Origin of the sequence: Halomonas aquatica (genome assembly GCF_040196335.1) — a bacterium.
Lineage (GTDB): Bacteria > Pseudomonadota > Gammaproteobacteria > Pseudomonadales > Halomonadaceae > Halomonas > Halomonas aquatica.
The window spans coordinates 636,065-681,702 of the sequence record NZ_JBEGCJ010000001.1 but is presented as its reverse complement, the minus strand read 5'-3'; the positions used below and the strand labels follow the sequence as shown (position 1 = coordinate 681,702).

Annotated in this window: 44 protein-coding genes, 3 tRNA genes and 1 rRNA gene (1 of these 48 cut by a window edge); 26 read left to right on the top strand and 22 right to left on the bottom strand. The window is 67.2% G+C overall.

From position 1 onward, the window contains the following. Nucleotides 1-5 precede the first annotated feature (5 nt). A 5S ribosomal RNA gene (rrf, locus tag ABE960_RS03165) occupies nucleotides 6-121 on the top strand. 143 nt (nucleotides 122-264) lie between these two features. Here rrf and hisC read toward each other — a convergent pair. Beyond that, complete coding sequence (gene hisC / locus ABE960_RS03160) at nucleotides 265-1,320, bottom strand: histidinol-phosphate transaminase (RefSeq protein ID WP_349760774.1); 1,056 nt, start codon at nucleotides 1,318-1,320, stop codon at nucleotides 265-267. Between the two features lie 120 nt (nucleotides 1,321-1,440). Between hisC and ABE960_RS03155 the strand changes: the two genes are divergently transcribed. The 5 genes from ABE960_RS03155 to mnmH all read left to right on the top strand — a co-directional run bounded on the left by ABE960_RS03155 (nucleotide 1,441) and on the right by mnmH (nucleotide 6,708). Then, entirely contained in the window at nucleotides 1,441-2,334 is an 894-nt protein-coding gene (locus tag ABE960_RS03155) for an AEC family transporter (RefSeq protein ID WP_349760773.1), read from the top strand. Nucleotides 2,335-2,440: 106 nt separating this feature from the next. Continuing rightward, nucleotides 2,441-2,890: a copper resistance protein NlpE N-terminal domain-containing protein gene (locus tag ABE960_RS03150; RefSeq protein ID WP_349760772.1), complete on the top strand. Its 450-nt coding sequence runs from the start codon at nucleotides 2,441-2,443 to the stop codon at nucleotides 2,888-2,890. 222 nt (nucleotides 2,891-3,112) lie between these two features. Then, nucleotides 3,113-4,501 carry a DNA repair protein RadA gene (gene radA, locus ABE960_RS03145; protein WP_349760771.1) on the top strand — a complete coding sequence of 463 codons (1,389 nt, stop codon included), beginning with the start codon at nucleotides 3,113-3,115 and terminating at the stop codon, nucleotides 4,499-4,501. Nucleotides 4,502-4,552: 51 nt separating this feature from the next. Beyond that, nucleotides 4,553-5,590 carry a selenide, water dikinase SelD gene (selD, locus tag ABE960_RS03140; protein ID WP_349760770.1) on the top strand — a complete coding sequence of 346 codons (1,038 nt, stop codon included), beginning with the start codon at nucleotides 4,553-4,555 and terminating at the stop codon, nucleotides 5,588-5,590. Next, nucleotides 5,587-6,708 (top strand): tRNA 2-selenouridine(34) synthase MnmH, encoded by a 1,122-nt coding sequence (gene mnmH / locus ABE960_RS03135; RefSeq protein WP_349760769.1) that lies wholly within the window; start codon nucleotides 5,587-5,589, stop codon nucleotides 6,706-6,708. Before selD ends, mnmH begins: the two co-directional genes overlap by 4 nt. A gap of 3 nt (nucleotides 6,709-6,711) precedes the next feature. Here mnmH and ABE960_RS03130 read toward each other — a convergent pair whose 3' ends face one another. After that, nucleotides 6,712-7,404, bottom strand: coding sequence for a type 1 glutamine amidotransferase (locus ABE960_RS03130; RefSeq protein WP_349760768.1), 693 nt, complete (start codon nucleotides 7,402-7,404; stop codon nucleotides 6,712-6,714). Between the two features lie 58 nt (nucleotides 7,405-7,462). Here ABE960_RS03130 and ABE960_RS03125 point away from each other — a divergent pair, with 58 nt between their 5' ends. Together ABE960_RS03125 and ABE960_RS03120 are read left to right on the top strand one after the other, a co-directional pair. Further along, nucleotides 7,463-7,756: an MGMT family protein gene (locus tag ABE960_RS03125; RefSeq protein ID WP_349760767.1), complete on the top strand. Its 294-nt coding sequence runs from the start codon at nucleotides 7,463-7,465 to the stop codon at nucleotides 7,754-7,756. 26 nt (nucleotides 7,757-7,782) lie between these two features. Beyond that, entirely contained in the window at nucleotides 7,783-8,379 is a 597-nt protein-coding gene (locus ABE960_RS03120; RefSeq protein WP_349760766.1) for a YjaG family protein, read from the top strand. Between the two features lie 88 nt (nucleotides 8,380-8,467). Here ABE960_RS03120 and hisF read toward each other — a convergent pair whose 3' ends face one another. From hisF to hisB, 4 genes are read right to left on the bottom strand one after another with little or no spacing between them, the layout of a single operon-like run. Then, nucleotides 8,468-9,241, bottom strand: a complete 774-nt coding sequence (hisF, locus tag ABE960_RS03115) for an imidazole glycerol phosphate synthase subunit HisF (RefSeq protein WP_349760765.1) — start codon at nucleotides 9,239-9,241, stop codon at nucleotides 8,468-8,470. 3 nt (nucleotides 9,242-9,244) lie between these two features. After that, complete coding sequence (hisA, locus tag ABE960_RS03110; RefSeq protein ID WP_349760764.1) at nucleotides 9,245-9,991, bottom strand: 1-(5-phosphoribosyl)-5-[(5-phosphoribosylamino)methylideneamino]imidazole-4-carboxamide isomerase; 747 nt, start codon at nucleotides 9,989-9,991, stop codon at nucleotides 9,245-9,247. Between the two features lie 24 nt (nucleotides 9,992-10,015). Further along, complete coding sequence (gene hisH / locus ABE960_RS03105; protein ID WP_349760763.1) at nucleotides 10,016-10,657, bottom strand: imidazole glycerol phosphate synthase subunit HisH; 642 nt, start codon at nucleotides 10,655-10,657, stop codon at nucleotides 10,016-10,018. A gap of 31 nt (nucleotides 10,658-10,688) precedes the next feature. Beyond that, a complete protein-coding gene (gene hisB, locus ABE960_RS03100) occupies nucleotides 10,689-11,282 on the bottom strand; it encodes an imidazoleglycerol-phosphate dehydratase HisB (protein WP_349760762.1) in 594 nt (197 codons plus the stop codon). 192 nt (nucleotides 11,283-11,474) lie between these two features. On the opposite strand from hisB, the gene ABE960_RS03095 reads away from it, so the two are divergent. From ABE960_RS03095 to ABE960_RS03060, 8 genes are all read left to right on the top strand, one after another. Then, nucleotides 11,475-11,927 carry an acetyl-CoA sensor PanZ family protein gene (locus ABE960_RS03095; RefSeq protein ID WP_349760761.1) on the top strand — a complete coding sequence of 151 codons (453 nt, stop codon included), beginning with the start codon at nucleotides 11,475-11,477 and terminating at the stop codon, nucleotides 11,925-11,927. Beyond that, nucleotides 11,924-14,269: an AsmA family protein gene (locus tag ABE960_RS03090; RefSeq protein ID WP_349760760.1), complete on the top strand. Its 2,346-nt coding sequence runs from the start codon at nucleotides 11,924-11,926 to the stop codon at nucleotides 14,267-14,269. Before ABE960_RS03095 ends, ABE960_RS03090 begins: the two co-directional genes overlap by 4 nt. An 85-nt stretch (nucleotides 14,270-14,354) precedes the next feature. After that, the gene (gene mutY, locus ABE960_RS03085; RefSeq protein WP_349760759.1) at nucleotides 14,355-15,446 is read left to right on the top strand and encodes an A/G-specific adenine glycosylase; all 1,092 of its coding nucleotides are present in this window, start codon (nucleotides 14,355-14,357) and stop codon (nucleotides 15,444-15,446) included. Nucleotides 15,447-15,468: 22 nt separating this feature from the next. Further along, nucleotides 15,469-15,741 (top strand): oxidative damage protection protein, encoded by a 273-nt coding sequence (locus tag ABE960_RS03080; protein WP_349760758.1) that lies wholly within the window; start codon nucleotides 15,469-15,471, stop codon nucleotides 15,739-15,741. 92 nt (nucleotides 15,742-15,833) lie between these two features. After that, nucleotides 15,834-15,909: transfer RNA gene (locus ABE960_RS03075), tRNA-Phe, on the top strand. A gap of 6 nt (nucleotides 15,910-15,915) precedes the next feature. After that, a tRNA-Gln gene (locus ABE960_RS03070) sits at nucleotides 15,916-15,990 on the top strand. 43 nt (nucleotides 15,991-16,033) lie between these two features. Continuing rightward, nucleotides 16,034-16,109: transfer RNA gene (locus ABE960_RS03065), tRNA-Thr, on the top strand. A gap of 285 nt (nucleotides 16,110-16,394) precedes the next feature. Then, nucleotides 16,395-17,060 (top strand): fumarylacetoacetate hydrolase family protein, encoded by a 666-nt coding sequence (locus tag ABE960_RS03060; protein WP_349760757.1) that lies wholly within the window; start codon nucleotides 16,395-16,397, stop codon nucleotides 17,058-17,060. A gap of 81 nt (nucleotides 17,061-17,141) precedes the next feature. Here the strand turns inward: ABE960_RS03060 and speA are convergent, their stop codons facing one another. The 3 genes from speA to ABE960_RS03045 form a co-directional block, all read right to left on the bottom strand. Next, nucleotides 17,142-19,079 (bottom strand): biosynthetic arginine decarboxylase, encoded by a 1,938-nt coding sequence (gene speA, locus ABE960_RS03055; RefSeq protein WP_349760756.1) that lies wholly within the window; start codon nucleotides 19,077-19,079, stop codon nucleotides 17,142-17,144. Further along, on the bottom strand, nucleotides 19,076-20,035 hold the full coding sequence (locus ABE960_RS03050) for a homoserine kinase (RefSeq protein ID WP_349760755.1): 960 nt from the start codon (nucleotides 20,033-20,035) through the stop codon (nucleotides 19,076-19,078). Before ABE960_RS03050 ends, speA begins: the two co-directional genes overlap by 4 nt. A gap of 121 nt (nucleotides 20,036-20,156) precedes the next feature. Then, nucleotides 20,157-20,456, bottom strand: coding sequence for a DUF2782 domain-containing protein (locus tag ABE960_RS03045; RefSeq protein ID WP_349760754.1), 300 nt, complete (start codon nucleotides 20,454-20,456; stop codon nucleotides 20,157-20,159). A gap of 177 nt (nucleotides 20,457-20,633) precedes the next feature. On the opposite strand from ABE960_RS03045, the gene polA reads away from it, so the two are divergent. After that, nucleotides 20,634-23,393 carry a DNA polymerase I gene (gene polA, locus ABE960_RS03040; RefSeq protein WP_349760753.1) on the top strand — a complete coding sequence of 920 codons (2,760 nt, stop codon included), beginning with the start codon at nucleotides 20,634-20,636 and terminating at the stop codon, nucleotides 23,391-23,393. Nucleotides 23,394-23,512: 119 nt separating this feature from the next. On the opposite strand, the gene ABE960_RS03035 is transcribed toward polA, so the two are convergent. Continuing rightward, nucleotides 23,513-24,544: a Fe(3+) ABC transporter substrate-binding protein gene (locus tag ABE960_RS03035; RefSeq protein WP_349760752.1), complete on the bottom strand. Its 1,032-nt coding sequence runs from the start codon at nucleotides 24,542-24,544 to the stop codon at nucleotides 23,513-23,515. 241 nt (nucleotides 24,545-24,785) lie between these two features. Here ABE960_RS03035 and ABE960_RS03030 point away from each other — a divergent pair, with 241 nt between their 5' ends. Beyond that, nucleotides 24,786-25,970, top strand: coding sequence for an ABC transporter ATP-binding protein (locus ABE960_RS03030; protein ID WP_349760750.1), 1,185 nt, complete (start codon nucleotides 24,786-24,788; stop codon nucleotides 25,968-25,970). Here ABE960_RS03030 and ABE960_RS03025 read toward each other — a convergent pair. The 4 genes from ABE960_RS03025 to dctP form a co-directional block, all read right to left on the bottom strand. Then, on the bottom strand, nucleotides 25,887-27,518 hold the full coding sequence (locus ABE960_RS03025; protein WP_349760795.1) for an ABC transporter permease: 1,632 nt from the start codon (nucleotides 27,516-27,518) through the stop codon (nucleotides 25,887-25,889). The genes ABE960_RS03030 and ABE960_RS03025 overlap by 84 nt on opposite strands. 221 nt (nucleotides 27,519-27,739) lie before the next feature. Then, nucleotides 27,740-29,068 (bottom strand): TRAP transporter large permease, encoded by a 1,329-nt coding sequence (locus ABE960_RS03020; protein ID WP_349760749.1) that lies wholly within the window; start codon nucleotides 29,066-29,068, stop codon nucleotides 27,740-27,742. After that, nucleotides 29,065-29,568 (bottom strand): TRAP transporter small permease subunit, encoded by a 504-nt coding sequence (locus ABE960_RS03015; RefSeq protein ID WP_349760748.1) that lies wholly within the window; start codon nucleotides 29,566-29,568, stop codon nucleotides 29,065-29,067. The genes ABE960_RS03020 and ABE960_RS03015 overlap by 4 nt, the downstream gene beginning before the upstream one ends. 107 nt (nucleotides 29,569-29,675) lie before the next feature. Then, nucleotides 29,676-30,779, bottom strand: coding sequence for a TRAP transporter substrate-binding protein DctP (gene dctP / locus ABE960_RS03010; protein WP_349760747.1), 1,104 nt, complete (start codon nucleotides 30,777-30,779; stop codon nucleotides 29,676-29,678). Nucleotides 30,780-31,117: 338 nt separating this feature from the next. Between dctP and ABE960_RS03005 the strand changes: the two genes are divergently transcribed. The 3 genes from ABE960_RS03005 to ABE960_RS02995 are packed head-to-tail and all read left to right on the top strand — an operon-like array spanning nucleotide 31,118 to nucleotide 36,252. Beyond that, nucleotides 31,118-33,301 carry a tRNA(Met) cytidine acetyltransferase TmcA gene (locus ABE960_RS03005; protein WP_349760746.1) on the top strand — a complete coding sequence of 728 codons (2,184 nt, stop codon included), beginning with the start codon at nucleotides 31,118-31,120 and terminating at the stop codon, nucleotides 33,299-33,301. 32 nt (nucleotides 33,302-33,333) lie between these two features. After that, nucleotides 33,334-34,812: an aminoacyl-histidine dipeptidase gene (locus tag ABE960_RS03000; protein WP_349760745.1), complete on the top strand. Its 1,479-nt coding sequence runs from the start codon at nucleotides 33,334-33,336 to the stop codon at nucleotides 34,810-34,812. 42 nt (nucleotides 34,813-34,854) lie between these two features. After that, nucleotides 34,855-36,252, top strand: coding sequence for a DNA recombination protein RmuC (locus ABE960_RS02995; protein WP_349760743.1), 1,398 nt, complete (start codon nucleotides 34,855-34,857; stop codon nucleotides 36,250-36,252). Between the two features lie 60 nt (nucleotides 36,253-36,312). Here ABE960_RS02995 and ABE960_RS02990 read toward each other — a convergent pair whose 3' ends face one another. Both ABE960_RS02990 and ABE960_RS02985 read right to left on the bottom strand, forming a co-directional pair. Next, on the bottom strand, nucleotides 36,313-36,786 hold the full coding sequence (locus ABE960_RS02990; protein ID WP_349760742.1) for a Dps family protein: 474 nt from the start codon (nucleotides 36,784-36,786) through the stop codon (nucleotides 36,313-36,315). A 120-nt stretch (nucleotides 36,787-36,906) separates the two neighbouring features. Beyond that, nucleotides 36,907-38,052: a glycerate kinase gene (locus tag ABE960_RS02985; protein WP_349760741.1), complete on the bottom strand. Its 1,146-nt coding sequence runs from the start codon at nucleotides 38,050-38,052 to the stop codon at nucleotides 36,907-36,909. A gap of 126 nt (nucleotides 38,053-38,178) precedes the next feature. Between ABE960_RS02985 and ABE960_RS02980 the strand changes: the two genes are divergently transcribed. Further along, nucleotides 38,179-38,727 (top strand): hypothetical protein, encoded by a 549-nt coding sequence (locus tag ABE960_RS02980; RefSeq protein WP_349760740.1) that lies wholly within the window; start codon nucleotides 38,179-38,181, stop codon nucleotides 38,725-38,727. Beyond that, nucleotides 38,724-39,080: a hypothetical protein gene (locus ABE960_RS02975; RefSeq protein WP_349760739.1), complete on the top strand. Its 357-nt coding sequence runs from the start codon at nucleotides 38,724-38,726 to the stop codon at nucleotides 39,078-39,080. Before ABE960_RS02980 ends, ABE960_RS02975 begins: the two co-directional genes overlap by 4 nt. Here the strand turns inward: ABE960_RS02975 and ABE960_RS02970 are convergent. Then, complete coding sequence (locus ABE960_RS02970) at nucleotides 39,069-39,500, bottom strand: HIT domain-containing protein (RefSeq protein WP_349760738.1); 432 nt, start codon at nucleotides 39,498-39,500, stop codon at nucleotides 39,069-39,071. The genes ABE960_RS02975 and ABE960_RS02970 overlap by 12 nt on opposite strands. A 133-nt stretch (nucleotides 39,501-39,633) precedes the next feature. On the opposite strand from ABE960_RS02970, the gene ABE960_RS02965 reads away from it, so the two are divergent. Beyond that, nucleotides 39,634-40,380: a sulfite exporter TauE/SafE family protein gene (locus ABE960_RS02965; RefSeq protein WP_349760737.1), complete on the top strand. Its 747-nt coding sequence runs from the start codon at nucleotides 39,634-39,636 to the stop codon at nucleotides 40,378-40,380. Between the two features lie 98 nt (nucleotides 40,381-40,478). Next, on the top strand, nucleotides 40,479-40,610 hold the full coding sequence (locus ABE960_RS02960; RefSeq protein WP_349760735.1) for an entericidin A/B family lipoprotein: 132 nt from the start codon (nucleotides 40,479-40,481) through the stop codon (nucleotides 40,608-40,610). Nucleotides 40,611-40,729: 119 nt separating this feature from the next. On the opposite strand, the gene ABE960_RS02955 is transcribed toward ABE960_RS02960, so the two are convergent. From ABE960_RS02955 to ABE960_RS02940, 4 genes are all read right to left on the bottom strand, one after another. Continuing rightward, entirely contained in the window at nucleotides 40,730-41,233 is a 504-nt protein-coding gene (locus ABE960_RS02955; RefSeq protein WP_349760734.1) for an acyl-CoA thioesterase, read from the bottom strand. A gap of 94 nt (nucleotides 41,234-41,327) precedes the next feature. After that, a complete protein-coding gene (locus ABE960_RS02950; RefSeq protein WP_349760732.1) occupies nucleotides 41,328-42,638 on the bottom strand; it encodes a short-chain fatty acid transporter in 1,311 nt (436 codons plus the stop codon). A 77-nt stretch (nucleotides 42,639-42,715) separates the two neighbouring features. Beyond that, on the bottom strand, nucleotides 42,716-44,077 hold the full coding sequence (locus ABE960_RS02945) for an MATE family efflux transporter (RefSeq protein ID WP_349760731.1): 1,362 nt from the start codon (nucleotides 44,075-44,077) through the stop codon (nucleotides 42,716-42,718). Nucleotides 44,078-44,189: 112 nt separating this feature from the next. Continuing rightward, the gene (locus ABE960_RS02940; protein WP_349760730.1) at nucleotides 44,190-44,819 is read right to left on the bottom strand and encodes an outer membrane beta-barrel protein; all 630 of its coding nucleotides are present in this window, start codon (nucleotides 44,817-44,819) and stop codon (nucleotides 44,190-44,192) included. 198 nt (nucleotides 44,820-45,017) lie between these two features. Here ABE960_RS02940 and ABE960_RS02935 point away from each other — a divergent pair, with 198 nt between their 5' ends. Next, complete coding sequence (locus ABE960_RS02935; RefSeq protein WP_349760729.1) at nucleotides 45,018-45,341, top strand: hypothetical protein; 324 nt, start codon at nucleotides 45,018-45,020, stop codon at nucleotides 45,339-45,341. Nucleotides 45,342-45,434: 93 nt separating this feature from the next. Here ABE960_RS02935 and ABE960_RS02930 read toward each other — a convergent pair whose 3' ends face one another. Next, nucleotides 45,435-45,638, bottom strand: partial view of a YfhL family 4Fe-4S dicluster ferredoxin gene (locus ABE960_RS02930; protein ID WP_349760728.1) — the 3' portion only. It continues 45 nt past the right edge of the window; the window shows 204 of its 249 coding nt (coding positions 46-249); the start codon falls outside the window, past its right edge; its stop codon occupies nucleotides 45,435-45,437.

Below are 45,638 nucleotides of genomic sequence, written 5' to 3'. Positions count from 1 at the left end.
TTTCGCCTGACGACCATAGCGTGCGGGAACCACCTGATCCCTTGCCGAACTCAGCAGTGAAACCGCTCAGCGCCGATGGTAGTGTGGGGTCTCCCCATGCGAGAGTAGGTCATCGTCAGGCACTTATTCCGAGAAAACCCCGAGTTCACTGAACTCGGGGTTTTTTCATGTCTGGACCTCGGAAGGGCCAGTCGGCCGTGATCAGCGCCACATGATGTCCCCTGGACTGAGGAAGCCGTTCGCGATGGCGATCCATGGGCGGCGCTAGCGGAACTGGGTCTCCAGGGCCTCGATGAGGCTTTCCATCTCGTCATCGGTACCGATAGAGATTCTCAGGTGGTCGCGCAGCACGTCGGTGTTGAAGTGGCGCACCAGCACGCCGCGCTCACGCAGGCCCACGAAGAGCTGGGCGGCGTCGAGCTCGGGGTGGGTGACAAGCACGAAGTTGGCCTGCGAGGGAAGCACCTTGAACCCGAGGGCCTCGAGGCGTATCCGGGTGCGCTCGCGGGTGGTGATGACTGCCTCACGGCAGGCGTCGAAGTGCCCGCGATCGCTCAATGATGCGATACCCAGGGCGCTTGCCAGGCTGTCGACGGGGTAGGAATTGAAGGAATCCTTGACCCGCTCCAGGCCCTCGATCAGCTCCCGGGAGCCCACGGCGTAGCCCAGGCGCAGGCCGGCGAGACTGCGCGACTTGGAGAAGGTGCCGGTGACCAGCAGGTTGGGGAAGCGCTCGACCAGTGGCACCGAACTCTCGCCGCCGAAGTCCACGTAGGCTTCGTCGACCAGAACGACCGATTCGGTGACCCGCTCGAGCAGGCCGGCGATGGCCTCCCGACCATGGCCATGGCCGGTAGGGGCGTTGGGGTTGGCGAAGATCACGCCGCCGGTGTCGTGGCCGAAGGCGTCGAGGTCGACGCGCCACTGGTCGTCCAGCGGGTGGGTGCGGCGATCGACTCCATAGAGCCGGCAATAGACCGGATAGAAGCTGTAGGAGATGGCCGGCATCTCTAGCGGCCGCTCCTGGCGGAAGAAGGCCTGGAAGGCCAGGGCGAGGACCTCGTCGGAGCCGTTGCCGACGAACACCTGCTCCGTTTCCACCCCTAGCTCCTCGGCCAGGGCCTCGCGCAGGGCGAGGGAGGTCGGTTCCGGATAGCGCCGCAGGTGGTCGGCGGGGAAGTCGCGCAGTGCTGCCTCGACCGCGGGGGCCGGCGGGTAGGGGTTCTCGTTGGTGTTCAGCTTGATCAGACGCTCGCGGGGCTGCTCACCCGGAACATAGGGTGTCAACTCGCGAATCGCGGGGCTCCAGAACTTGCTCATGGTCTCTCGCTTGGGGGGTTGGACTGGGCTCATGGTGACCCGACCGATCTGACCGCGCAAGCCGTGACCATGATAGTCTCGGGCTTCCTTTCGATCATTCGCTGCTTACGGATCCATGCAATGACCGCCCAGATCATCGCCACCCTGCTGCCCGTCTTCCTGATCGCCGGCTGCGGTACCCTCTACGGCCGTTTTCGCACGCCGGACATTCGCGGGCTGAACACCCTTAACATGGAGCTTTTCGTGCCCATGCTGGTGTTTGCCGTGCTGGCCGACCGCCAGGCACCGTTGGCGGAATATGCCAACCTGGCGTTGGCGGGAGCCGTGGTGGTGCTGGGCTCGGGACTGGTGCTCTGGCCGGTGGCGAAATGGCTGAAGCTCGAGGTGAAGACCTTCCTGCCGCCGATGATGTTCAACAACTCGGGCAACATGGGCATTCCGCTGCTCGTGCTTGCCTTCGGTGACCAGGCGCTGCCGGCCGCAGTGGTGCTGTTCATCGTCGAGATGCTGCTGCACTTCTCGGTAGGGCTCTACATGCTGAGCCCGCACACCCCGTTGTGGCGGCTGCTGCGCATGCCCATCGTGCTGGCGAGTCTGGCCGGCCTGGCGGTCAACCTGGGAGGGCTGCCCCTACCGGGCTGGAGCCTCGAGGCACTGCACATGCTGGGTGGGGTCTGTATCCCGCTGATGCTCTTCGCCCTTGGGGTGCGCATGCTGGACATCGACTTCGGCGATTGGAGGACGGGCATCCTCGGCGCGGTACTCTGTCCACTCTCGGGGCTGGTGCTCGCGATGCCGCTGATCTGGTGGCTCGACCTGTCGGGGCTGCAGGCGGCGGCCCTTTGGGTCTTCGCGGCCCTGCCGCCGGCCGTGTTGAACTATCTGGTGGCCGAACAGTATCGACAGGAGCCTCACAAGGTGGCCTCCCTGGTGCTTATCGGCAACCTGGGCAGCCTGGTGGTCATGCCGCTGGTGCTGGTGCTGATCTTCACCCATGTATATTCGCCGGTCTGAGCAACGCGGTGCCAAGGCGAAACTGTCCGGTGAGCACATGAGAGGTTATGCTGTGATGCAGGCTGCCGTGCATCACGGCGTCACGCCCATTAGTTAGGAGTATGAAATGCAAATCAGGACCTTGCTGGCCGGCTCTGCCCTGGCCGCCCTGTTGGCCGGCTGTGCCGCTGGCCCGACCGAACAGGCCGCCGCTCCCGAGATGGAAGCGACCACGGTGACGTATCAGGGAACCCTGCCATGCCGCAACTGCGATGGCATCGATCTGAACGTGACCCTGAACGGCGAGGAGCAGGACGTCGTCGCTGATCGGACCTTCGAGCTCAAGGCCTCCTATCGGGCTCACCCCCAGAATCCGCCGGACGAGAACTACGCCGGCAACTGGGAAGTCCTCCAGGGGACCGAGCAGGACCCCGCCGCCACTGTCTATGAGCTGGCCCCCGACGGCGATGGACAGACCTACTACTTCCTGCGTGTCGATCCCCAGACACTGGAACTGATCGATCCCAACCTGCGCCGTTTCCAAAACAGCGAGATGCTGCAGCTCAAGCGCCTCTGAGCACAGGAGCGAGCAACTGGGGGGCGGCCTGAGGGCCGCCCCTTGCCGTTGCGGGCCTTGCCATCTCTGACAGGCCCTTGGGGGCAGCACGCGGCTGCTAGAATGTGAACTTCGAAACATGACCTTCGAACCGTGACCTTCGAAAAATAGCCTTCGAAACATGGCCTTCGTAAACAGGCTCCCGTCATCCACAGGCCCCGCCATCGATCGAGAGAGTGCCCCATGGCCAAAGTGAAGAGCGCCTTCGTCTGCACCGAGTGCGGTGCCGACTACCGCAAGTGGCAGGGGCAATGCACCAGTTGCCAGGAGTGGAACACCCTTAGCGAGGTGCGCCTGGCTCCCACGCGGCCCGGTGCCGGGGCAGGCACCGTTGCGAGCGGTAGCACCGGGCGTGGGGGTTATGCCGGCAGCCTGTCCCGCGAGGTGGTCGACCTGGGCAGCGTCGATCTGAGCGAGGTCCCCAGGCTTTCCTCGACCTTCGAGGAGTTCGATCGGGTGCTGGGTGGCGGCCTCGTGCCCGGCTCCGCGGTGCTGCTCGGCGGCCACCCCGGTGCCGGAAAGTCGACCCTGCTGCTTCAGACCGCCTGCAAGCTGGCCCAGGGCCGCAGGGTGGTCTATGTCACCGGCGAGGAGTCGCTCTCCCAGGTCGCGATGCGGGCCCACCGCCTGCAGCTTCCCTCCCAGGGGTTGAAGATGCTCGCCGAGACCAGCGTCGAGACCATCCTTGCCGTGGCCGAGCGCGAGACCCCCGACATTCTCGTGATTGACTCCATTCAGACCATGCATCTGGATGATATCGCCTCTGCTCCGGGCGGAGTGGCCCAGGTGCGCGAGTCAGCCGCCGTGCTGACCCGTTTCGCCAAGCAATCCAACACCGTGCTGCTGCTGGTCGGCCACGTCACCAAGGACGGCAGCCTGGCCGGTCCCAAGGTGCTCGAGCACATGATCGATGCCTCGCTGCTGCTTGAGGGCGGCGCCGACTCGCGCTTCCGAACCCTGCGGGGCCAGAAGAACCGTTTCGGCGCGGTCAATGAGCTGGGCGTCTTCGCCATGCTCGAGCATGGCCTCAAGGAGGTGAAGAACCCCAGTGCCATCTTCCTCTCGCGCAACGAGGAGCAGAGTGCCGGCAGCCTGGTGATGGTGGTCTGGGAAGGCACCCGGCCGATCCTGGTGGAAGTGCAGGCGCTGCTCGACGAGTCGGCGCTTGGCAATCCGCGGCGGGTCGCCGTGGGGCTGGACCAGAATCGACTGGCCATGCTGCTGGCGGTGCTGCATCGGCACGGCGGGCTCTTCACCGGCGACCAGGACGTCTTCCTCAACGTGGTCGGCGGGGTCAAGGTGCTGGAAACCAGTGCCGACCTGGCCGTGTTGCTGGCGGTGGTCTCCAGCCTGCAGAACCGGCCGCTGCCTCGGGAGCTGGTGGTGTTCGGCGAAGTCGGCCTCTCCGGCGAGATCCGGCCTGTGCCAAGCGGCCAGGAGCGCATCGTCGAGGCGGCCAAGCATGGCTTCAAGCGTGCCATCGTGCCCCGTGGCAACGCCCCCAAGCGCAGTCCCGAGGGCATGGAAGTGGTCGCCGTGGACAAGCTCGCGGAGGCCCTCGACGCCCTCTAGGCCGGGCACTCTGATGTAGAATGCGGTGGAACGAATGCCAAGGAGAACGAGATGAGCGCCATCCGCCTGACCCAGTACAGCCACGGCGCCGGCTGCGGATGCAAGATCGCCCCCGACGTGCTCGACCGGATCCTCGCCAAGGCGGGCCCCGGTGCCAACCATTCTCGGCTGATCGTCGGCAATCAGGGTAGTGAGGACGCCGCAGTCTACGACCTGGGCGACGGTCGTGGCATGATCGCCACCACCGACTTCTTCATGCCCATCGTCGACGACCCCTTCGACTTCGGCCGCATCGCCGCCACCAATGCCATCAGTGATGTCTATGCCATGGGCGGCAAGCCGGTCCTGGCGCTGGGCATCCTCGGCTGGCCGCTGGACAAGCTCGGCGCAGACATCGCCGGCGACGTGGTGGCCGGGGCCCAGGCGGTGTGCCGCGAGCTGGGCCTGGCGCTGGCCGGCGGACACTCCATCGATGCCTCCGAGCCGATCTTCGGCCTGTCGGTCAACGGCCTCGTCGACCTCGAGCACCTCAAGCTCAACAAGGGCGCGAAGCCGGGTGACCTGCTGTTTCTGACCAAGCCGCTGGGGGTGGGCCTGCTCACCACCGCAGAGAAGCAGGGGCTGCTGGAGGCCGGCCACCAGGAACTGGCGCGCTCGACCATGCTCAAGTCCAATGCGATCGGCATGGAACTGGCCAAGGTCAAGGGCGTGCATGCCATGACCGACGTCACCGGCTTCGGTCTGGCCGGCCATCTCGCCGAGATCTGCACGGCCAGCGACGTCGCCGCCCGGATCGACTTCCGGCGCCTGCCAAGGCTCGCCGAGGCCGAGTCCTACCGCCGCAAGGGTGCAGTGCCGGGCGGCACCCAGCGCAATCGCGAGGCTCTGGGGACCCGCCTGCCCCGAATGGACGAGGCCCATTGGCAGTGGCTGTGTGACCCGCAGACCTCCGGCGGTCTGCTGCTTTCGGTACACCCCTCCTGGGAGGACGACGTGGAGCGCATCGGCCGAGACCACGGCATCGAGCTTACTCCCTTCGGTGAGGTCATCAAGGCCAGCGGACCGGCGCTGATCGAGGTGCGCGGATGAGCCTGCCGCTGGTCGAGCCGGATCTCGAACTCCTCAAGGAAGGGCGCGTGCTGATCGATGTGCGGGCGCCCGTGGAGTTCGCCCACGGGGCGCTGCCCGGTGCCGTCAACCTGCCGCTTATGGATGACCGCGAGCGTCATCTCGTCGGCATCGAGTACAACGAGCATGGCCAGGGCGCGGCCATTGCCCTGGGCGAGCGGCTGGTCAACGGCGGCCTCAAGGCGTCCCGGGTCGCCGCCTGGCAGCGGCTGCTCGAGGCCCATCCCGACGCCATCATCTACTGCTTCCGCGGCGGGCTGCGCTCCCGGACCGCCCAGCAGTGGCTGGCGGATGCCGGGCTGACGCGCCCGCGCATCCGCGGGGGCTGGAAGGCGATGCGCCAGGCCCTCTGCGCGCGCATCGATGCGGCGGCCGAGCAACCGATGCTGATAGTGGGTGGCCTCACCGGCTGTGCCAAGACGCCGCTGATCCTCGCACTGGAGAACGGCCTGGATCTGGAGGGGTGTGCCCGCCACAAGGGCTCGGCTTTCGGTCGCCATCCGCTGCCGGCACCCAGCCAGATCGACTTCGAGCACGCCATGGGGCTGCGCCTGCTGGACCTTGCCGGGCCGTTGGTGCTGGAGGACGAATCCCGGCGCATCGGGGCGGCCAACATTCCGCTGACCTTCTGGGAGGGCATGGTCCAGGCACCGCGCATCCGCATCGAGATGCCCCTGGACTGGCGTCTGGAGCAGATCCGCAAGGACTACATCGATGACCTCTGGGAGGTACATCGCCAGCAGTTCGGCGACTGGCTGGGCTGGGCGCTGATGCGCAAGCAGCTCGCCACCGCCCTTGGGCGGCTGCGCAAGCGCCTGGGTCAGGCGCGACTGGCGCGCCTGCAGCGCCTCCAGGCGCTGGCCTTCCGCGAGCACGAGCGCGGCAATACCAGCGCCCACGAGGCCTGGCTGGCTCCGCTGCTCACCGAATACTACGACCCGCTCTATCGTCACCAGCTGGAGAAGCACCCGGAACGCCACTTCCTGCATGTGGGCGACTGGGATAGCTGCCTGGAGGTCGCCCGGGAGTGGTCGGCCGAGGCCCGCCAGGAAGGCCGGCAGGCGCACCAGCCGGCCTGAGACTCAGGCCTCGGCGCGGCGCAGCCACTGCGACAGCAGCCGGTCGAGCAGCGGGGCCAGCCGGTCGAAGCGCTTCGGGTCATCGAGCATGGCCGCGCGGTCCTGGGCATGGGGGCTGGTCTCGCTGCCTTCGGGAGGTGGCTGGTGATCGAGCAGTTCGGTGACGCTTGCGGCGGTGGCCTCCAGGTGGCAGAGCAGGGCCACCACCCGTCCATCGTCCCAGGTGAAGCCCTGCAGGGGGCTCGCCGCGCTGCGGCCCAGCGCGAGGGCATAGTCGGGCAGGGCGAAGACCTCGCGGTGCCACATGAAGGCCTCGAAGTCCTCGGGCAGGTCTACGGGGCTCAGCGGGGCGAGATCCACCCGGTGCCAGCCGGTCTCGGCCAGCGTGCCGCGGGCCACGATCGCGCCGAGGGCCTCGGCGATCAGCCGGGCACCGTAACCGATGCCCAGCAACGGCTTGTTGCCGTCCAGCGCCTGCGCGATGAGCTTGCGCTCGGCCTTGAGCCAGGGGTGCGCGCCGTCGGCGCTGCCCTCGGGGCCGTCGAGCACGATCAGCGCATCGCCGTCGGCCAGCCGGGGTGGCAGCTCGCCCTCGTCGAGGTGGAAGACGGTGTGGCTATGGCCCATGCTGGCGAGCCAGTCGGCGATCCGGGCCGGTCCCTGGTGGGGGCTGTGCTGGAGAAGGTGAACATGCATGCGAGCCTCGCCATGGTGGGAATGCAGGGGTGACTGACTGGACGGAGCGCAAGGGTACATGAAGCCCGACCTGAGGGAACAGATACTGACCATCCTGGCCGAGGTTCCCGTGGGCCGGGTGACGACTTACGGGCGCATCGCCGCGATGACTGACGGCGCGACGCCGCGCCTGGTGGCCCGGGCCCTGCGCGAGCTCCCCGCCGGCCATGGCCTTCCCTGGTTCCGGGTGATCACCGCCTCGCGCAAGCTGGCCGATCATGGCGGTGCCGACGAGCAGCGCCGGCGCCTGGTGGCCGAGGGCGTGCTGTTCGATACCCGGGGGCGAGTGGCTAAAGAGCGCCTCTGGCCCTGAGACAACCCGAATCCCGAGGAGACTCCATGAGCGGCTTCTTCCAACGCCTTCAGCAGCTCGCCCCGCGCCGCCAACAGGCCTTCATGGCGGCCCTGTGCGAGCGCCTGTTGCCCAACTATGTCTTTTACTGTCAGACCCCCCATGACGAGGCCACCGGTCAGGGGGATCCTCACGGCCTGAGGGTTATCCTCGATCTGGTCTGGGAGCAGCTGGCGGTCAAGGAGGCGCGCATCGACTTCGATCGCCAGGCCGACAAGCTGGCCGAGCTGGAGCCCCCCGCCGCCGATGACAGCTTCGGCGCGCGGCGGGCGCTGGAGGCGGTGGTGGCCCTCTCGGCGATACTCGACACCCTGCGCGGCGACGCATCGGAGGCAGTTCTGGAGGTAAGTCGGGCCTCGCGCAGCGGGGTGCGGGCCTATATCGAGCTCACCGAGGGCGAGGAGGATGCCGAGAGGCTCGCATCCCTGATTCGAGACCATCCCCTGATTGCGGACGAGAACGATTTCCAGGATGCGGTGCTCGAGGCCGTGGAGGCGGGACCGCTGGATCGCGAGGCCTTAAAGGCGCTGCGCCGCCTGGGACGCAACGAGGGGGTGAGCAATCTGGGGCTGTCCCTGGACTAGGGCGCTTCAGCAATGGCCTAGAAGCGTCCCCCGACATTGACCATCGCCCCCGCGGTGAGCTTGGCGCTGAGCCGGCATCATCACCGGCTCAGAGCCTCATCTCGATGCCGTGCTTGGCCATGTAGCGCTTGGCCTCGGGGATGGTGTACTCGCCGAAGTGGAAGATGCTGGCCGCCAGCACCGCGTCGGCGCCGCCGTCGATGACGCCATCGACCAGGTGGTCGAGGTTGCCGACGCCGCCGGAGGCAATCACCGGGACGCTCACGGCATCGGCAATGGCCCGGGTCACGCCCAGGTCGAAGCCGATCTTGGTGCCGTCGCGGTCCATGCTGGTCAGCAGCAGCTCTCCGGCCCCGTAATCCACCATCTTCTTCGCCCACGCCACGGCATCCAGGCCGGTGGGGCGGCGTCCGCCGTGGGTGAATATCTCCCAGCGGTCGGGCTCGCCCTCCTGGGAGACCTTCTTGGCATCGATGGCCACCACGATGCACTGGCTCCCGAAGCGCTCGGAGGCCTCGTACACGAAGTCGGGGTTGGTCACCGCGGCGGTGTTGATGGACACCTTGTCGGCACCGACATTGAGCATGGTGCGGATGTCGTCGCAGGTGCGGATGCCGCCGCCCACGGTGAGCGGGATGAACACCTCTCCGGCGATGCGCTCGACCATTTCCACCGTGGTGTCGCGATCCTCATGGCTGGCCGTGATGTCTAGGAAGGTGATCTCGTCGGCGCCCTGCTGGTTGTAGCGCTGGGCGATCTCCACCGGGTCGCCGGCGTCGCGGATGCCGATGAAGTTGACGCCCTTGACCACTCGGCCGGCATCGACGTCCAGGCACGGGATGATGCGTTTGGCGAGTCCCATGGATCAGCTCCCCTTCTGGCTGAGTTCGTCACACAGCCGCTGGCCCTCGGCCACGTCGAGGCTGCCCTCGTAGATGGCTCGGCCGGTGATGGCGCCCAGGATGCCGGGTTCACCGGCATCGATCAGGGCGCGCAGGTCGTCGAGATTGGTCACCCCGCCGGAGGCGATCACCGGCAGCCCGCCTTCTCGGGCGAGCGCCGCGGTGGCCTCCACATTGACTCCGGACATCATGCCGTCGCGGGCGATGTCGGTGTAGACGATGCTGGAGACGCCGTCGTCGGCGAAGCGCTTCGCCAGGTCGGTGGCCTTCACCGTGGAGACCTCGGCCCAGCCGTCGGTGGCGACGAAGCCGTCCCGGGCGTCCAGGCCGACGATCACGTGACCGGGGAAGGCACGGCACATCTCGCCGACGAAGTCCGGCTCCTTGACCGCCTTGGTGCCGATGATCACGTAGGAGACCCCGGCCTCGAGGTAGTGCTCGATGGTCGCGGCGCTGCGGATGCCGCCACCGATCTGGATCGGCAGCGTCGGAAAGGCCCGGGCGATGGCGGTGACCGCCTCGCCGTTGACCGGCGTGCCCTCGAAGGCACCGTTGAGGTCGACCAGGTGCAGGCGGCGGGCACCGGCCTCGACCCAGCGGGCGGCCATGGCCACCGGGTCATCGCCGTAGGTGGTGGCGTCGTCCATGCGCCCCTGCTTGAGGCGGACGCACTTGCCGTCCTTGAGGTCAATGGCGGGAATTACCAGCATGTCAGTGTCCTTGTTGGGCGCCGCTCAGGGCGCCCATTGAACGAAGTTATCCAGCAGCTTGAGGCCGGCCCGGGAGCTCTTCTCCGGATGGAACTGAACGGCGAAGGTGGCGTCGCGGCCGATGGCCACGTGGGCTGTCACCCGACCGTACTCGGTGGTGCCGAACACCGTGGCATCGTCGGCGGCCTCGACGTAGTAGCTGTGGACGAAATAGAAGTGCTCGTCCTGGTCGATGCCCGTCCAGAGGGGGTGATCATGGTGCTGGTGCACCAGGTTCCAGCCCATGTGGGGCACCTTCTGGCGGTTGCCCCGGTCATCGCGCATGTCGGCGGGGAATTTCCTTACCTCGCCGTGCAGGAAGCCCAGGCAGCCGATGCCACCGTTCTCCTCGCTGTGATCGAGCAGCATCTGCTGGCCGACGCAGATGCCCAGCAGCGGCTTGGACTGGCTGGCCAGCAGCTCCTCGACAAGGCCGCGCAACTCCGTCCTCTCGAGCTCGCCCATGCAGTCGCGGATGGCGCCCTGGCCGGGCAGGACCAGGCGGGTGGCGCCGCGGATGCGGCGGGCATCCCGCGTCACGACCACGTTCTCGTGAGTGACGTGCTCCAGTGCCTTGGCGACGGAATGCAGGTTGCCCATCCCGTAGTCGATGACGGCAATGGTCATGGGGCGCTCCTCGTGTGATCGTTCGGCGGCCTCAGAGGCTGCCCTTGGTGGACGGCATCTGGCCCGCCATGCGCGGGTCAGGCGCCACGGCCATGCGCAGCGCGCGGCCGAAGGCCTTGAAGATGGTTTCCGCCTGGTGGTGGGCGTTGAAGCCCTTCAGGTTATCGATGTGCAGGGTCACCCGGGCATGGTTGACGAAGCCCTGGAAGAACTCCCAGAACAGCTGGGTGTCCAGGCTACCGATGCTGGCGCGGGTGAAGTCCACGTCCATGTAAAGCCCCGGGCGACCGGAGAAGTCCACCACCACCCGCGACAGGGCCTCGTCCAGGGGCACGCAGGCATGGCCGTAGCGGCAGACGCCGCGCTTGTCGCCGATCGCCTGATGGAAGGCCTGTCCCAGGGTGATGCCCAGGTCCTCGACGGTGTGGTGATCGTCGATGTGCAGGTCGCCCACCGCCTCGATGTCGAGGTCGATCAGGCCGTGACGAGCCACCTGGTCGAGCATGTGGTCGAGGAAGGGTACGCCGGTCTCGCAGGTCAGGCGTCCCTCTCCGTCGAGGTTGATGGTCACCGTGATCTGGGTTTCCCGGGTGTTCCGGGTGACCGTGGCGATACGCTCGGACATGTCGGATCTCCAGCGCCTGGGCGCGTGTCGAGGGGGTCGGTGATGCCCACCGGCCGGCAATGCGAAAGGGCGTCGGGTGCTGTGCCTGACGCCGAGAGCCTGCCATTATAGTGAATCGCTTACCCCATCCGCTACAATGCGGGCTATTACAGTGGTGGCAAACCTGCCGCCCCGGCTCAAGGAGATCCACGCATGCCGGTGACCTTGCAACAGGTCGACCAGAGCGCCTGGGAAGCGGATGCCCAGATACGACTCGACCTCGTACGCATCTTCGCGGACGCTCCCGCCGAGCGCCTGCCGCTACCCGTGGAGGATTTCATCCGCGTCCATCTGGAGGGTGGCCACCTGTTCAGCTGCGCCCGCTTCAACGACCGGCTGCTGGGCGCCGTGGCGGTGAAACCCGAACAGGATGCATGGTGGCTGTCGAACCTCTGCGTACGCAAGACGACCCGACGTCGCGGCGTCGGCTCACGGCTGCTGGCGCTGGTCAGCGAGGCTGCCCAAACCGAGGGTCGCCGCCTCTATGCCGACAACGCCCAACTGCCGGTGGCCGACCAGATGCTGCTCACCCGGCTCGGTTACCGGCTCACGAAGGACGGCGACTACTTCGAGCTTGACCTTTCACCACGTGGAGACAAGCAATGAAGCGCCTGTTTCGCATCCTGCTCGCCGCCATCGGCGTTCTCGGCCTGGTGATGGTCGGCGCCGTGGTCTACGTCACCACCTTCTTCGACCCCAATGACCTCAAGCCCCGGCTGATCGAAGTCGTGCGTGACCACAGCGGCCTGGAACTGACGCTGGAAGGCCCCCTCTCATGGTCCTTCTATCCCCGACTGGGGGTGGGCGTGCAGGAGGCCGAGGCCCGCCTGCCGGATCAGCAGGACGACTCATCCCCCTTCGCCGCCTTCTCCCACGCCGAGGTCAGCCTCGCCTTCACGCCGCTGCTGCGTGGCGAAATCGCCGTCGACGGCCTGACCCTCGACGACCTCTATCTCGATCTCGAGCGTAATGAAAAGGGACAGGGCAACTGGGAATCGCTGCTCGAGCGGCTGGGCGAGCGTGGAGCAGAGACCGAGGCTGCCCTGGCACCGGCCAGTGCCGGTCCCGATCCGGACTTCGGCAATGGCCTATCGGTGGCCCTCAACATCGCCAACGTGCAGGTCCGCGGCGGCGAGGTGCGCTTCCGCGATGCCCTCGCGGGTCGTGAACTGCTCTTCGAAGGCCTTGGAGTCAGCGGCAGCAACGTCAACCCCGGGAGTGCCTTCCCGCTTCAGTCCTCCTTCCGGCTGACGCTCCATGAGAGCCTCGACTGGCGTGAACAGGAGAGCGAGCCGCGGCTGGTCAGCGACGTTACCCTGGATACCCGGGTGAACCCGGGGCTGTCCGAGGGGCGGCAGGTGCTTGAGGGGCTGAACCTGAAGACGGTCAACCGGCTCGCCGGGCTCGAGGGCGAACAGAAACTCAACCTGCAGGGCGGCCGGCTGGTGGTGAATGTCGGCGAGGGCAGCCTGCAGCTGGACGAGGGCAAGCTCGACGCCAGTCTTGCTCACCCGAGCCTGGGTGAGAAGGCCGTGCCCCTGTCGCTGGCCTTCAAGCTGGATGCCGACCTCAATGCCCAGAGTGCTCGCCTGCGCGAGCTGGAGCTGACCGGCCCGGATGCCCTGAATCTGAGCGGCAACCTCAACCTCAGCGGCCTCGACGAGACGCCGGTCTATACCGGCCAGCTGAGTCTGGCGCCGCTGTCGCTGCGTCCCTGGCTTGCGCGCCTGGACATGCTTCCCGCCACGGCCAATGCCCAGGCGCTATCCGACGTGGCGCTGACAAGCCCCGTCAGCGGTGACCTCGAGCGACTCGAGTTCGCCGGCCTGACCCTGGTGCTGGATGACGGCACCTTCACCGGCCGCCTGGCGGGCCGCTTCGATGGCAGCCTGATCGCCGCCGACCTGCAGGGTGATCAGCTGGACCTGGACGGCTACCTGCCGCCGGCAGGTGTCGGCGCAGACACCGTCTCGCGCTGGTCCCTCCCGGGCATCCGTCGGGCCCATGCTCAGGATTCTGAAGGGCTGGTGCCCTCGGCGTGGCTATCCGCTCTGGAAATCGACGCTCATCTCGTCCTGGGACAGCTGAGTCTCGCCGGGCTGGACTTCCAGGACGTCGACATGACGCTCCAGGGACGCGATGGTCGCCATCGCCTGGTCGGTTTCGAGTCAGGCTTCTACGAGGGAGCCCTGGCCGCTGCTGGCGCCCTCGACCTGCGCGAGACGCCGCCACGCTGGAAGATCTCGCCCAAGGCCGAACGGGTGCGCCTCGAGTCGCTGCTCGAGGCCCTCGGTCAGGAGCCCTCGCCCCTGAGAGGGCGCTTCAGCGGCGAGGGCGATCTCGTCACCCGCGGCAACACCCCGATGGAGCTCAGGCGCCACCTGGGCGGCCGTCTCGTGACGCGCATCGACGAGGGTGCGATCCCCGAGATCAATGTCTCCCGGGAACTGTGCACCACGGCTGCGAGCCTGCAGGGCAAGACCCTCGACCGCGAGTGGGCCAACGAGACCAGCTTCGAGCGGATCGGAGCCACCCTGACGCTGGATGAAGGCGAGGTCCAGAGTGATGACCTGCTGGTCACGCTGCCCGGGATGGAGGTTGGCGGCAAGGGCACGATCGATCTCGTGAGCGAGCAGTTCGATCTGCGTGCCGAGGCAAGTCTGATCAAGGCCGAGAATGCGCCCTGCGAGGTCAATCCGCGGCTGGCTCGCGTTCCGCTGCCCGTGCGCTGCCAGGGGATATTGGGGGGAGAGAGCTCGCAATGGTGCCGCTTCGATCGCGAGGCTTTCCAGGGGACCCTGGCCGGGCTGCTGCGCGATGAGGCCTCCCAGAAGGCCAGCGAGGAGGTCGAGAAGCGCCTCGAGGGGGCCGTGAAGAAACTCGACGAGCGCCTCGGCGAGAAAGCCGGTGGGGAACTTCGCGATGCCCTGAAGGGTCTCTTCAATTGAGCAACACGTACGACCAGTCCCTGCGCCGACTTCCCCAGTCGGCGCTTTTTTTCGCGCCGTGAAATCTTCGTGACGGGAGCGCCCCATGACGGACATTCCGCCGGCTATCCTGCCGCCCGCCAGTTTCCAGCAGCGCCTGCTGGACTGGTTCGACGAGCACGGCCGCCACGACCTGCCCTGGCAGCATGATCGCAGCCCCTACCGGGTCTGGGTATCCGAGATCATGCTTCAGCAGACTCAGGTGACCACGGTGGTCCCCTACTTCGAGCGCTTCATGGCGCGATTTCCCGATGTGGCCTCGCTGGCCGCGGCAGCGCAGGACGAGGTGCTGCACCTGTGGACCGGGCTCGGCTACTACGCCCGGGGCCGTAACCTGCACAAGGCCGCCCGGGTGGTGATCCAGGAGCACGGCGGCGAGTTTCCCGTTCATAGCCTCGAGGAGATGGCGGCCCTGCCCGGCATCGGCCGTTCGACGGCCGGGGCGATCATCGCCCAGAGTACCGGGCGGCGCGCGGTGATCCTCGACGGCAATGTCAAGCGTGTGCTGACACGCATGCACGCCGTAGAGGGCTGGCCGGGGCGGCCGGCGGTGGAGCGCCGCCTCTGGGCCCTGGCCGAGCACTATACGCCCGACGAGCGGCTGGTCGACTTCACTCAGGCGATGATGGACCTGGGGGCCACCCTCTGCCGGCGCGGGCGTCCGGCCTGCGAGCGCTGCCCCTTCGAGGAGGCCTGTGTTGCCCACGCCCGAGGCGATGAGAGGCGTTATCCCGAGTCAAAGCCGAAGAAGGCCGTGCCGACTCGCACCACCACCATGCTGCTGCTGCAGGACCGTGAAGGACGCGTGCTGCTCGAGCAGCGCCCCTCCAGCGGCCTGTGGGGCGGGCTCTGGAGCCTGCCCCAGTTCGATGATATCGAGGAGCTGGAGGCGTGGCTGGCCACCCATGCGTCGGGCAGCGAGCTGGCGTCGGCCTGGACACCCTTCACCCATGTCTTCAGCCACTTTCGCCTCGAGATCACCCCACAACCGGCGCGGATCGGCCGGTTGGATTCGGTGGACGAGGCGCGCTGCTGGTACGATCCCTGTGATCCCGCCAGCATCGGCCTGGCGGCGCCGGTCAAGGCACTGCTGGCATCGCTCGAGCCCTTTTCACTGACCACTACCGCGGGGCCATGAACCCCCACGAGGAGAGACTTCGATGAGCCAGACCGTCTTCTGCCGCAAGTACCAGAAGGAAATGGACGCCCTGCCGTTCCCGCCGCTGCCGGGCAAGAAGGGCCAGGAGATCCAGGCCAGCGTCTCGAAGCAGGCCTGGGAGGAGTGGCAGGCGCTGCAGACCCGCCTGATCAACGAGAAGCACCTGAACATGCTCGACGCCGCCTCACGGGAGTACCTGATGGAGCAGATGGAGCGCTTCCTCGACAACCGTGAGACCGACCAGGCAGAAGGCTATGTTCCCAAGGGCGACTAGCCTGCCTGTGGCGGCAAAGTTCCGCCATCTTTCTGAAAAGGAAGGGGTTGACGGAAACGGCCTCCTGAGGTTTAATACGCCCCGTTGGCAGCGGCCAGATAGCTCAGTCGGTAGAGCAGGGGATTGAAAATCCCCGTGTCGGCGGTTCGATTCCGTCTCTGGCCACCAATATGCTGGGGTATAGCCAAGTGGTAAGGCACCGGTTTTTGGTATCGGCATTCGCAGGTTCGAGTCCTGCTACCCCAGCCACGCCAACCCTGTTTCCGATTCTGTCACTCGAGTCGGTTCCCGCGCCGGCATAGCTCAGTTGGTAGAGCAACTGACTTGTAATCAGTAGGTCCCGGGTTCGACTCCTGGTGCCGGCACCATTATCGCATCGGGATATCAGACGAGTTGCAGCATATATGAGGCCACCCATTGAGGTGGCTTTTTTGTGTGCATGACAGCCTGCAGGTTGAAGCGCCCTGGATGGGTTTCGCCGCCGCCTCTGGCCTGATACTGAAAGCACCCGGATGTTTACGATCCGGGGGAGGTCTGGTCGCCCGACACCCCTCGTGAGGCGGCCGCGGCGCTGGACCCTCGGCGCCGCTGGAGTAGACTGAGACGCCTGTCGCCTGACCGCGACGGCACTCACGAGAAGGAGAGGACCCGACATGCGCTTCGTGCCCCGTTTCACCGATGGCCAGGCATTTCCGGATGTTCTGGGCAAGATCGTCTGCGTCGGCCGCAACTACGCCGAGCACGCCCGGGAACTGGACAACCCGGTGCCCAGCGAGCCGCTGCTGTTCATCAAGCCGGCGACAGCCGCCGTGCCGTTGGAACAGCCGGTCAGTGCGCCCTTCTCGCGGGGCGAGGTGCACTACGAGACAGAGCTTTCGTTGCTCATCGGCGAGGAACTCTCGAACGTCACCCCCGAGCAGGCCGAGCGGGGGATCGTCGGCATCGGGCTGGCGCTGGACCTGACCCTGCGCGACGTGCAGTCGCGCCTGAAGGAGAAGGGGCATCCCTGGGAGGTCGCCAAGGCCTTCGACGGCGCCTGCCCGCTCTCGGCCTTCCTGCCCCTCGCCGAGGTGCCGAACTGGGCCTTGCTCTCCTTCACCCTCGAGGTGGACGGTGAGATCCGCCAGGAGGGCCGGGGCTCGGACATGCTCTTCCCGGTGCCGTCGCTGGTGGCGGAGATGAGCCGCCACTTCACCCTGCAGCCGGGCGACGTGGTGCTGACCGGCACCCCGGCCGGGGTGGGTCTGCTGCCCCGCGGCGCGGCGCTGTCCTTCACCCTTTCCGGGGGCCTTGAGGTCGCGACCCACGTGGTGGACTGAGCGCCCCGCCCACCCCGCAAGCGAGAACGCCCCGTCGCCATGGCGACAGGGTGTTCTCGTGGGAGGCGGTCATCGCCGGGTTTATTCCAGGTAGGTGTAACCTTCCAGCCCGTCCGAGAAGTCGTCCAGGAAGGCCTGCTGCTGGGCCTGCTCGAGTCCGCTTCGGGAGAGCTGCTCAGCGAGGTGCTCGCGCAGGGTCGAGACGTCGAAGTTGACGTAGCCGAGCACGTCGGCCACCCGATCGCCCTGCTGGATCTGGGTGATCGACCAGTCGCCGTTGGCGTTCAGGGCGGCATCCGCCGAATCGGTATCCCCGAACAGGTTGTGCAGGTCGCCGAGGATCTCCTGATAGGCTCCCACCAGGAAGAAGCCCAGCAGCTTCTCCTCGCCCTTGCGCCACTCGGGAAGCGGCAGGGTGGTCTCGACCCCCTGTCCGTCCACATAGCCGTCGATGCGGCCGTCTGAGTCGCAGGTGATGTCCTGGATCACGCCGCGCCGCTCGGGGCCGCGGTCGAGCCCTTCCAGAGGCAGCACCGGGAAAATCTGCTGGATGCCCCAGACGTCGGGCACCGACTGGAACAGCGAGAAGTTGACGAACAGCTTGTCGGCTAACTTCTCGGCCAGCTCGTCGGCGATCTCGCGATGGGCGCGGTTGCGGGTGTCGAGCAGGCCGCGCAGCCTGGCGCAGGCGGCGAAGTAGACACTCTCGCCCTCGGCCCGGGCATCGATGTCGGTCATGCCGATGACGAAGCGCTCGTGGAGCTCGCCCATGGCGTGCACCAGGTCGTGCCAGGCCTCCACCAGGCCGCGGGGTTCGGCCTGTTCATGCAGCAGGTCGTGGACCCGCCACAGCTCATCGACCTGAGGTTCGTCCTTCACCCGGCGTTCGGGCGCGACGTGGCTGACTCGCTCCTCGCCGATCACGTTGGAAATCAGCACCGCATGGTGGGCGGTCAGGGCGCGGCCGGATTCGCTGATGATGTGCGGTTGCGGCAACTCCTGCTCAGCGCAGGCCTGGGCGAAGGCCGCGACCACGTTGCGAGCGTACTCGAGCATCGAGTAGTTGGCCGAGCAGAAGCTTCGCGAGCGGGTGCCCTCATAGTCGATGCCCAGGCCCCCGCCGACATCCACGGTGTCCACCGGGGCGCCCAGGGCCACCAGGCTCTGGTAGAAACGGGCGCATTCGCGCAGGCCGCGCTGGATGTCACGGATGTTGGCGATCTGCGAGCCTAGATGGAAGTGCACCAGTTGCAGGCACTCCAGGGCATCGGCCTCGCGCAGCTGATCCACCACCGCCAGGATCTGGCTGGCGGTGAGGCCGAACTTGGACTTCTCGCCGCCGGTGTTCTGCCAGCGGCCGCGGCCCACGGTGGAGAGTCGAGCGCGCAGGCCGATCCGTGGAGTGACGCTGAGGCGACGGGCCTCATCGAGGATCAGCGGAAGCTCCGAGAGCTTCTCCACCACCAGGTAGACCCGGTGGCCGATCTTCTCGCCCATCAGGGCCAGGCGGACGTACTCGCGGTCCTTGTAGCCGTTGCAGACGATCAGCGAGGAGCCGTCGGCCGAGAGCGCGAGCACCGCCAGCAGTTCCGGCTTGCTGCCGGCCTCCAGGCCCACGCGGCCGCGGCCGCGCTCCTGTGTGCCCAGGATCTCCTCGACCACCCGACGCTGCTGGTTGACCTTGATCGGATAGACAGCGGTGTAGCCGCCGAAGAAGGCTTCCTCCTGCATGGCGGTGTCGAAGGCGGCGCAGAGCTGCTCGACCCGGTCATGCAGTATGTCGGTGAAGCGCACCAGCACCGGCAGGCGCAGGCCGGCTTCGCGCAGCTTGTGCACCAGCGGTTGTAGCGGCAGGGCGGGGCCGTCGTCGTCGCTGCCGCGCGGACGCACCAGGGCCTGGCCGCTGTCGTTGACATCGAAGTAGCCGCTGCCCCACTGGTCGATGTTCCAGGTGCGGCGGGCTCGCTGGGCAGGTCCGGCCTGGCTGCTCTTGGACAGGCTGTTCTTCGGCAGGCTCATGCTTTTCCTTCTGGTAGCGGCAGTGCGCCATGCTCCAGACGCGCCTTGAGGATGGTACGGAACTGGTCGGGGTCGTGGGGCGTGAGGTCGTGAGCCTGTGGGTCCACGTAGACCACCAGCAGCCGGGAGAGCCAGTAGCGCAGAGCGGTCATACGCAGCATCATTGGCCAGGCATCACGCTCTGCCGCGTTCAGCGGGCGGCGCTCCAGGTAGGCGCCGAGGAGGGCGTCATGGCGCGCGGCGTCCAGGCGGCCGTTGGGGTCGGTGGCCCAGTCGTTGATGACGATGGCCAGGTCGAACAGAAGGTCGCCGGTGCAGCCGTTGTAGAAGTCGATCAGCCCGCCCAGGCGATCGCCGTCGAACAGGGTGTTGTCGCGGAACAGGTCGCCATGCAGTGCCCCCTGGGGCAGCTCGGGGGCGGCGCCGAAGAAGCCCTGGTAGGTCTCCACTTCGTCCTCCATCAGCGCCTGGTCCTGTGGCGAGAGGTAGACCAGCACTCGGTGGTGCATGGGCAGCAGCCAGTTCAGGTCCCGTGGGTTGGGTCGCTGGCCGGAAAAATGCCTGGAGACCACGTGCATGCGTCCCAGGGCGTCGCCCAGTTCGCGGCACTGGGCCAGGTTCGGCTGCATCGGGTGCTTGCCGGGCAGTTTCGGGAACAGCAGGGCCGGCTTGTCGGCCAGGGTGTGCAGGGCCACGCCGTCACGATCATGCAGCGGGCCGGGTACCGGCAGGCGGTGCTCGTCCAGGTAATCGAGCAGGTCGACGAAGAACGGCAGTTCCTCATGCTCGCCCTGCTCGAAGAGGGTCAGCACCAGTTCGCGTCGGTCGGTGGTAACGAAGAAGGTGGTGTTCTCGGTACCGGCGGGCACGCCCTCGAGGGAGACCAGCGAGCCGGCATCGAAGCGGCTGAGGAATTCGACGACCTGAGGATCGGAAAGCGGTGTGAATACGGCCATGTGTCTCTCGCCCGGAATTGCCAAGCCGCCTATTGTAGCGACTTGGCACTCCGATGCACGCACCCTGACCATGGCCGTGGATCTGCCGCGTCAGGAACCCCGAGGCTGGGCGGTCGAGGGATCAGAATGTCTTCAACACCCACTGGGGAATGGCGATCTGGTCCCCCTCCCGGCGCTCGAAGTCGCCGTCGCCGTCATGGTCGACGAGATAGTAGGAGGGGCCGGCAGAGGGGCGGATCTCGATGGCATAGAGCTCGCCGTTGACCCGGTACTCGCGGATCATGCGATCCTCTTCCTGGCGGATGGTGATGTCCGGCTCCAGGTCGCTGTCGGACTGGGCCAGGGCACCGGCGCTGCAGGCCAGGGCCAGCACGAGGGTGAGCACCAGGGCCGGTGTCTCGCATCGCAGGACCTTCTTCATGATGACCTCCAGTGCTGCTAGGGACGGGTAAGCTGACGGTTCAAGCCAGGCCGATGACGCCCCTTCAGTGTAGGGGTTCGCGGCCGCCCGGCCTACCACCCCCGGCAAAAGACGGCGTCAATGCGTATCATGGATGATCAGGATCACATCACGCCACGCCTCAATGGATGCCGATACATGGCCGACACGCCCATCGTTCTCGTCGACGGTTCTTCCTATCTCTACCGCGCCTTCCACGCCCTGCCGCCGCTGACCACCTCCGAGGGGCAGCCCACTGGGGCGGTCAAGGGGGTACTCAACATGCTCAAGCGGCTGATCAAGGACTATCCCGACAGCCCCATGGCGGTGGTCTTCGACGCCCCCGGCAAGACCTTCCGCGATGAGCTGTTCGAGCAGTACAAGGCCCATCGCCCGCCGATGCCCGATGACCTGCGCTCCCAGGTGCAGCCGCTGCACGACTGCGTGCGAGCCCTCGGGTTGCCGCTGTTGTGCATCGAGGGGGTGGAGGCCGACGACGTCATCGGTACCCTCGCCCGCCAGGCCACCGAGGCCGGCCGCGATGCGGTGATCTCCACCGGCGACAAGGACATGGCCCAGCTGGTCAATGCGCACATCACGCTGGTCAACACCATGAAGGACGAGACGCTGGACGTTCCGGGCGTGAAGAAGAAGTTCGGCCTGCCCCCGGAGCTGATCATCGACTTCCTGGCGCTGATGGGCGACAAGGTCGACAACATCCCCGGCGTGCCGGGGGTCGGCGAGAAGACCGCGCTCGGGCTGCTGCAGGGCATGCAGGGCGGACTCGAGACCCTCTATGCGGACCTCGAGAAGATCAAGGGGCTGGACTTTCGCGGCGCCAAGACGCTGCCGAAGAGGCTCGAGGAGCACCGCGACCAGGCCTTCCTCTCTTACCGCCTGGCGACCATCAAGACCGACTGTGAACTGCCGGTGGGGCTCGACGACCTGGATATCGCCCATCCCGATCGCGAGGCCCTGCTCGAACTCTATCGTCGGCTGGAATTCAGGGCCTGGCTCTCGGAGCTGCTGGAGGGCAAGGACGAGGGCGTCGACGATGCCGACGGCGGCAAGCCGGTGCCGGCCGAGGCCGAGACTGCCGGTGGCAGTGCGGCGCGCGAGGACCATGTCATCCTCGCGCAGGCCGACCTCGAGGCCTGGCTCGAACGTCTGAGGGAGAGCGATACCTTCTGCTTTGACCTGGAGACCACCAGCCTCAATTACATGGAGGCGCAGGTGGTCGGCGTGGGGCTGTCGCTTGTACCGGGTGAGGCGGCCTACATCCCGCTGGCCCACGACTACCTCGATGCCCCGCAGCAGCTCGACCGCGACGCCGTGCTCGAGGCCCTGCGTCCGCTCTGGGAGGACGCCGGCCGCACCAAGGTCGGTCAGAACCTCAAGTACGACATCTCGGTGCTGGCCAATCAGGGCATCCGGGTCGCCGGGCCCCTGGAGGACACCATGCTGGAGTCCTACGTGCTCGATTCCACGGCAACCCGCCACGACATGGATTCGCTGGCGCTGAAGTACCTCGGCGAGAAGACCGTCTCCTTCGAGGAGATCGCCGGCAAGGGGGTCAAGCAGCTCACCTTCAACCAGGTCGCGCTGGAGCAGGCCGCGCCCTATGCCTGTGAAGACGTCGACATCACCCTGCGCCTGCACCATCTGCTGCGCCCCCGCGTCGCGGCCGAGGGGCGGCTCGGCGAGGTGCTGGAGGACCTCGAGCTGCCGCTGATCCCGGTGCTCTCGCGCATGGAGCGCACCGGCGTGGCGCTCGACCCCGAGCCACTGCATATCCAGAGCCAGGAGCTGGAGGCCCGCATCCGCGAGCTGGAGGCCCGGGCCTATGATCTCGCCGGTCGCGAGTTCAACCTGGGCTCGCCCAAGCAGCTCGGCCAGATCCTCTTCGAGGAGCAGAAGATCCCGGTGATCAAGAAGACTCCCAAGGGGGCGCCCTCCACCGCAGAGGCGGTGCTCGAGGAGCTGGCGCTGGACTACCCGCTGCCCAAGGTGATCATGGAGCACCGCGGGCTCGCCAAGCTGAAATCCACCTACACCGACAAGCTGCCGCGGCTGGTCAACAAGGCCACCGGTCGCCTCCATACCAGCTACCATCAGGCGGTCACGGCGACCGGCCGGCTGTCGTCGTCGGATCCCAACCTGCAGAACATCCCCATCCGCACCGAGGAGGGTCGGCGCATCCGCCAGGCCTTCGTGGCCCGTCCGGGGTACTGCATCGTCGCCGCCGACTACTCCCAGATCGAGCTGCGTATCATGGCGCATCTCTCCGGCGACAAGGGGCTGCTCGAGGCCTTCGCCGAGGGCCGCGACATCCATGCCGCCACCGCCGCCGAGGTGTTCGGGGTGGCCCTCGACAAGGTGACTGGCGACCAGCGGCGCAGTGCCAAGGCGATCAACTTCGGGCTGATCTACGGCATGAGCGCCTGGGGGCTCGGCCGCCAGCTGCACATCGAACGCAACCAGGCCCAGACCTACATCGACCGTTACTTCGACCGCTACCCCGGGGTCGCCCGCTACATGGAGCGCATCCGAAGCCAGGCCGCCGAGGACGGCTACGTGGAGACGGTCTTCGGCCGCCGCCTGCACCTGCCGGAGATCCGCTCCCAGAACCGCGCCCGCCGTCAGGGCGCCGAGCGCACCGCCATCAACGCCCCCATGCAGGGCACCGCGGCGGACATCATCAAGCGGGCGATGATCGACGTGGACGCCTGGCTCGCGGGCGAGGCCTTCGATGCGGTGATGGTGATGCAGGTCCACGACGAACTGGTCTTCGAGGTGGCCAAGGGCCAGGTCGATGGTTTCATCGAGGAGGTGAAGGCGCGCATGGAGGGGGCCGCCCGCCTCGACGTGGCGCTGACCGTCGAGGCCGAGAGCGGGGACAACTGGGACGAGGCCCACTAGGCGAAGGGCGGGCTGCTACTGCGCTCGTGACGTAGCTCCCACCTTCGCCAACCCCATGGTTGAATAAAAAACGCCACCGTGGTTCCGGTGGCGTGTTTGTCTGAGGCTGGCCTGACGGCTTACCGCCAGCCGACGCGATCGAAGATGCGCACCGCTTCAGGGTTGTTCTCGCCCAGCACGCTGACGTTCAGGTCGTCCTTCTTGAAGTCGCCCCAGGAGGCGATGACGCCGTCGGTCTCCACGGTCTCCACGGCGGGGAATTCGTAGTTGCCGGTGGCGAACAGGGCCTGGGCCTCATCGGAGGCGAGGAACTCGAGGAAGCGCACCGCGTTCTGGGCGTTGGGTGCACCCTTCACCATGCCGGCACCGCCCACGTTGACGTGTGCGCCGCGATCCTTCTGATTGGGGAAGATGATCTCGACCTTCTCGGCGGCCTCGCGGTCGGCCTCGTCGTCGGAGTTGACCAGGCGCACATAATAGTAGTGGTTGGCCACGGCGATATGGCACTGGCCGCTGGCGACGCCGAGGATCTGGTCGGTGTCGCCGCCTTCGGGGTCACGCGCGAAGTTCCCGACCACGCCCTTGGCCCATGCCTCGGCGTCTTCCTCGCCGTGGTGGGCGATCATCGAGGCCAGCAGGGACTGGTTGTAGATGTTGTTCGAGGAGCGAATGCAGACCTCGCCTTCGAACGCCGGATCGGCCAGGTCCTCGTAGCGGGTGAGCTCTCCGGCGTCGACCTCGGTGGGGTCGATGAAGATCGCCCTGACGCGCTGGCTGAAGCCGAACCACTTGCCTTCGGGGTGTCGCATGTAGGCCGGGAGCCGCTCGTCGAGCACCGCCGAGTCGACGCTCGCGAAGATGTCTTCCTGTTCGCCGCGCCACAGTCGGCCGGCATCCACGGTGATCATCACGTCGGCGGGGCTGGCCTCGCCCTCCAGAGTGAGGCGCTGGATCAGCTGGTCGGAATCGCCCTCCAGGACGTTGACCTCGATGCCGGTCTGCTCGGTGAAGGCCGAGTAGAGCGCCTCGTCGGAGTCATAGTGGCGTGCCGAGTAGATGTTGAGCTCCTCGGCGGCAGAGGCCTGGGAGGCCATGGCGGTACCGGCCACCAGGGCGGCGAGGGGAAGGGCGATGCAACGGTTCAGCGGCATGGAGATACCTCGGATGGGGAGGGGGTTTCGACATTGAATGATAATGCTTTGCATTAAAGTTACGCCATTGAAGCGCCTCCTGCTTCGGGCGTCAAGTCCCGCCGGCGGACCAGATGTTCCAGTTCAAGAAACGCCGTGCCTTGAAGTTCGGTGGAGCGAAATGCGAGCGATAGTACAACGCATTCAGGAGGCTTTCGCGTTACCATGCTCCCAGACATTCTCAACCGGCAGTCGAGACCCCATGACCAGCCAGCCGACCCTTTCTACTGACATGCCGGCGGATTCCGCGCCGGTGCTCGCCATGCACGAGATCCGCCATGCCTACCAGGAGAATCTGGCCGTGGAGGACGTCTCCCTCGAGGTCAAGCCCGGGGAGATCGTCTGCCTGCTCGGGCCCTCGGGCTGCGGCAAGTCCACCCTGTTGAGGGTCGCCGCGGGGCTCGAGCGCGTTCAGCAGGGGCGTGTGGAGCTGGGCGGCGAGTCGATGGGGTCCGGACGCTCCCATGTGCCGCCGGAGAAACGCAACGTCGGCCTGGCCTTCCAGGACTCGGCGCTGTTCCCGCACCTCTCCGTGCTCGACAACGTGGCGTTCGGTCTCGAGTCGCTGCCCTTCCGGCAGCGCCGTCGTCGGGCCTACGAACTGCTGGAACTGCTGGGGATGGAGCGTTATTCACGGGCCTTCCCGCACATGCTGTCGGGGGGTCAGCAGCAGCGGATCGCCCTGGCCCGCGCCCTGGCGCCCGCGCCGCAGCTGATGCTGCTCGACGAGCCCTTCTCCAGCCTCGATGCCCGCCTGCGCGACCGCATCCGCGACGATACCCTGCACGTGCTGAAGAAGGTGGGGGCGGGCGTATTGCTGGTCACCCACGACCCCGAGGAGGCCATGTTCATGGCCGATCGCATCGTGCTGATGCGGGACGGGAAGGTGGTGCAGGCAGGGACGCCGCTGGAGCTCTACTGCACGCCCACCGATCCCTTCGTGGTCACCTTCTTCGGCGAGGTCAACGAACTCGAGGGACGGGTGATGGATGGCAAGGTGGTGACCCCGGTGGGCGACGTTCCCGCCCAGGGGCGGCCGGAAGGCAGCCGGGTGCGGGTGATGATCCGTCCCGAGGCCCTGCGAGTGGTGCCACTGGACGAGCCGCCCGAGTACTACCACAGCCACATCATCATGGCCAAGCTGCTGGGCCGCAGCAGCCTGCTGCACATCTGTGCCCATACCCCCGACGGCCAGGAATCCCACCTGCATGCGAGGGCCCCTGGGGTCTTCCTGCCCCGTGAGGGCCAGCCGATCATGATCGGCCTGGATGCCACCCAGGTGTTCGTCTTTCCCCTCGAGCCCTCAGCGGCTGCCGGGGCGGGAACGGCGCATGGCCATGCTGAGCAGGACCACCGGCAGGATGCCTACTGCCACGATGGCCAGTGACGAGGTCGAGGCCTCGGCCAGGCGCTCGTCCGCGGCCAGGCTGTGGGCCCGAATGGCCAGGGTGTCGAAGTTGAAGGGGCGCAGGATCACCGTGGCCGGCAGCTCCTTCATCACGTCCACGAAGACCAGGATGCCGGCGGCGATCAGGCTGCCGCGCATGATGGGCGTATGCACCTTGCGCAGGGTGCCGCCTGCCGTCTGACCCAGCGTCCGCGAGGCCGCATCCATGCTCGGCGTCACCTTGCCGAGGCTCGCCTCGATGGCGTTGAAGGAGACGGCCAGGAAACGCACCAGATAGGCGTATACGAGGATGAACGCCGAGCCACTGAGAAGCAGTCCCACCACAACCCCGAACTGCCCCTTCATGAAGTCGTTGATCTGGTGGTCCATCCACACGAATGGGATCAGGATGCCTACCGCCACCACCGAGCCCGGTACCGCATAGCCCATGGCGGCGACGCGTGTGGCCACCCGGGTGATCTTGCCGGGGTTGAGACGGGCCCCGTAGCTGAGCAGCAGGGCCAGGCTCACGGCTACCACTGAGGCGAGCGTCGCCAGCAGCAGGCTGTTGCCGGCGAACTCCAGGAAGGCGGCGCCGAACAGCGCATCACCCCCCTGGATCGAGAGGTAGCCCAGCAGCGCGCAGGGTATCAGGAAGCCGAGCAGCACCGGGGTCAGGCAGGCCAGGGTGGTGGCCCAGCCCCGCCAGCCGTGGAGCACGAACTCCGGGAGGTGCTGGTAGCGACCCGTGGTGTGGAAGTAGCGTCGCTTGCCCCGGGACCAGCGTTCCAGCAGCACAAGGGCGATCACGAAGGCCAGCAGGCAGGCAGCGAGCTGGGCCGCGGCCACCTGCTCGCCCATGCCGAACCAGGTGCGATAGATGCCGGTGGTGAAGGTGTCGACCCCGAAGTACTGCACCGCCCCGAACTCGTTGAGCGTCTCCATCAACGCCAGCGACACGCCCCCGACGATCGCCGGCCGTGCCAGGGGTAGCGCCACGCTGGTGAACAGCCGCCAGGGCCCGCGTCCCAGGGTCCGACCCACGTCCAGCACGCACACCGACTGCTCAAGGAAGGCCGCCCTCGCCAGCATGTAGACGTACGGGTAGAGCACCAGGGTGATAAGGGTTGCCGCCCCCCACAGCGAGCGGATGTCCGGGAAGAAATAGTCGCCGGCCGACCAGTCGAAGGTCTCGCGCAGCCAGGTCTGGAGCGGGCCGGCGTACTGCAGGAAGTCCGTGTAGGCATAGGCGATCACGTAGGTCGGCACCGCCAGCGGCAGCAGCAGCCCCCACTCGAAGAGCCGGCGACCCGGGAAGCGGCACATCACCACCAGCCAGGCGGTGCCGGTGCCGATGACGAAGGTGCCCAGGCCCACTGCCACCACCAGGAAGAGCGTATTGCCCAGGTAGCGGGGCAGCACGGTGCTGCCCAGGTGCTGCCAGATGCCGTCGGTGGGCATGAACAGGTGCGCCAGCACCACGATGACCGGCAGCGCCACGATCAGCGCGATGCCGATGGTCAGCGCATTCCAGACGGTGAAGGGCATCGACAGTCGAGAGGGGGCACGCGCGCGGGAACTGTCCGGACTGGTCAACGAGGTCTCCTTCCGTGCCGGGGCGTTGGATGCAGGGATGCGAGATATTTGCGACTGAGAATTCTATCAGTTGGCCTGGGTGGCTGCAGCCACAGCCGTCGTGACCCCCCTCAAGCAGGACGCCCGCCGCTCGGGGAGCGGCGGGCGTCGTTGGCCAGACCTGGAAAGTGGACTCAGTAGCCGATCAGCAGCGACGGCAAGCCGGTCACCAGGGCCGGGAAGAAGGCCATCAACAGACAGGCCAGCACGATCAGCGCGCAGAACGGGATCACCGCCCGGTAGAGGTCGAGGGTCTCGACCCCCTTGGGAGCTACCCCCTTCAGGTAGAAGAGCGCATAGCCGAAGGGTGGCGTGAGGAACGATGTCTGCAGCACCACGGCGACCATCACCACGAACCACAGCACGTCGACGCCCATGCTCTCGATGATCGGCAGCATGATCGGGAAGCTGAGCAAGACGATGCCGGTCCAGTCCAGGAACATGCCCAGGATGAAGACCAGGAAGAACATCAGGATCAGCGCCCCGACGTTGCCGCCCGGCATGGCCATCACTACCTCGTGGATCACATCCATGCCGCCGCCGATGGAGAAGACCCCGGTGAAGGCGGTGGCACCGACCAGCACCAGCATCACCATGGTGGTGGTCTTGCTGGCCTCGATCAGGGTGTTGTAGCAGGTCGAGACCTTGCGGTCGCCGAAGATCAGGAACAGCAGGAAGGCGATGCTTACACCGATGGCCGAGGCTTCCGTAGCGGTGGCGATGCCCGTGAACAGCGAGCCCAGTACCCCGAGGATCAGGGCCATGGGCGGCAGCACGTACTTGCCTAGCATCAACAGCAGCTGGCGGGTGCTGGTCTCGGCCTGTTCCTCCGCCGGCACGAGCGGGCCATAGGAGGGTTTCAGGTGGCAGATCACCAGCACGTAGAGGGCGTACATCACGCCGAGCAGCAGGCCGGGCACCAGGGCGCCGGCAAACAGCGCCCCCACCGAGACCGGGGAGTAGCTGGCCATCAGGATCAGCATGATGCTCGGCGGGATCAGGATGCCCAGGCAGCCGCTGGCCATGATCACGCCGGTGCTGAGCTGCTTGTTGTAGCCGTACTTGAGCATCGGCACCAGGGCGATCATGCCCATCACCGCGATGGAGGCGCCGACAATGCCGGTGGTGGCGGCCAGCAGCACCGAGACGACCACCACGGTCAGCGCCAGGCCGCCGCGCAGGTTGGCCAGCAGCAGGCGCATCGTGTCGAACATCTTCTCGGTGACGCCCGAGTCGTTGAGGAAGCGGGCCATGAGGATGAACAGCGGGATCGCCACAAGGACGTAGTTGTCCATGGCGTTGCCGTAGATGTTGTTGATGATGATGCCGAGTGTGTTGGCGCCGGGCCCGAGCCAGGCGCCCAGCACGGCCATTCCGCCCAGCACGAAGGCCAGCGGATGGCCCATGAACAGGCCGATCAGCAGACCGCCGAACATGAACAGGGTGAGCATTTCTGGGCTCATGCGGCCTCCTCCTCGCGCAGTTGCTGGATGGCACGGATGACGATGGCCACGGCCTGGAGCAGGACCATCACGGCGGTGATGACGATCACCGCCTTCACCGGATAGACGGGGATGGCCACCATCCCGTAGGTGGTCTCGCCGCGGCTGAAGGAGCGCTCGAAGAAGCTCCATCCCAGGGTGGTGAGCATCCAGATGAAGGGCACGAAGAAGATCAGGTAGCCTATGATCTCGAGGGCCGCCTGCTTGCGGCGCGAGAGCAGGCGCTTGAGCACGTCGACCTCGACATGGGCATGGTGGCGCAGCCCGTAGGCTGCCATCAGCATGAAGTGGACGCCGAACAGCATCTTGGTGACGTCGAAGGCCCAATCACTGGGGCGTCCGAGGAAGAAGCGCATGCCGATGTCATAGATCACGATCAGGGTGACCACGGCGATCAGCGGTGCGATCAGGCGACCGAACCCCTCGTTGAGGGCATCGATGGCCTTGGCAATGGCGTTCATCAGCGAGGCTCTCGTGAATCAGTGGGAACACGACGATCGGCCGGCCATCCCCGCAAGGGCGATGGCCGGCCGGCAGGGCCTCCCGGGCGGGAGGCCGGGGCGAGGCCTTACATGCAGGCCTCGATCTCCTCGAGCGAGGGCAGATCGTCGGTGACGCGGCTCATGTTGTAGGGCACCGAGACGTCACGCCAGTTGGCGTAGTGCTCCAGGTAGCTGATCATGGAGTGGTAGACCTTGGCGTGCATCGGATCCTCGCAGGCCCCCTGGACGATCACCTCGTTGGTGATGCGCTGGATCTCGGCGAGGTCATCCGTGGAGAGCTGGTTGATCTCGGTGCCGTCTTCCAGGAACTTCACCGTGCCCTCGGTAGACTCGCGCTCGGACCAGGCCAGGGACCAGGCCATGGTGGCCTGTGCCGCGATCTTCAGCTTCTCCTGGGTCTCCTCGGATAGGGCATCCCAGGAATCCTGGTTGATCATCACGCCGAACACGCTGGCGGACTGGTGCCAGCCCGGCACGGACCAGTAGTCGGCCACTTCGGAGAAGCCGGCCTTGTAGTCCACGCCCGGGGTGGAGAACTCGGCACCGTCAACCACCCCGCGCTCGATGGCCTGATAGATCTCGCCGCCGGCCAGGGTGACCTGGGAGCCGCCGAGCTTCTCGAGCACTCGGCCCTGGTCACGACCGGAGAGGCGCAGGCGCTTGCCCTCCAGGTCGGCGAGACTCTCGATCGGCGTGCCGCCGCGGAAGCCGGACTCGTTGTTGGTGATGCCGTAGGGCAGGTAGACCATGTTGTAGTCGCCGTAGACCTCCTGGTAGAGCTCGAAGCCGCCCCACTCGTTGATCCAGTTCAGGTAATCCACGCCGTTGAACAGGCTGGTGGTGGTGGCCAGCGGCGAGAAGGCCGGGCTGTAGCCGGCCCAGTAGCCGGGCCAGTCGCCGGCGGCCTGGATGCTGCCGGTCTGGGTGGCGTCGAACACCTCGGTGCCGGGCATCAGGGTGCCGCCGGCGCGGAAGTTGATCTTCACCTCGTCACCGGCGAGGGTGTTGACCAACTCGGCCCAGTGGCGGTCGATCTGGATCAGGTCCAGGTTGTCCGGCCAGGTGGTGGTCATGGTCCACTGTTCCTGGGCCTGGGCGGTGGAGCTCATGGCGGCGAGGGCGACGCCGGCCGCCAGCCCGGTGAGGGCAAATCGTGTCATCTTCTTCATTCAGGTGCTCCCTTGGGGTTGTTCTGCTGTTGGAGAAGTCGATGGAAACGGCCGTCGGATGCCGGTGCCTTTCGGGCTCCCGGGCACCGGCCTGACCAGCCGGGTAACTCGGCAACAGTAAACAAGCTAGCATGGGGCGACAGACATGATCGACCGGGCCCCTTGCCGCGCCGGGACTCCGGCCAGGTGGCGGAGGAGTGCCGGAATCATGAGTATAACCCCTTTTCCATCAATATGTTGAACGATCTTGTGAAGGTCATGTTGCAGAGCCGGCATGGCCGCCATCGTTGAATGGTTGGCCGCCCTTAGACCAAAGTAGAGCCACTGACGGAGCCCGGATGTCCCCCAGCCGCCTCGCCCCCCTTCAGGAGACCCAACGCCGGCTGGCCCGACGCCGCTGGCGCGGCCTGGTGTGGCTGACCGGCGAGGCCGAGGCCTGCCGCCGGGAGGCCCTCGCCCTGTGGCGGGAGAGTGCCTGGCGAGCGCCCCTGTGGATCGCCGCCGAACCCCCCGGTGGCATCGAGGCGTTCCACTGGCTTCCGGCGGCGAAGGCCCGCACGCGCCTGGGGGGCGAGCAGGACCTGGTGGTGCTCGATGCCGTCTCGGGCTCGAGCGGCTTCGACCCCGAGGCCTTTGGGGCGCTGGCTGGCACGCTGCGGGCCGGCGGCCTGCTGGTGCTGATGACCCCGCCCGACTGGGGGCGCCATCCCGATGCCGACTACCGCCGATTGGCCGACCATCCCTGGCGGGCCGAACAGCTCACCGCCCGCTATCTGGCGCGTCTCGCCCGGCTGCTGCATCGCGATGCGCGGGTGATTCGCTGGACGGCGGGTGAGGCGCCGTGCTCACCGGACCTGCCCGAGGCGCCACACGAGGCCCCACCACCGCCTGCCGGCGATTCCGACTGCCTGACCCCCGATCAGGCTGAGGCGGTGTCGCGGCTGACCCGGCTGCGCCGTCGCCGCCCGCTGGTGCTGACCGCCGATCGTGGCCGCGGCAAGACGGCGGCGCTGGGCATCGCCTGCGCACGGCTGCTGGCGGCGGGGGAGACTGAGATCCTGGTCACGGCCCCGCGTCCGGCGGCGGTGGCCGGGCTCTTCGAGCACCTGGCGGCGCTGTGCCCCGAGGGAGTCCGCCGGGACAATGCGTTCGAGGCGGCGGGGCGTTGGGTGCGCTTCCTGGCCCCCGACGAATTGGCCCACCTGGCCGAGCAGGGCGAGGTCGGTGGCCCCGGCCGGCTGCTGCTGGTGGACGAGGCGGCGGCGATCCCCGCCTCCCTGCTGGGGCGCTGGCTGGATGCCTTCCCGCGCATCGCCTTCGCCACCACCGTGCACGGCTACGAGGGGTCGGGTCGCGGTTTCGCGCTGCGCTTCCGTGAGCGGCTCGCGCGGCAGACACCCGGCTGGCGCGAGTGCCACCTGGCCGAGCCTATCCGCTGGGCCCGGGGTGATCCCCTGGAGTCGCTCACCTCGAGCCTGCTGATGCTGGATGCCGAGCCGGCGGCGGCCACCCTTTCCGCCGGGGTGCCCATCCGTCGGTGCCTGGACCGCGACATCCTGGCCGACGACGAGCCGCGGCTGCGGGCACTGTTCGGCCTGCTGGTGCAGGCCCACTACCGCACCACACCCGCCGACCTGCGCCGGCTGCTGGACGGGCCAGGCGTCGGCATCGCTACCCTCGAGGCGGGGCGGGTCGTGCAGGGCGTGGTGGTGAGCGGCGACGAGGGCGGCTTTTCCGCCGACCTCGCCGAGCAGGTGGCGCGGGGCGAGCGGCGCCCGCGTGGCCACCTGCTGGCTCAGTCGCTGGCCGCCCATGCCGGGGAGCGCGAGGCGCTGACCGCGCGTCTGCGGCGGGTGCTGCGCATCGCCGTGCCCGCCGAACAGCGACGCCATGGGCTGGGGCGGCGACTGCTCGCCGAGGAGGTCGACCAGGCTCACGGTGAGGGCATCGACCTGCTGGGGGCGAGCTTCGGTGGCGAGCCGGGGCTCCAGGCCTTCTGGTACTCGGCAGGCTTCCGGGTGGTGCGCCTGGGGCTGACCCGGGAGACTGCCACCGGGGAGCATGCGCTGATGGTGGTGCGGCCCACCAGCCCGACGGGAGAGGCACTCGCCGAGCGCCTTCAGGCGCGATTTCATCGACAGCTCCCTGGCCTGCTGGCCTTCGAGCTGGCCGAGCTGGAGCCAGCGGTGATGGTGGCCCTGCTCGCCGAGGGCCCGACCGTATCCTTAGACGATACGGACCGTCGTGACCTTGATGATGTGGCCTTCGGCCATCGTGAACCGGCCTTGGCCCGTCCGGCGATCCAGTCCCTGGTGAGGAGCCGTGCGGTGGTCGGGGGGGGGAGACAGGTTGAGGGGCTGTCGCTGCTGGCGGCCTGGGCCTTCCAGGGGCGCGAGGCGACCTGGCTTGCGGCGCGTGTCGGCGTGTCGGGCAAGCGCGGCGTCCAGGCGTGGTTGCGTGAGGTCGTGGCCCGTCTCCAGGACCGCGATGACGGGCTTTCCCCCGACGAGGCCGGCCGGTAGAGTGCCCGAGTCAACCGCGAGACAGATCCGCCATGAACGCACACCTCGAGCAGCTCTCTCCCCGGCCTGTGTGGCGCCATTTCCGCACCCTGTGCAACACCCCCCGCCCCTCCGGTCACGAGGCCGCCCTGGTGGCCACCCTGGAACGCTGGGCCGACGGCCTGGGGCTGGCCCATGATCGTGACGCCTTCGGCAACCTGCGACTCCGCAAACCCGCCACGCCCGGCCACGAGCAGGCGCCCGGGGTGATCCTGCAGGGCCATCTGGACATGGTGGCCCAGGCCAACACCGACCATCCCCATGACTTCACCCGTGATCCCATCGACACCCATGTGGCCGATGGCTGGCTGCACGCCCGCCATACCACCCTCGGCGCGGACAACGGCCTCGGCGTGGCGGCGGCGTTGTCGATCCTTGAGGATGAGGCTCTGGTCCACGGCCCGCTGGAGGCGCTCTTCACCCTGGAGGAGGAATCCTCCATGGGCGGTGCCCTCCAACTGGCCGAGGGCTGGCTCGAGGGCCGCGTGCTGCTCAACCTGGATTCCGAGGATCGTGGCCAGGTCTATATCGGCTGTGCCGGTGGGGCCGACGTCATCGTGGAGGCAGAGCTGCCCACCGCGCCGCTGGCGACCGGGGAGCAGGCGCTGCGCCTGTCGCTGACGGGGCTCTCCGGCGGCCACTCCGGCATCGACATCCACAAGGGGCGAGGCAATGCCAACCGGCTGCTGGTGAGGGTGCTGCGCGCCCTGGAGCCCCTCGGGGCCCGACTGGTCGACTACCATGGCGGCACCCTGCGCAACGCCTTGCCGCGGGAGGCCTTCGCCACCCTGGTCTTGCCGGATGACGAGCTTACCCCTGCCCGGGCAAGGGTGGCGGGGCTGGAAGCCGAACTGCGAGCCGAGCTGGCCGGGGTCGACGAGGGGCTCTCGCTGGCCCTTGAGCCCTGGGAGACCCCGGCGGACGAGGCCCTGACGGCGCACGCCAGCCATCTGCTGGTGCGGGCCCTGCACGTGGCGCCCTGTGGCGTCGAGCGGATGAGCGTCGAGGTGCCCGGTGTGGTGGAGACCTCCAACAACCTGGGGGTGGTCAGCCTGGAGGCCGGGCGCTTTCATCTCTGTGCCCTGGTGCGCTCGCTGCGCGATAGCGCCACGACGGACATCGCCGACCGCTTCCGGGCGCTGTTCGAGCTGATCGGGGCCGAGACCCGGGTCGAGAATGCCTACCCGGGCTGGACGCCGAACCCGGAAAGCCCCCTGCTGGCGCGCTTCCGGCGTCTGCATCATCAGCGGCTGGGGAGCGACCCGGAGGTGAAGGTGATCCATGCCGGCCTGGAGTGCGGCATCCTCGGTGGCAAGTACCCGGCGCTTGACATGATCTCCTTCGGGCCGCTCATCCGCGGCGCTCACTCGCCCGACGAGCGGGTGGAGCTGGACTCGGTGGTCGAGTTCTGGGAGCTGCTGTGCGCCCTGGTGGGGGACCTGGCTGGCGCTCCCTCGAACACTGTTCGCTGATATGCCAGGCTCTTCACGATTCCCTCCACATTCGAGGCCGCGATGAACGAACTGCTGCAAGAGGCCACACCGGCCTGGGTGTCGTGGGGGCTGGCGGTACTGCTGGTGGTGACGGCCATGACGGCGCTTCGCTGGCGGCGACGCCTGACGGCCGCCGAGGCACGACGGCAGGCCCTGGAACAGGAGCGGCCCGACCTCGAGGCCGCCGTGCGGCGGCTGGAACAGGAGCTCTCCCAGAGCGACGCCCAACTGGACGCCAGCCGCGAGCGCCTGGCCGCCATGGAGGCCGAGCTGTCCGCGACCCGCGACCGGCTGGCCGAGCAGCGCGAGCGAGGCGCCCGACTGGAGACCGAACGCGAGCAGATGGCGCTGCGTCATCGCGAGCAGCTGGCCCTGCTGGAGGAGGCCCGCGAACGGCTCAAGGATGAGTTCCGCCAACTTGCCGGGCGCATCTTCGAGGAGCGTCAGCAGGCCTTCTCGGTGCAGAGCCGCGACGGCCTCGAAGCCTTGCTGCGCCCCTTCCGCGAGCAGGTCGACCAGTTCCGGCGCCGGGTCGAGGAGCTTCATGGCCAGCAGAGCCGTGACAGCGGCTCCCTCAAGGCTCAGCTCGAGCAGCTTGCCGGGCTCAATGCCCGCCTCGGTGATGAGGCCGCGGGACTTGCCCGGGCGCTCAAGGGGGACCAGAAGGCCCAGGGGCACTGGGGGGAGCTGATGCTCGAGACCGTACTCGAGCGAAGCGGCCTGCGCCGGGACATCGAATACCGCCGCGAGGTGTCCCTCCAGGGTGAGCAGGGGCGCCAGCGCCCCGATGCGGTGATCTACCTGCCCGACGACCGCCACCTGATCATCGACGCCAAGGTGTCGCTGGTCGCCTGGACCCGGGTGGTCAACGCCGAGGATGAGGTCGAACGCGAGACGGCCATGAAGGCGCACCTGCAATCGCTGCGCAGCCACATGGTCGGCCTGTCGGGCAAGGACTATCCGGCCCTGCCGGGGCTCCACTCGCCGGACTTCGTGTTCCTCTTCGTGCCGGTGGAACCGGCCTTCGCCGCCGCCTTCGAACGCGATCCCTCGCTCTTCCATGAGGCCTTTGACCGCCATGTGGTGGTGGTCACCCCGACTACCCTGCTGGCGAGCCTGCGTACCGTGGCGGGCCTGTGGAGCCTGGAGCGCCAGAATGAGAACGCGCGCCTCATTGGCGACCGGGCCGAGAAGCTGCTGGCCAAGTTCGGAGGCTTCGTCGAGAGTCTCGAGGAGGTGGGGCGTCACCTTGAGCGGGCAAGCGACAGCCACCGCAGGGCCATGGGTCGGCTCTCCAGTGGCCAGGGCAGCCTGGTGGCCCAGGCCACCGAACTGCAGCGCCTGGGCGTGCGCATGAAGAAGCCGCTGCCGACGGAGCTGGTGCGAGCCGCCGACGGCGGCGAGACAGGGCCCCCTTGACGACGACGCCGCCCTTAGGCGGCGTCGTGGGTGCAGGCTTTCCGGCGATGCCGGGAGCGATCAGCCGAGGTAGGCGCCCAGCATCCACACCGTCTTTTCCTGCTCGCGGATATAATCGCCGGCCTGGGCGGCGGTGCCTTCGTCGTCCGCGTCGGAGGCCAGGGAAAGCAGTTCGCGTTGAAGCTCGATCAGTGTCTGGTAGCCTTCGAGCACCCCGCGCACGCAGGCCTCGCCGTCATGGACGTTCTTGTCCTCCTGGATCCTGGCGATCTTCACGTAGTCGCTGTAGGCATGCACCGGTGTGTGCCCCAGGGTCAGGATGCGCTCGGCGACCTCGTCGACCTTGGTCAGCAGGTCGGTGTAAAACTCCTCGAACTTGACGTGGAGCTCGAAGAACTGCCGCCCCTTCACGTTCCAGTGATAGCCCCGAACGTTCATGTAGAAGATCTGGTAGTTGGCCAGCAGCTCGTTGAGTTTCTCGGCGAGCTGACTGGCGCTGGCCTCGTGCAGGCCGATGCTGTTGGTGTCGCTCATGCAATGCCTCCTTGATCGCTGGGTACACAGGATAGTGCGGCCTGGTGGTCACGGCTAAGCCAATTCTCTCCATGGCCACCATAGCCGATGGCGATGACCTGCGGGCGTCGGGGGCCTGGTTCAAGGCTGGCGGCCGGCCGCGGCAATCCAGAGTCGCACCAGGCTCTCGGTGCGGTCGGCCAGTAGTTCGGCACAGCGCGAGAGGGCCTCGTCGAGCGCCATGGGACCGTCTGCAAGGGCAAAGGCCGTAGTGACCCCCTCGTCGAGAGCGGCCTGCCAGCCCGGCGCCAGGCGTCCGGCCAGGACCACCACCGGCACGCCGTGCCGGCGAGCCGCCCGCGACACCCCGACCGGGGCCTTGCCGGCCAGGCTCTGGCCATCGAGCTGGCCCTCGCCGGTGATCACCAGGTCCGCGTCCGCCATCAGCGCCTCGACGCCGGCCTGGGCCATTACCAGCTCGATGCCGGGGCGCAGCTCGGCGCCCAGGAAGGCCCGGGCGGCGAAGCCCATGCCGCCAGCGGCCCCCGCGCCCGGCAGGTCGCGATGGTCCTCGTCCAGCGTCTCGGCGGTCACCTCGGCCAGTCGCGCCAGTGCGATGTCCAGGCGAGCGACATCCTCCGGCGTGGCGCCCTTCTGTGGACCGAAGACCGCGCTGGCACCGCGTTCGCCCAGCAGCGGGTTGTCCACGTCCACCGCGGTCTCGACCCGCAGCCCCGCCAGGCGAGGATCGAGGCCGGTCAGGTCGAGTTCGGCAAGCCCGGCCAAGGCGGCGCCGCCCGGGGTGAGCTCGTGGCCTTCGCCATCGCGTAGCCGAGCGCCCAGGGCGGTGAGCATCCCCGCCCCGCCATCGTTGGTGGCACTGCCACCGAGGGTCAGCAGCAGGTGTTCGGCACCGGCATCCAGCGCCTCGCGGATCAACTCGCCGACGCCCAGGGTGGTGCTGTTCAGGGCGGTGCGTTCATTGGGCGTCAGCTGCTGCAGCCCGCTCGCCTCGGCCAGCTCCACGTAGGCGGTGCGGCTCTTTGCGTGCCAGCCCCAGTCGGCCCGGGTCGGGCGTCCCAGGGCGTCGTGGACGCGGGCGGTGCGACGTTCGGCACCGGTAGCAGCCAGCAAGGCATCGAGGCTGCCCTCTCCGCCATCGGCCAGCGGGCATTCCAGGATATCGAGATTGCTGCTGGCACGCCGAGCGCCGCGGGCAATGGCGCGGGCGGCATCGGCCGCGGGCAGGGCGTCCTTGAAGCTGTCCGGGCAGATCAGGATCTTCATGGCCTGTCTCGTCGTTTGGAAGTCGTTTCCAGCTTAGCGGCAGCGAGCCCCGGACAGAACCCCGAGCGTTTCATCGCCACCGGCTTCCGGCCTAGACTGATGCTAATCACTTCTGGAGATTGTCCGATGCGAGCATGGCTGCAGTTGCTGCTTACCGGGGGGCTGACGGGCTTGCTGGCCGGCTGCCAGATGACGCCGACGACGCTGCCGGTGGCCGAACCCGCCCCGGCCGCCGAGTGTCGCTGGCCTGCCGCGCCCGGCGACAGCCTGGCCCGGGTGGTCACGGCCCTGGAGGCGGGGGGCTTCCTGGTGCGCCACACCGATGTCCCCCTGGGGTTGGTCAGCGCCGAGCGGGCCCGGACCACCCTTTACCATGACAACGGCATCGACCGTCTGCCACGCATCGGTGGCTTCGTGCTGGGAGGCAGCGGTGGCCATGTGTCTTCCGGCGTGATGATCGGTATCGGTGGCGGGTTCGGGCCGGGAGTCGACGAGGCCACTCGGGTCGAGCGGGTCTCGGTGGTGGTCGATCAGCGGCAGCTGCAGGTGGCCCGCGACATTCGCATGATCGACTGGCGGGGTGATCTGCGCGAGTCGCGCAGTGCCAGCGACGCGGGCTTCTGCCGAGATCTGCGCCGCGCCATCGAGGCCACACCGGCAGGGGAGGCCCCATGAAACGCTCGATCGTCATCCTGCTGCTGGCCGGGTGGCTTGCCGGCTGCGCCACGCCGGCCCCGCCGCCGGCCCGCGAGCTGCAACTGGCCGCGACCCCCGGGGAGACGCTGCGCGAGGCCATGCACCTGTTGATGGAGCGCGGGTACGTGATTCGTCATGCCGACGGCGAGCTGGGGCGACTGGACGCCGTGCTGGCCCGTATGCCGGGCTATGGCGTCTCCCTGCGCGTGACAGGCGTGGGTGACGGCAGCCGGGTCGCCTTCATCGCCACGCGGGGCGGGCGGGCATTGCCGCCCACCGTGCTGGACCCCCTGCTGACCGACCTGCAGTCGCGGCTGGGGCTACTCCCCTGAGTCCAGGTCCAGCCCCTCGAGCTCGGCCAGGATGCGGGCACGCATGTCGGCCAGGCCATCCGGGTCGTAGGGCTCGGCCTGGCCGTGGCCCCACACCGGTGCCGGCCAGGCGGCATCCTCGCGGCGACGCACGATGACATGCGCATGCAGCTGGGCGACCATGTTGCCCAGGCTGGCGATGTTGAGCTTGTCGCCCTCAAGGGCCCCGAGCAGGGCCCTGCCGAGCTCAGTGGCCTCCCTCCACAGCTGGTGCTGGTCCTGGTTGTCGAGCTCGAACACCTCGCTGACCCCGTGGCGGCGCGGCACCAGCACCAGCCAGGGAAAGCGCGCGTCATCCATCAGCCGCAGCTGACAGAGCGGCAGCTCGGTGACCGGATGGGTGTCCGCCGCCAGGCGGGCATCGAGTTCGAAATCCTGCATCGCGATTCTCCTTTCATCATGGCGGTCCCTGCCCCGGCCATCATGACACAGGCGGATGGGGGCGGGCAGATTCCCCCGGCGGGGTCAGGTCGGTATGCTGCCCCCCTTCGACCCGCTCCCAACGGACGCCGTCATGACATTGTTCGAGGCACTTGCCCTGCTGGCCATCGGAACCCTGGCCGGCTTCATCAATGTGCTTTCCGCCGGGGGGTCGATGCTGACGCTACCGTTGCTGATGTTCCTGGGGCTGTCGCCGCAGGCGGCCAATGGCACCAACCGGGTGTCCGTTGCCCTGCAGAGCATCTCGGCGGTGACCAGCTTCTTCCGAGCCGGCGCCCGTCACGTGGGCCTATCGCTGCGTCTTTCTGTGCCCGCCGTGGTTGGCTCGCTGCTCGGTGCCTGGCTGGCCCTGCGGACCGGCGATGAACTGTTCGAGACGATCCTGATCACGGTGATGGCGGGCTCGGGGGTGCTGATGCTGCTGCCCCAGCCGCTCCTGGCTACCCGCCCACTGACTCCGGAGCGCCTCACTCCCGCCGTGTACCTGGCGATGTTCGCCATCGGGCTCTACGGTGGCTTCATCCAGGTCGGGGTGGGCATCCTGTTCATCGTGGTGCTCTATCGCATGCTGAAGATCGACCTCGCCCAGGTGAGCATCTTCAAGGTGCTGATCATACTGGTCTATACCCTGCCGGCCCTGGCGATCTTCCTGGTCAATGATCAGGTGCGCTGGGGCTACGGCCTGGTGCTGGCGGCGGGCAGCATGCTGGGGGCTTGGTTGGCGGTGAAGGTCAATATGAGTCCGCGCGGGGCCTTCGTCGTCAAGTGGCTGACCATCACGGTCATCGCCGCGATCATCCTGCGGCTGCTGCTGGGCTAGGTGTGTCAACTCAGGCGATCTGTCGGTTCGGCAATAACGTGCTAATTTAAAAGAGTGTCATTCCTTCATTGCGTATCGGAAAGGACGAGGAAACGAGCATGAAAAGGACATTTGCACTGGTACTGGTTGCGCTATTCACCCTGTCGCTGCTCAGTGGTTGCAATACCATACGTGGCGCCGGGCAGGATATCGAGAGAGGTGGAGAGGTGGTGCAGGACGCCGCGACTTGATGCCCGGAGAATAACCGAAGAACCGACTGTCTGCGCCGGGGCCCCGCTCCGGCGCAGGCAATTGCCACAAAGGCCGGGCGGCTTCGCCGGTCTCCTGCCGCTCTTCCTGCTTGCCCCCTTCAGGGCTCCTCGTGCCTGGCCTGGGTGAGGCGTTCCTCTTCCTCGGCTTGCTTGCGCAACTTCTTGCGCAGTGCGGCCTTCTCGAAACGCAGCTTCTGCACGCGGGTGTCCAGCCTGAGCGGCGGCACCCTTGCCGGCTTTCCCTGGTCGTCCACGGCGACCATGGTCAGGTAGCAGCTGTTGGTGTGGCGGATTATCTTGTGGCGGATATCCTCTGCGACCACCTTGATGCCGATCTCCATCGAGGAGCTTCCCACGTGGTTGACGCAGGCCAGAAAGGTGACCAGTTCGCCGACATGGATCGGCTGCTTGAACAGCACCTGGTCGACGGACAATGTCACCACGTAATGGCCCGCGTAGCGGCTGGCACAGGCATAGGCCACCTCGTCGAGTTTCTTGAGGATGGCGCCGCCATGAACCTTGCCGCTGAAGTTGGCCATGTCAGGGGTCATCAGCACGGTCATCGAGAGTTCGTGTTGGCCGGGCAGCGTCTGGTCATTCATCGGAGTGTCCCCGTGAAGGTTTTCCACAGCATAACGCCTTGCTCCCGCAAGGGGGAGCAAGGCGTTGTCAGGCCGTCATGGGCTGGATTGCGGTTCAGAACCAGGTCAAGCCGACGGCGATGATGATGCCGGTGATGAGCAGCTGGATCAGGCAGAAACCCATGATGTCCTTGGCCTTGAGGCCGGCGATCCCGAGGACCGGCAGGGCCCAGAAGGGCTGCAGCAGGTTGGTCCAGGCGTCACCCCAGGCTACGGCCATGGCCACCCGGGGAATGTCCACGCCCAGGGCCTGGGCGGCCGGCAGCATCACCGGAGCCTGCACGGCCCACTGGCCGCCGCCGGAGGGCACGAAGATGTTGACGATGCCGGCACTGATGAAGGACCAGAAGGGTAGGGTGGCTTCGGTGGCGAAGGAGATCAGCGCACCGGACAGGGTCTCGGCGAGCCCAGACTGCACCATGATCGCCATGATCCCGGCGTAGAAGGGGAACTGGATCACGATGCCGGCGCCGCCCTTGATGGCCTCATTCAGGCTGTTGAGCAGGTTCTGGGGGGTGCGGTGCAGCACGATGGCCAGGAACAGGAACAGGAAGTTCACCACGTTCAGGTTCAGGCCGCCGCCGCGGAGCACGAAGTGATCGAACAGGAAGAGAAGGCCGGGGATACCGACCAACCAGGCGAGCGTCGTGCTGTTCTCGAGGCGCTCCGCCGGACGGGAGATGCTTGGCTGTCGCGTATCCGTCTCACCGAGCAGCTTGGGATCGATGTAGACGCTGTCCTTCTCGTCCGGGAGCATCATCCGGTTGACCAGCGGTACCGCGATGAACAGGCAGAGCAAGATGCCGATGTTGAACAGCGAGAAGACGGTCTCGCCGGTGCCGATCACACCGATCTGCTCGACGGTGAAATGGCCCTCGGTGGCGATGGTCAGCGGGATCGATCCGGCCAGCCCGCCGTGCCAGACGACGAAGCCGGAGTAGGCGCTGGCCACCAGCAGGCGATAGTCCACCTTGACCTGGCGGGCCAGCTCCTTGGCGAACAGCGCGCCGACCACCAGGCCGAAGCCCCAGTTGATCCAGCTGGCGGCCAGCGAGACCAGGGTCACGAGCAGGATGGCGGCGCCGGCGTTGTTGGCCAGGCCGGCCAGTTTCTGCAGCAGGCGGCTGACGGGGGGCGAGCTTGCCAGCATGAAGCCGGTGACCAGCACGAGCAGCATCTGCATCGAGAAGGTCAGCAGGTTCCAGAAGCCGTCGCCCCAGAACCTGAGTACCGCCAGCGGAGTCTGTCGCTCCACGGCGATGGCCGCGGCGGCGGCAATGACCGTCAGCAGCAGAACGAAGATGTAGGGGTCGGGCAGGTACTTCTCGACCAGCCTGACGGCCGGTCTCGATAGGGCCTTGAGCATGGGTGTTCCCTTCTTCTGTTGTCGGTTGTCGATGATGGCGTGCCAGACAGAAAGTAGCGCACCCTCAGAGAGTTGCGCTACCCGGGGCGGGACTCGCCGTCAACGAAGCCGGCCCCGGCGCGGTGGCGCCAGCGGGTGCGGCGATGGTGACGGTAGTAGGCCAGCAGCACGCCCGAGCGCACCATAGCAAACCCCAGGAAGGCCAGCCACAGGCCGTGGTTACCCAATGGCGTGGTCAGCCACCAGAGCGGCAGGTAGACGGCGAGTCCCGCATAGATGCTGTTGCGCATCTCGCGGATCGCGGTGGCTCCGATGAAGACTCCGTCGAACAGGTAGCTCCATACTGCCACCAGCGGCATGACGACCATCCAGGGCAGGTAGTCGGCGGCGGCGGCCCGCACCTCCGGCAGGCCGGTCAGCGCCGAGATCAACCACTCTCCGCCCAGGGCGAAGGCCAGCGAGGCCCCTCCCGCCGTGACCAGCGAGAAGCGGGCGGCGCTGGTGACGAGCCGGCCGAATTCGTCGAAGCGCTGGCGGCCCACGGCACGCCCGGTCAGCGCCTCGGCGGCATGGGCGAAGCCGTCCAGGGCGAAGCTGGTGAGCATGATGAACTGCAGCAGCACGGCGTTGGCCGCCAGCACGGTGTCGCCCTGGGCGGCGCCGCGGGAGGTGAAGAAGGCCATGGCGAACAGCAGGCCCAGGGTGCGCACGAATAGGTTGGCGTTGACCCGGAAGAGCTCGCCATAGGCGGCGAGCCTGAGGATCCGGCTGCGCAGGAAGTGCCCCGACAGCACCCCCAACTGGCGCGATACCAGCCAGAGGCCGAAGGCCAGGGCCGCGTAGTCGGCGATCACCGTGGCCCAGGCCACACCGTCGCTGGTCATCCCCAGTCCCACCACGAACAGCAGGTCGAGGGCGATGTTGACGCCGTTGGTCAGCACCAGGATGGCCAGGGTGACCCGCGAGTTCTGCTGGCCGAGAAACCAGCCGAGGATGGCATAGTTGGCCAGCACCGCCGGGGCCGAAAGCAGGCGGATACGGGCGTACTCCGCGGCCAGCTCCGTGGCCACCTGGCTGCCGTCGAGCAGCCACAGCCCCAGCGTCACCAGCGGGCCGCCGGCCAGTATCAACCCCAGGCCGATGACCATGGCGAGCAGCAGCGACTGGCCGAGCAGGTTACGCACCTCGCCATCGGCCTCGCGTCCCACCGCCTGGGAGGTGAGGCCGGTGGTGCCCATGCGCAGGAAGCCGAAGCCCCAGAAGAGGAAGCTGAAGAGCGTCGCCCCCAGGGTCACCCCGGCGAGGTAGCGTGAGTCGGGCAGATGGCCAACAACGGCGGTGTCCACCAGCCCGAGCAGCGGGACGGTGATGTTCGACAGGATGATCGGCCAGGCCAGCGAGAGGATGCGCGATCGCGTGTCGGCAGGCGGGCGGGTCATGGGGGCGTCACGGCGGTCCGGTGGCGGTAAGGCCGGGCAGGGTGGCGCGTTTCGCTCCATAACGCAACGGCCCTGCCGATGGGCGGGGCCGTCGAGGAAGGTGCGTCAGGACCTAGAAGCGGTAGCCGAGGCTCGCGGACACGAGGTCGATCTCGAAGTCCGTGCCGCTGTCGCCGATATCGTAGCGCTCGTACTCGCCGCGGATGATGATCTGCTGGATCTCGTACTCGGCGCCGATGCCGAAGAAGGGGTCGTTGCCAGCGTCGCTTGATGCGTCATCATCGAGAACCTCGCCGCTGAGGCGTGCAATACCCGAGACATCACCATCCCAGGCGATCATGCCCAGCTTGCCATGCACGCTTAGGCCGCCCTGAATAGGCAGCCTGCCGATCAGGGCAAGACCCACCCCATCGAAGCCTCCATCGATGTCCGCCCAGGCTGCATCGGCGCCATCCGTGAAGGTGGCGTTGGCTGTAACGTCACCGAAGTCCAGGTAACTGGCCTCCAAGGCAAGGTTGGGAGTGAACCGGTAGCCTGCAACCAGCCTGTAACCTGAATCGCCGTGGCCGGTGTCGCCCCCCTTATCCTCCCGCCCGTCCTCCCGCCCGTTCAGGGTGTCGCCGTCATGGTAGGCATTGGCATCCAGGTAGGGGCCTTCTATGGGCGTGTACTGGTAGCTCTGGGCGAAGACGGGTAAGGCGACCAGCCCGGTCAGCGTGGCGATGGCGATCAGGCGGTTCATCATGCGCTCCCTTGCATGGCACGGGCGGGCCCGTGGCCTTGGGCATCCCGGCAAAGCCGGCTACCCTGAGGTAATATCCTGTCAAAAGGGTGAAACTAACCTGAGTCTAGGTGTGAATGTGAAGGCATGCCATGGTCCGGCGCTGGCCGGATGGCGGCAACAAGGTCGACAATATAGCCGATGAGGCAGGGAGCGGGGATGATGAAACGACTGGGCAAGAGCACGATATTCGCCATGCTGGCGCTGGTGATGCTGCTGGGCAGCATGCCGGCCGTGGCGCAAGGAGAGCGTTCGGAAGTCCGGCCCAGTGGGGGGGCGATGATCGCCGATGCGGTCATCGCCCGGCCGCTGCTGGCGGTAGCCACGTTGGGCGGCGCGGCGATCTTTCTGGTGTCGCTGCCGTTTTCTGCCCTGGGGGGTAACGTGGACGGGGCGGCGGAGACTCTGATCAAGACCCCGGCCGAGGCCACCTTCCGGCGCTGCCTGGGCTGCAAGGTCAGTCGACGCGCCGACGAGATGTAGGGCCGCCCCACGACGACACGACGCCCCGCTCGATGAGCGGGGCGTCGTTTTCATGTCCGGTTTTACATGCCAGGCGGAGTGCGGCGAGCGGGATCACGCGGCGGTGATGATGTGGTACTTCTCCATCAGCTCGTCACGGCTTTCCTCACGCTCCGGGTCGAGCGGGATGCAGTCCACCGGACAGACCTGTTGGCACTGGGGCTCGTCGTAGTGGCCGACGCATTCGGTGCACAGGTTGGGGTCGATGACGTAGATCTCTTCCCCCGGCGAGATGGCGCCGTTGGGACATTCGGGTTC

Excerpts from the sequence above, each read along its gene's own strand:
- ABE960_RS02940 (WP_349760730.1), bottom strand. The coding sequence starts at position 44,819 with ATGAACCGCCTGATCGCCATCGCCACGCTGACCGGGCTGGTCGCCTTA.
- hisB (WP_349760762.1), bottom strand. The coding sequence starts at position 11,282 with ATGTCCGAGCGTATCGCCACGGTCACCCGGAACACCCGGGAAACCCAG.
- ABE960_RS02945 (WP_349760731.1), bottom strand. The coding sequence starts at position 44,077 with ATGACCCGCCCGCCTGCCGACACGCGATCGCGCATCCTCTCGCTGGCC.
- ABE960_RS02980 (WP_349760740.1), top strand. The coding sequence starts at position 38,179 with ATGCGAGCATGGCTGCAGTTGCTGCTTACCGGGGGGCTGACGGGCTTG.
- ABE960_RS03130 (WP_349760768.1), bottom strand. The coding sequence starts at position 7,404 with ATGCATGTTCACCTTCTCCAGCACAGCCCCCACCAGGGACCGGCCCGG.
- ABE960_RS02955 (WP_349760734.1), bottom strand. The coding sequence starts at position 41,233 with ATGAATGACCAGACGCTGCCCGGCCAACACGAACTCTCGATGACCGTG.
- ABE960_RS02935 (WP_349760729.1), top strand. The coding sequence starts at position 45,018 with ATGATGAAACGACTGGGCAAGAGCACGATATTCGCCATGCTGGCGCTG.
- ABE960_RS03090 (WP_349760760.1), top strand. The coding sequence starts at position 11,924 with ATGAAGCGCCTGTTTCGCATCCTGCTCGCCGCCATCGGCGTTCTCGGC.
- dctP (WP_349760747.1), bottom strand. The coding sequence starts at position 30,779 with ATGAAGAAGATGACACGATTTGCCCTCACCGGGCTGGCGGCCGGCGTC.
- ABE960_RS02970 (WP_349760738.1), bottom strand. The coding sequence starts at position 39,500 with ATGCAGGATTTCGAACTCGATGCCCGCCTGGCGGCGGACACCCATCCG.
- ABE960_RS03120 (WP_349760766.1), top strand. The coding sequence starts at position 7,783 with ATGAGCGGCTTCTTCCAACGCCTTCAGCAGCTCGCCCCGCGCCGCCAA.
- ABE960_RS03095 (WP_349760761.1), top strand. The coding sequence starts at position 11,475 with ATGCCGGTGACCTTGCAACAGGTCGACCAGAGCGCCTGGGAAGCGGAT.
- ABE960_RS02995 (WP_349760743.1), top strand. The coding sequence starts at position 34,855 with ATGAACGAACTGCTGCAAGAGGCCACACCGGCCTGGGTGTCGTGGGGG.
- ABE960_RS03155 (WP_349760773.1), top strand. The coding sequence starts at position 1,441 with ATGACCGCCCAGATCATCGCCACCCTGCTGCCCGTCTTCCTGATCGCC.
- mutY (WP_349760759.1), top strand. The coding sequence starts at position 14,355 with ATGACGGACATTCCGCCGGCTATCCTGCCGCCCGCCAGTTTCCAGCAG.
- ABE960_RS03005 (WP_349760746.1), top strand. The coding sequence starts at position 31,118 with ATGTCCCCCAGCCGCCTCGCCCCCCTTCAGGAGACCCAACGCCGGCTG.
- hisA (WP_349760764.1), bottom strand. The coding sequence starts at position 9,991 with ATGCTGGTAATTCCCGCCATTGACCTCAAGGACGGCAAGTGCGTCCGC.
- ABE960_RS02975 (WP_349760739.1), top strand. The coding sequence starts at position 38,724 with ATGAAACGCTCGATCGTCATCCTGCTGCTGGCCGGGTGGCTTGCCGGC.
- ABE960_RS03080 (WP_349760758.1), top strand. The coding sequence starts at position 15,469 with ATGAGCCAGACCGTCTTCTGCCGCAAGTACCAGAAGGAAATGGACGCC.
- selD (WP_349760770.1), top strand. The coding sequence starts at position 4,553 with ATGAGCGCCATCCGCCTGACCCAGTACAGCCACGGCGCCGGCTGCGGA.
- polA (WP_349760753.1), top strand. The coding sequence starts at position 20,634 with ATGGCCGACACGCCCATCGTTCTCGTCGACGGTTCTTCCTATCTCTAC.
- hisF (WP_349760765.1), bottom strand. The coding sequence starts at position 9,241 with ATGGGACTCGCCAAACGCATCATCCCGTGCCTGGACGTCGATGCCGGC.
- hisH (WP_349760763.1), bottom strand. The coding sequence starts at position 10,657 with ATGACCATTGCCGTCATCGACTACGGGATGGGCAACCTGCATTCCGTC.
- ABE960_RS03150 (WP_349760772.1), top strand. The coding sequence starts at position 2,441 with ATGCAAATCAGGACCTTGCTGGCCGGCTCTGCCCTGGCCGCCCTGTTG.
- ABE960_RS03045 (WP_349760754.1), bottom strand. The coding sequence starts at position 20,456 with ATGAAGAAGGTCCTGCGATGCGAGACACCGGCCCTGGTGCTCACCCTC.
- ABE960_RS03015 (WP_349760748.1), bottom strand. The coding sequence starts at position 29,568 with ATGAACGCCATTGCCAAGGCCATCGATGCCCTCAACGAGGGGTTCGGT.
- ABE960_RS02990 (WP_349760742.1), bottom strand. The coding sequence starts at position 36,786 with ATGAGCGACACCAACAGCATCGGCCTGCACGAGGCCAGCGCCAGTCAG.
- hisC (WP_349760774.1), bottom strand. The coding sequence starts at position 1,320 with ATGAGCAAGTTCTGGAGCCCCGCGATTCGCGAGTTGACACCCTATGTT.
- ABE960_RS03020 (WP_349760749.1), bottom strand. The coding sequence starts at position 29,068 with ATGAGCCCAGAAATGCTCACCCTGTTCATGTTCGGCGGTCTGCTGATC.
- ABE960_RS03060 (WP_349760757.1), top strand. The coding sequence starts at position 16,395 with ATGCGCTTCGTGCCCCGTTTCACCGATGGCCAGGCATTTCCGGATGTT.
- ABE960_RS02960 (WP_349760735.1), top strand. The coding sequence starts at position 40,479 with ATGAAAAGGACATTTGCACTGGTACTGGTTGCGCTATTCACCCTGTCG.
- ABE960_RS03025 (WP_349760795.1), bottom strand. The coding sequence starts at position 27,518 with ATGCCCTTCACCGTCTGGAATGCGCTGACCATCGGCATCGCGCTGATC.
- ABE960_RS03125 (WP_349760767.1), top strand. The coding sequence starts at position 7,463 with ATGAAGCCCGACCTGAGGGAACAGATACTGACCATCCTGGCCGAGGTT.
- speA (WP_349760756.1), bottom strand. The coding sequence starts at position 19,079 with ATGAGCCTGCCGAAGAACAGCCTGTCCAAGAGCAGCCAGGCCGGACCT.
- ABE960_RS02965 (WP_349760737.1), top strand. The coding sequence starts at position 39,634 with ATGACATTGTTCGAGGCACTTGCCCTGCTGGCCATCGGAACCCTGGCC.
- ABE960_RS02985 (WP_349760741.1), bottom strand. The coding sequence starts at position 38,052 with ATGAAGATCCTGATCTGCCCGGACAGCTTCAAGGACGCCCTGCCCGCG.
- ABE960_RS02950 (WP_349760732.1), bottom strand. The coding sequence starts at position 42,638 with ATGCTCAAGGCCCTATCGAGACCGGCCGTCAGGCTGGTCGAGAAGTAC.
- ABE960_RS03035 (WP_349760752.1), bottom strand. The coding sequence starts at position 24,544 with ATGCCGCTGAACCGTTGCATCGCCCTTCCCCTCGCCGCCCTGGTGGCC.
- ABE960_RS03000 (WP_349760745.1), top strand. The coding sequence starts at position 33,334 with ATGAACGCACACCTCGAGCAGCTCTCTCCCCGGCCTGTGTGGCGCCAT.
- radA (WP_349760771.1), top strand. The coding sequence starts at position 3,113 with ATGGCCAAAGTGAAGAGCGCCTTCGTCTGCACCGAGTGCGGTGCCGAC.
- ABE960_RS03050 (WP_349760755.1), bottom strand. The coding sequence starts at position 20,035 with ATGGCCGTATTCACACCGCTTTCCGATCCTCAGGTCGTCGAATTCCTC.
- mnmH (WP_349760769.1), top strand. The coding sequence starts at position 5,587 with ATGAGCCTGCCGCTGGTCGAGCCGGATCTCGAACTCCTCAAGGAAGGG.
- ABE960_RS03030 (WP_349760750.1), top strand. The coding sequence starts at position 24,786 with ATGACCAGCCAGCCGACCCTTTCTACTGACATGCCGGCGGATTCCGCG.